At 60.0% G+C, this 52,123-nt stretch carries 46 protein-coding genes and 8 pseudogenes (1 of these 54 cut by a window edge); 31 read left to right on the top strand and 23 right to left on the bottom strand.

The genetic code is table 11. The features are described 5' to 3' along the window. Nucleotides 1–276: 276 nt before the first annotated feature. The 3 genes and pseudogenes from P3T16_RS10960 to tnpA form a co-directional block, all read right to left on the bottom strand. Entirely contained in the window at nucleotides 277–876 is a 600-nt protein-coding gene (locus tag P3T16_RS10960) for a plasmid pRiA4b ORF-3 family protein (RefSeq protein ID WP_429342275.1), read from the bottom strand. Between the two features lie 132 nt (nucleotides 877–1,008). Next, nucleotides 1,009–1,344, bottom strand: coding sequence for an IS66 family insertion sequence element accessory protein TnpB (gene tnpB / locus P3T16_RS10955; RefSeq protein ID WP_429342274.1), 336 nt, complete (start codon nucleotides 1,342–1,344; stop codon nucleotides 1,009–1,011). Next, nucleotides 1,344–1,807 (bottom strand): annotated as a pseudogene (tnpA, locus tag P3T16_RS10950) (IS66-like element accessory protein TnpA). Before tnpA ends, tnpB begins: the two are co-directional and overlap by 1 nt. A 371-nt stretch (nucleotides 1,808–2,178) precedes the next feature. Between tnpA and P3T16_RS10945 the strand changes: the two are divergent. Both P3T16_RS10945 and P3T16_RS10940 read left to right on the top strand, forming a co-directional pair. Then, nucleotides 2,179–2,415 (top strand): hypothetical protein, encoded by a 237-nt coding sequence (locus P3T16_RS10945; RefSeq protein ID WP_429342273.1) that lies wholly within the window; start codon nucleotides 2,179–2,181, stop codon nucleotides 2,413–2,415. Nucleotides 2,416–2,658: 243 nt separating this feature from the next. Then, a pseudogene (locus P3T16_RS10940) lies at nucleotides 2,659–2,802 on the top strand (ParB N-terminal domain-containing protein); the annotation flags it as partial. A gap of 420 nt (nucleotides 2,803–3,222) precedes the next feature. Here P3T16_RS10940 and P3T16_RS10935 read toward each other — a convergent pair. Together P3T16_RS10935 and P3T16_RS10930 are read right to left on the bottom strand one after the other, a co-directional pair. Continuing rightward, complete coding sequence (locus P3T16_RS10935) at nucleotides 3,223–4,122, bottom strand: hypothetical protein (RefSeq protein WP_429342272.1); 900 nt, start codon at nucleotides 4,120–4,122, stop codon at nucleotides 3,223–3,225. Nucleotides 4,123–4,986: 864 nt separating this feature from the next. Continuing rightward, the gene (locus P3T16_RS10930) at nucleotides 4,987–6,057 is read right to left on the bottom strand and encodes an IS110 family transposase (RefSeq protein WP_429342271.1); all 1,071 of its coding nucleotides are present in this window, start codon (nucleotides 6,055–6,057) and stop codon (nucleotides 4,987–4,989) included. 468 nt (nucleotides 6,058–6,525) lie between these two features. Here P3T16_RS10930 and P3T16_RS10925 point away from each other — a divergent pair, with 468 nt between their 5' ends. After that, complete coding sequence (locus P3T16_RS10925; protein WP_429342270.1) at nucleotides 6,526–7,158, top strand: malonic semialdehyde reductase; 633 nt, start codon at nucleotides 6,526–6,528, stop codon at nucleotides 7,156–7,158. Between the two features lie 747 nt (nucleotides 7,159–7,905). Here the strand turns inward: P3T16_RS10925 and P3T16_RS10920 are convergent. Beyond that, nucleotides 7,906–8,685 carry an SDR family oxidoreductase gene (locus P3T16_RS10920; RefSeq protein WP_429342269.1) on the bottom strand — a complete coding sequence of 260 codons (780 nt, stop codon included), beginning with the start codon at nucleotides 8,683–8,685 and terminating at the stop codon, nucleotides 7,906–7,908. After that, the gene (locus P3T16_RS10915) at nucleotides 8,685–9,011 is read right to left on the bottom strand and encodes a nuclear transport factor 2 family protein (protein ID WP_429342268.1); all 327 of its coding nucleotides are present in this window, start codon (nucleotides 9,009–9,011) and stop codon (nucleotides 8,685–8,687) included. The genes P3T16_RS10920 and P3T16_RS10915 overlap by 1 nt, the downstream gene beginning before the upstream one ends. 89 nt (nucleotides 9,012–9,100) lie before the next feature. On the opposite strand from P3T16_RS10915, the gene P3T16_RS10910 reads away from it, so the two are divergent. From P3T16_RS10910 to P3T16_RS10890, 5 genes and pseudogenes are all read left to right on the top strand, one after another. Beyond that, nucleotides 9,101–9,469 carry a winged helix-turn-helix transcriptional regulator gene (locus P3T16_RS10910; protein WP_429342267.1) on the top strand — a complete coding sequence of 123 codons (369 nt, stop codon included), beginning with the start codon at nucleotides 9,101–9,103 and terminating at the stop codon, nucleotides 9,467–9,469. A 59-nt stretch (nucleotides 9,470–9,528) separates the two neighbouring features. Next, nucleotides 9,529–10,161, top strand: a pseudogene (locus P3T16_RS10905) (class I SAM-dependent methyltransferase). A gap of 317 nt (nucleotides 10,162–10,478) precedes the next feature. Continuing rightward, nucleotides 10,479–10,637 (top strand): annotated as a pseudogene (locus tag P3T16_RS10900) (phage integrase N-terminal SAM-like domain-containing protein); the annotation flags it as partial. A 223-nt stretch (nucleotides 10,638–10,860) separates the two neighbouring features. Next, nucleotides 10,861–11,403, top strand: a complete 543-nt coding sequence (locus tag P3T16_RS10895) for a DUF1003 domain-containing protein (RefSeq protein ID WP_429342266.1) — start codon at nucleotides 10,861–10,863, stop codon at nucleotides 11,401–11,403. A 168-nt stretch (nucleotides 11,404–11,571) separates the two neighbouring features. Then, the gene (locus tag P3T16_RS10890; protein WP_429342265.1) at nucleotides 11,572–11,787 is read left to right on the top strand and encodes a hypothetical protein; all 216 of its coding nucleotides are present in this window, start codon (nucleotides 11,572–11,574) and stop codon (nucleotides 11,785–11,787) included. A gap of 666 nt (nucleotides 11,788–12,453) precedes the next feature. Here P3T16_RS10890 and P3T16_RS10885 read toward each other — a convergent pair. The 5 genes from P3T16_RS10885 to poxB all read right to left on the bottom strand — a co-directional run bounded on the left by P3T16_RS10885 (nucleotide 12,454) and on the right by poxB (nucleotide 19,205). Beyond that, nucleotides 12,454–13,947, bottom strand: coding sequence for an efflux transporter outer membrane subunit (locus tag P3T16_RS10885; protein ID WP_429342264.1), 1,494 nt, complete (start codon nucleotides 13,945–13,947; stop codon nucleotides 12,454–12,456). Further along, entirely contained in the window at nucleotides 13,940–15,979 is a 2,040-nt protein-coding gene (locus P3T16_RS10880; RefSeq protein ID WP_429342263.1) for an FUSC family protein, read from the bottom strand. Before P3T16_RS10880 ends, P3T16_RS10885 begins: the two co-directional genes overlap by 8 nt. A gap of 3 nt (nucleotides 15,980–15,982) precedes the next feature. Next, nucleotides 15,983–17,038, bottom strand: coding sequence for a multidrug transporter subunit MdtN (gene mdtN / locus P3T16_RS10875; RefSeq protein WP_429342262.1), 1,056 nt, complete (start codon nucleotides 17,036–17,038; stop codon nucleotides 15,983–15,985). Between the two features lie 22 nt (nucleotides 17,039–17,060). Next, entirely contained in the window at nucleotides 17,061–17,363 is a 303-nt protein-coding gene (locus P3T16_RS10870) for a YtcA family lipoprotein (RefSeq protein ID WP_429342261.1), read from the bottom strand. 120 nt (nucleotides 17,364–17,483) lie between these two features. After that, a complete protein-coding gene (gene poxB / locus P3T16_RS10865) occupies nucleotides 17,484–19,205 on the bottom strand; it encodes a ubiquinone-dependent pyruvate dehydrogenase (protein ID WP_429342260.1) in 1,722 nt (573 codons plus the stop codon). 436 nt (nucleotides 19,206–19,641) lie between these two features. Between poxB and P3T16_RS10860 the strand changes: the two genes are divergently transcribed. Beyond that, nucleotides 19,642–19,992 (top strand): hypothetical protein, encoded by a 351-nt coding sequence (locus P3T16_RS10860; protein WP_429342259.1) that lies wholly within the window; start codon nucleotides 19,642–19,644, stop codon nucleotides 19,990–19,992. Nucleotides 19,993–20,331: 339 nt separating this feature from the next. Here P3T16_RS10860 and P3T16_RS10855 read toward each other — a convergent pair whose 3' ends face one another. From P3T16_RS10855 to P3T16_RS10830, 6 genes are all read right to left on the bottom strand, one after another. After that, the gene (locus tag P3T16_RS10855) at nucleotides 20,332–20,727 is read right to left on the bottom strand and encodes a DUF3331 domain-containing protein (RefSeq protein WP_429342258.1); all 396 of its coding nucleotides are present in this window, start codon (nucleotides 20,725–20,727) and stop codon (nucleotides 20,332–20,334) included. A gap of 50 nt (nucleotides 20,728–20,777) precedes the next feature. Continuing rightward, on the bottom strand, nucleotides 20,778–20,945 hold the full coding sequence (locus P3T16_RS10850) for a hypothetical protein (protein ID WP_429342257.1): 168 nt from the start codon (nucleotides 20,943–20,945) through the stop codon (nucleotides 20,778–20,780). Next, a complete protein-coding gene (locus P3T16_RS10845; RefSeq protein WP_429342256.1) occupies nucleotides 20,932–21,891 on the bottom strand; it encodes a helix-turn-helix domain-containing protein in 960 nt (319 codons plus the stop codon). Before P3T16_RS10845 ends, P3T16_RS10850 begins: the two co-directional genes overlap by 14 nt. A 288-nt stretch (nucleotides 21,892–22,179) precedes the next feature. After that, complete coding sequence (locus P3T16_RS10840; protein ID WP_429342255.1) at nucleotides 22,180–22,854, bottom strand: response regulator transcription factor; 675 nt, start codon at nucleotides 22,852–22,854, stop codon at nucleotides 22,180–22,182. Further along, nucleotides 22,844–25,045: a PAS domain-containing sensor histidine kinase gene (locus P3T16_RS10835; protein WP_429342254.1), complete on the bottom strand. Its 2,202-nt coding sequence runs from the start codon at nucleotides 25,043–25,045 to the stop codon at nucleotides 22,844–22,846. Before P3T16_RS10835 ends, P3T16_RS10840 begins: the two co-directional genes overlap by 11 nt. A 223-nt stretch (nucleotides 25,046–25,268) precedes the next feature. Then, nucleotides 25,269–25,652, bottom strand: a complete 384-nt coding sequence (locus P3T16_RS10830; protein WP_429342253.1) for a response regulator transcription factor — start codon at nucleotides 25,650–25,652, stop codon at nucleotides 25,269–25,271. A gap of 579 nt (nucleotides 25,653–26,231) precedes the next feature. Between P3T16_RS10830 and P3T16_RS10825 the strand changes: the two genes are divergently transcribed. The 14 genes and pseudogenes from P3T16_RS10825 (at nucleotide 26,232) to P3T16_RS10760 (ending at nucleotide 38,630) form a co-directional block, all read left to right on the top strand. Continuing rightward, nucleotides 26,232–26,486, top strand: coding sequence for an H-NS family nucleoid-associated regulatory protein (locus P3T16_RS10825; RefSeq protein ID WP_429342252.1), 255 nt, complete (start codon nucleotides 26,232–26,234; stop codon nucleotides 26,484–26,486). A 333-nt stretch (nucleotides 26,487–26,819) separates the two neighbouring features. After that, a complete protein-coding gene (locus tag P3T16_RS10820) occupies nucleotides 26,820–27,026 on the top strand; it encodes a hypothetical protein (RefSeq protein WP_429342251.1) in 207 nt (68 codons plus the stop codon). Nucleotides 27,027–27,225: 199 nt separating this feature from the next. After that, nucleotides 27,226–28,617 carry a cytochrome ubiquinol oxidase subunit I gene (locus P3T16_RS10815; RefSeq protein ID WP_429342250.1) on the top strand — a complete coding sequence of 464 codons (1,392 nt, stop codon included), beginning with the start codon at nucleotides 27,226–27,228 and terminating at the stop codon, nucleotides 28,615–28,617. 16 nt (nucleotides 28,618–28,633) lie between these two features. Next, nucleotides 28,634–29,620, top strand: coding sequence for a cytochrome d ubiquinol oxidase subunit II (locus P3T16_RS10810; RefSeq protein ID WP_429342249.1), 987 nt, complete (start codon nucleotides 28,634–28,636; stop codon nucleotides 29,618–29,620). A gap of 263 nt (nucleotides 29,621–29,883) precedes the next feature. Then, nucleotides 29,884–30,144: a hypothetical protein gene (locus P3T16_RS10805; RefSeq protein WP_429342248.1), complete on the top strand. Its 261-nt coding sequence runs from the start codon at nucleotides 29,884–29,886 to the stop codon at nucleotides 30,142–30,144. A gap of 279 nt (nucleotides 30,145–30,423) precedes the next feature. Next, complete coding sequence (gene budA / locus P3T16_RS10800; protein WP_429342247.1) at nucleotides 30,424–31,218, top strand: acetolactate decarboxylase; 795 nt, start codon at nucleotides 30,424–30,426, stop codon at nucleotides 31,216–31,218. 13 nt (nucleotides 31,219–31,231) lie between these two features. Continuing rightward, the gene (alsS, locus tag P3T16_RS10795; protein ID WP_429342246.1) at nucleotides 31,232–32,908 is read left to right on the top strand and encodes an acetolactate synthase AlsS; all 1,677 of its coding nucleotides are present in this window, start codon (nucleotides 31,232–31,234) and stop codon (nucleotides 32,906–32,908) included. Between the two features lie 98 nt (nucleotides 32,909–33,006). Then, nucleotides 33,007–33,192, top strand: a pseudogene (locus P3T16_RS10790) (organic hydroperoxide resistance protein); the annotation flags it as partial. Between the two features lie 286 nt (nucleotides 33,193–33,478). After that, nucleotides 33,479–35,443, top strand: a complete 1,965-nt coding sequence (locus tag P3T16_RS10785; protein ID WP_429342245.1) for an alpha amylase C-terminal domain-containing protein — start codon at nucleotides 33,479–33,481, stop codon at nucleotides 35,441–35,443. 62 nt (nucleotides 35,444–35,505) lie between these two features. Then, nucleotides 35,506–35,598, top strand: a pseudogene (locus P3T16_RS10780) (OsmC family protein); the annotation flags it as partial. 323 nt (nucleotides 35,599–35,921) lie between these two features. Next, complete coding sequence (locus tag P3T16_RS10775) at nucleotides 35,922–36,815, top strand: LysR family transcriptional regulator (RefSeq protein WP_429342244.1); 894 nt, start codon at nucleotides 35,922–35,924, stop codon at nucleotides 36,813–36,815. A gap of 112 nt (nucleotides 36,816–36,927) precedes the next feature. Then, on the top strand, nucleotides 36,928–37,677 hold the full coding sequence (locus P3T16_RS10770; protein ID WP_429342243.1) for an SDR family NAD(P)-dependent oxidoreductase: 750 nt from the start codon (nucleotides 36,928–36,930) through the stop codon (nucleotides 37,675–37,677). A gap of 87 nt (nucleotides 37,678–37,764) precedes the next feature. Beyond that, entirely contained in the window at nucleotides 37,765–38,055 is a 291-nt protein-coding gene (locus tag P3T16_RS10765) for a DUF1330 domain-containing protein (protein WP_429342242.1), read from the top strand. Between the two features lie 206 nt (nucleotides 38,056–38,261). Next, entirely contained in the window at nucleotides 38,262–38,630 is a 369-nt protein-coding gene (locus P3T16_RS10760) for a VOC family protein (RefSeq protein WP_429342241.1), read from the top strand. A gap of 196 nt (nucleotides 38,631–38,826) precedes the next feature. Here P3T16_RS10760 and P3T16_RS10755 read toward each other — a convergent pair whose 3' ends face one another. Both P3T16_RS10755 and P3T16_RS10750 read right to left on the bottom strand, forming a co-directional pair. Beyond that, nucleotides 38,827–39,294, bottom strand: coding sequence for an MEKHLA domain-containing protein (locus P3T16_RS10755; protein ID WP_429342288.1), 468 nt, complete (start codon nucleotides 39,292–39,294; stop codon nucleotides 38,827–38,829). Nucleotides 39,295–39,355: 61 nt separating this feature from the next. Continuing rightward, nucleotides 39,356–40,075 carry a TetR/AcrR family transcriptional regulator gene (locus P3T16_RS10750; RefSeq protein ID WP_429342240.1) on the bottom strand — a complete coding sequence of 240 codons (720 nt, stop codon included), beginning with the start codon at nucleotides 40,073–40,075 and terminating at the stop codon, nucleotides 39,356–39,358. A gap of 443 nt (nucleotides 40,076–40,518) precedes the next feature. Here P3T16_RS10750 and P3T16_RS10745 point away from each other — a divergent pair, with 443 nt between their 5' ends. Both P3T16_RS10745 and P3T16_RS10740 read left to right on the top strand, forming a co-directional pair. Then, complete coding sequence (locus tag P3T16_RS10745; RefSeq protein ID WP_429342239.1) at nucleotides 40,519–40,734, top strand: YtcA family lipoprotein; 216 nt, start codon at nucleotides 40,519–40,521, stop codon at nucleotides 40,732–40,734. Nucleotides 40,735–40,950: 216 nt separating this feature from the next. Further along, a pseudogene (locus P3T16_RS10740) lies at nucleotides 40,951–41,112 on the top strand (type 1 glutamine amidotransferase domain-containing protein); the annotation flags it as partial. Nucleotides 41,113–41,401: 289 nt separating this feature from the next. Here the strand turns inward: P3T16_RS10740 and P3T16_RS10735 are convergent. Beyond that, entirely contained in the window at nucleotides 41,402–41,968 is a 567-nt protein-coding gene (locus tag P3T16_RS10735; RefSeq protein ID WP_429342238.1) for a VOC family protein, read from the bottom strand. Between the two features lie 610 nt (nucleotides 41,969–42,578). Between P3T16_RS10735 and P3T16_RS10730 the strand changes: the two genes are divergently transcribed. The 3 genes from P3T16_RS10730 to P3T16_RS10720 are packed head-to-tail and all read left to right on the top strand — an operon-like array spanning nucleotide 42,579 to nucleotide 45,978. Then, nucleotides 42,579–43,256 (top strand): type 1 glutamine amidotransferase domain-containing protein, encoded by a 678-nt coding sequence (locus tag P3T16_RS10730; protein ID WP_429256963.1) that lies wholly within the window; start codon nucleotides 42,579–42,581, stop codon nucleotides 43,254–43,256. Nucleotides 43,257–43,314: 58 nt separating this feature from the next. Next, nucleotides 43,315–44,187, top strand: a complete 873-nt coding sequence (locus P3T16_RS10725; protein ID WP_429342237.1) for an enoyl-CoA hydratase/isomerase family protein — start codon at nucleotides 43,315–43,317, stop codon at nucleotides 44,185–44,187. Between the two features lie 57 nt (nucleotides 44,188–44,244). Next, the gene (locus P3T16_RS10720; protein WP_429342236.1) at nucleotides 44,245–45,978 is read left to right on the top strand and encodes an FAD-dependent oxidoreductase; all 1,734 of its coding nucleotides are present in this window, start codon (nucleotides 44,245–44,247) and stop codon (nucleotides 45,976–45,978) included. A gap of 20 nt (nucleotides 45,979–45,998) precedes the next feature. Here P3T16_RS10720 and P3T16_RS10715 read toward each other — a convergent pair whose 3' ends face one another. Continuing rightward, on the bottom strand, nucleotides 45,999–47,324 hold the full coding sequence (locus tag P3T16_RS10715) for an epoxide hydrolase family protein (protein ID WP_429342235.1): 1,326 nt from the start codon (nucleotides 47,322–47,324) through the stop codon (nucleotides 45,999–46,001). Nucleotides 47,325–47,953: 629 nt separating this feature from the next. Between P3T16_RS10715 and P3T16_RS10710 the strand changes: the two genes are divergently transcribed. Further along, a complete protein-coding gene (locus P3T16_RS10710; protein ID WP_429342234.1) occupies nucleotides 47,954–48,910 on the top strand; it encodes an enoyl-CoA hydratase/isomerase family protein in 957 nt (318 codons plus the stop codon). Nucleotides 48,911–49,116: 206 nt separating this feature from the next. Here P3T16_RS10710 and P3T16_RS10705 read toward each other — a convergent pair whose 3' ends face one another. After that, entirely contained in the window at nucleotides 49,117–49,791 is a 675-nt protein-coding gene (locus tag P3T16_RS10705; RefSeq protein WP_429342233.1) for a VOC family protein, read from the bottom strand. A gap of 392 nt (nucleotides 49,792–50,183) precedes the next feature. Between P3T16_RS10705 and P3T16_RS10700 the strand changes: the two are divergent. Further along, nucleotides 50,184–51,566 (top strand): annotated as a pseudogene (locus tag P3T16_RS10700) (serine/threonine protein kinase); the annotation flags it as partial. A 141-nt stretch (nucleotides 51,567–51,707) separates the two neighbouring features. Next, nucleotides 51,708–52,123 carry the 5' portion of a trifunctional serine/threonine-protein kinase/ATP-binding protein/sensor histidine kinase gene (locus tag P3T16_RS10695; RefSeq protein WP_429342287.1) on the top strand. The gene runs 3,574 nt beyond the window's last position, so 416 of the gene's 3,990 nt are visible here — the first part of the coding sequence; its start codon is at nucleotides 51,708–51,710; its stop codon lies off the right edge, out of view.

Below are 52,123 nucleotides of genomic sequence, written 5' to 3'. Positions count from 1 at the left end.
ACTTCATCGCGAACGCTGAAGAAAAGCGCAAGGAGTCGCTCGAGCGTCGAATGGAGTCTACAGTCGGTCGACGAGTTGACGTGCAACGGTTCAAAAAGGTGCTAAGCGCCTGAAACAGAGCTCGGATCCCCCGCGCGGATAGTTTCCGTAACCGACCCACTTCTGCCGGCCAATCCGATGTCCCCTCAACGGCAGTTTCCCCTCGTTGCGGTCGTTCGTAAGCGCTAGATTAAGCACACCGGGTCGATAGCCGCATTGGCCGGCATTGAAGCGTGGCTACTTTTTGCACCAGGTATTCCACGCCATCCGCAGCAACGTCGCGTTAGCCGCCCGTCGGTCGAACAGTTCGGCATCGAAATTGTCACCCGCCCATGTTCTGAGCTCTTGCGCCTCGTCGCTATTCGGTTCGTGGCTCAGAACACGCAACATCTCCGTATATCCGTGCGTACCGCCATTGTCCTCCGGTGGACAGGCACGTTCTCCGGCAACAATCCATGCCTCGCTGTAGGGTTCATGGTCAGTTCGCGCGACTTCTTCCACTTGAATGTCGTGATACCAATCGTCACCAAAGTCATATCGATAGAGGAACCGATTTCCGGGGTATGCGAGTTGGTGTAGCCGTGCCTTGCGATCATCCATCATCTCGGGATCTTCAGCGAACAGATCGAGCATATTGTCGTTGTCGCCCATTGCGTAAGTCCGTCCATCGATCTCGAAGTCATGCAAATGCGAGTCGGTCCACCCGAAGGCGGCTTGCAGGATGTGATGCAGCTTGCGCAAGGTGATGTTGCCGTCGACCTGGATTCGCCGCCAGACGGGCGGTTTGATATCACGGATCTGCGCGCGAAGTGTGTAGATGGCGTAGGACTTGGGCATGGATTCGAGCAAGGCAACGTATTGGGCGCAGGCGGACTTGTATTATCGCCCGATGTCGCGATCGGCTGTACCTGCCATGCCCGGGTGCCGGCGCCGATGCTGTGCGCTGCCTGGAAACCGGCACGCATTGCATCAACCAGAGGTCCCCGTCGCAGCTGGGCGCGTCGCAAGGTTGAACGATAGAAGGTCGGTGATGTCTGTGCCGGGCGGCCGTTGCGGAAGTTCGGTGAGCACACGTAGCAGGTATGCATAAGGTTCGACGTTGCACGCGCGGCACGTGAGCATCAGGCTGTAGAACAGCAACTTGACCCGCTTGCGTCTGCGATTGTGGAAGGCAAACACGGCACGCGCAAACGGGTCGAGTTGCATGGACTGCTCGACCAGTGCCACCAGGCTGTTGATGCCGGCCCGGAAGTCGACCGGCTCACGATGCAGGAAGACCTTCAGGTCCGCCTCGAACCGGAACATCAGCACGCTCCCAGTGCGGCAATCATCGCGCTCACGAGGGCGGCATCGTGTCCTGAACATTCGAGCTCAAGCTTCACGCCGTTGCGCAATCTGGCCGACAGTCGCGCACCCTGTGTCGCCGGTGGCGACAGGTCCGCGCGATCCAGTTCAGGCGCGGGCCGCGCAACATGTGCCGTCGCGGGGACCGGCGCCGCGTCATCGATCGCGACGACCGGCACGAAAGCCGGGAATCCGACAGCAGTGTCGACTCTCGCGCAGGCAGTTTGCTGTTCGCGCAGCCGAACCCATTTGCGCAACTGGTTGGCATTCACCCGGCCTTCAGGGCGAGGCCAGATAGCGATGCGCCTGGTTGCAGGCAGGCGTCGACCAGTCGCCGCTTGCCTGCCGGGTCGAAACTGCGCTTGCCGCCGACACCAACACGTGTCACCCGCAAGGGCAAAAAGGTCAGGTCATTCTCGGGCATGGATTGCGTCCGCAAGTTTGGGGTTGCGGACGCAATCGTGGACCTTCGCAAACGCAGAAGCTAGGTGCGCGAAAACTAGCGCTTACGATGGTGTTACCTGGCTCATGATGCGGGAGCGTATAGCGGTGGCGAAGAAGTGGCGAGCGCTACCTGCCAAGCCCACGCCAATGCTGAAAGGACGAATTCCTGTGAGTCATCTGTTCGGCGACGCCGACGCGGGAGTGTGATTGCATCGACGAGCGGCACGCTCGTCTGTACGGACTGGCAGCGGCTCCCGGCTGATTTTGACGTGCAACTGCCGTCGACGCCGCGGCGATACAATCGGCGATGCGGTAGCGATCAGCTACGCGGGGTTCCAGGAGTTAACAGTCATGGAATGGACGGACACACGGCCCGTAGTGGCGGGATACTACTGGGTGCGATTTACGGACGACCGGTCGCCGAAGCAAACCATCGGGGAAGTCGCAGACGTGCCCGGGAACGGCTCACGGCAGTTAGTTGTAGTCCTTCTCGGCGACGACGAAATATTGGAACTGGACGATCCGTTCTTCGACCGCGCACTGTTTGCTGGACCGATGCAACCGCCGCCGATGGAATGGCAAACGTAGCCGGATCGGCTGCCACTCGATCCGTAAAGCCTCACACCTTCGTGTAATTCGTGCCACAAGGCGAAGACAGCGCGCGAGAGGCTAAACGAGGCGCTTCTGCGGCCTTCTGATAGGCCTCGCGATGATGATGGGGTGGGGGCATCAAATCTCTGGCGTTTCACATGCCGGGAAACCGACCGTTCTCTCATCAGCAGATTATTTTCCCCTAAAAAAGGACTTATGCACGCGTCAACCGCCATCGTCATGCGCAAGGTCGAGAATCTGATCCCGTATGCGCGCAACAGCCGCGCGCATGACGACCCCCAAGTGGCGCAAATCGCCGCGTCGATCTGCGAGTTCGGGTTCACGAACCCGGTGCTGATCGACGGCGAGGATAGGATCGAAGCAGCCAAAGCGTTGATACCTTACTTCAATCACAGGATTTCCGACGACGAGAAGCAAGACGACTGACCCGATTTCCTGCATTGGACCGAGTCCGGGCCATTTCCGGCCGTTGGTCTGCGCTTTCATGCAAACGCTGCAACGTCCCTCCCCACTTGGCAACGGACGTTCGAGCACCGACCTGGGTTGTCACATCGTCGGCCGTTGCGGATGGCAGCGAGCGCGCCCCATTTGTGCCAAATGCTTTTGGCGGCGTCCCTTTCGCTTGCCACATCATGGACTCCCGTTACCGAAACCGTAACGCGCGTATTCCGGGCAGATCAAGGCTAGTCCGGACCAATCCACTCTTCGGCGCGAGCCAAAGGACACTCCGCCATTCCACCCTGTAATAACGTAGGCGGATCAGGCGGCGTCGCAGAACGGCGATTAGCGTTCGCTGTCTGGCACTCCACGGATAAGGTCACCGAGTTGGAATTGCTGCCAAAACGCCGGATTGTCGTCGTCGGTACCCTTTGAAATGCACAGATACATCGCCATGAGGTTCGTGCCTTGAATGACGCCGACGTACAGATCGCCCTGTTCTCCTTTCGCCGGCGGCAAAAGAGTTTTGTTTGCTTGCCAAGGTACCAGCCGAACCTGGGCAATCCCTTTGGCTTCACCAACTTCTGGCTGCGACTTGAATACGCCGCCACGACCTGTCTGACTGCGCCCATACACACCGGTTCCGCTGCCGCTTGCCCCCCAAACGCCTGTTCCGCTACCTGATACCCGATCTGCCGGATGGGGCAGAACGGTCGAACCTCCCCCTACTGGAAGAGTTTCGATGCTTAATCCGACGACCCCTGCTCCCAGTAGCTCGGGCTTGTCTGGATCATGTTTTGGATCAGGATCGCTAACCGCGTTGCTTGCACCCAAAACGCCTGCTGCCCCACCGAGCTGACCTGTCGCATTCGTATCAAATAAGGAGGTCAGAAAACAAAGGCCTGCAACACCGACGTTGTTGCCATAGCCCTTGCCAACAACCCCTGCATCATCTGGCTCGTCGGACTCCCCGGGTTTCGGCGTCGTGACGCTAGTAATCTGGCCGTAGACGCCTTTGTGGAGTCCTTGCCCAAAGACCCCTGTTCCTTTCGCTCCCAACACTCCCGACACTTCTTCCCCCGGGAGTTTTAGCGATGCACCAATCACTCCTGTGCCGTCGTTGCCACAAAATCCCCTGACACCGATGTCTGTTCCCTCAACGTCTACACCCCTGTTATAGGTTCCGGATGTATGGAATGCAGCAGAGCCGGATTCATTGGCAGTAAAGTCTGTGTCTGTAGCCATGATGTACCTCTCACTCGTAATCACTCGAAGAAAATACCAACGATTGGTGTTGTTTCGTTGCTCTCGGTATCACTAATGCATAAGCGAGCTTCCATCGACAAGTGCACGCTCACGCTGACGGCCGGAAGCCCATCGCAACGGTTCCAAACGGGTCGATTTTCGCCGGGCGGCGAAATCCTAGCCGAGGAGCGAAGTGAAACAATTCCGTCACCTGTCTCTACCGCTGTAATAATTTTTCCCCTGTGTTTCTATTTGTTTCCCCTTCGACTTGGTGATAATGACTTTATATCGGCCACGGTAAGGCGACCTGAAAAATCAAGGCGACTGACGGAGAGTGTCACTCATTTCCGACATCCCCTATGCACGCGATCTACTGCCGCCGGAAGGCCGGGGCGATCAAATTTCGCGTCCGCGAACCGTAAACGTCTACCAGAATTCGATTCAAACGGGTGAAGAGGTGGATATGTGCGCTACCCCACATATCTCGCGAGCATCTAACTGAAAGTAACCACGTCGTCTATCAGTTTCCCTAACGAGCCTCCGCGGCCTCGACTTTGTCTTTGGTATAGGTGGACCGGTTGGTGTAGCCATTGCACTGTCCTCAAGTCGGCTGCCGCTGTCGTGTCGAAAGCAATACCAGGAACAGACTGCGTCTTTGCAAACGGCCTTGTTGCCCGAAGCGTGTCGGGCGGGCACGATATGAACCGCCCAGGAGAACCCTATTTGAAAACCGGCGAACAGGCATGGGACAGTGAGCCTCATGCGGTAATGACTCGCCAACAGAATCGTCGGGTTCTTCTCCCGTTCGGTCCGACCTCGTCTTGCTATCGCGTCGAGCAGTGGTTGAATTTGCGGTCAATCAGGTCATGCGGCGGCGGGCGGTAACGGTGGATGCATCGGATGGCGTTGCCAGGCATCGGCATCGTAGCGCTCGTCCCTGGCGAGCATCGCCCACAGCATGCGGGCATGCTTGTTGGCGATCGTAATCAGCGTCTTGTGATAGCCCTTGCGCTCATGGAGCTGCCTGATCCATCGTTGCAGGCGGCTCGCGTGCGTGGGATCGGCACGCAGCGCTGACTGCAACGTACTTCGGGCGCCCTGAACCAGCAGCGTGCGCAGATAGACGTTGCCGCGCAGGCTGATATGTCCGAGCCGCGTCCTGCCACCGGAGCTGTGCTGGCGCGGGGTCAGGCCAAGCCAGGCACCGAACTGCCGGCCATTGCGGAAGACCTTCGCGTCGGGAACGGTCGCAGCCAGCACACTGGAGGTCACCGGACCGACACCGAGCAGCTCGCCGGCGCGTCTTGCAACGTCACTGCTTCTGGCGTGAGTGGCGATCTGCTGATCACAGCGGGCGAGCCGCAGGTTCAGCGCGGCCAGTTGCTCACGCACCCCCAGCAGCATGGCGCGCACCGGGTCAGGTAGCCTGGCGTCTTCGATCAGTGTGGGCAAGGCGCCGAGAAACCGGTCCGCGGAACGCGCGATCACCACCCCGAATTCGGCGAGCAGCCCGCGGGTCCGGTTCAGCAACGCGGTACGTTCCTCCTGCCAGCCATTACGCACGCTATGCCACGCCAGGATCGTCTGCTGCCCGACGGACTTGATCGCCACAAAACGCATCGTCGGCTGCCGCGCCGCAACGGCGATGGCCTCAGCGTCGGCTGCATCGTTCTTGCCACCTGGTCTGAACGGCTTGACGAACTCGGCAGGAATGAGCCGGGCCGTGTGACCACGCGCGGCAAACCAGCGCCCCCAGTGGTGGGACGAGCCGCAGGCTTCCATCGCGACGCGGCACGGAGAAAGCTGCTCGGCCCATCGCATGAACGCCTCGCGTCGCAGCACGCGCCGCTGCAGCACCGCGCCCGTGGCATCGAGCACGCAGACCGCGAACACATCCTTTGCCAGGTCGATACCGACGGTAGTAAGCTGGTCCATGACTTCCCCTCCTGTACAGATTGATGGCTGACACCTCAATCCTGGCACTCGATGCCGTGCGACCTCAACGTCGCCTCAGGTTGGGGAAGTCCTTGCAAACAGAATCGACTCTTCTCGGCGGTTCGGCTCGACGCCATATCAACGGCAGTTACGAATGTACAACGTAGCAGCCCTTTCTGGTGGGCGCCGTACTCGTTGCGCCAGCGGTAATAGCTCTGCTCGGAAATGCCGACTTCCCTACAGTCCAGCAGAGCGCTCCCCGGAGCGTCACCGATACCCGACCGCGCAAATTTTTCCATGAACGACGCGTGGTACGTCTATAACACCCGAACGGGGCTGCGCTCAGATCATCGATGACCAGTTGCGTGATGTTCACGAAACGCTTGGAAGGCATATCGCCCTCCAAGAATTCGTGGTTGTTGATGCAGGAAGGCAACTTGCAACGTCCGTTTCCGTTGGGAGGCAAATATGGACAAGCGATTGAATGAAGAAGGGATGGATCTGCTGTTCCGTCAGGCTCGAACCCACAATAGCTGGCTGCCTAAGCCGGTCAGTGATGACACATTGCGCGAACTCTACGAGCTGATGAAGTGGTGTCCAACGAGCGCAAACTGCAGCCCAGCACGTATTCTGTTCCTGCGCACTCAGGAAGCAAAGCAACGACTTCTGCCGGCATTGGCACCAGGCAATATCGACAAGACGATGAGCGCACCGGTGACTGCCATTATCGCTTATGACGGCAAGTTCTATGACAAGCTGCCTAAACTCTTCCCGCACGCAGATGCGCGAGCCTGGTTCGCCGACACACCGGAACTGGCCGAGGTCACGGCACGGCGCAATAGCTCGCTACAAGGGGCTTATTTCGTCCTGGCTGCCCGCTCGCTCGGACTGGATTGTGGTCCGATGTCCGGGTTCGATCATGCAAAAGTTGACCATGAATTTTTTCCTGCGAGCGCACAGGAGGGCGCCTTCCAGCAGGAGTACTTTCCCGACAGCCACATCAAGTCGAATTTCCTCTGCAATCTGGGCTATGGTGATCCGGCAGGGCTGTTCCCGCGCAGCCCACGCCTGGATTTTGACGAGGCCTGCAAATTGCTTTGACCACCAGGAACCCGGCTTCGCGGGCCTGATCCCCCTCGCCTGGGTGCAAACGGCTCACGTGCCGGTGGATCAGCATGTGGGCCCAATTGCACGGCCACTGCAAAGAAGACGTTCTGGTCCGGTGGGGGCATACCCATACGACATCAACTCTGGTTTGAAACGGATTCCTTTGCTGCAGATGGCAACGGCGGCCCTGACGCTGATTCGAACAAGTCGAAGTGACACGGAGACACTGGTGTGCGGTGATCATGTACGGCCGCGGATCTTGATTGTCTGCAGCAGGTAAGCGGACGGACAAGTAACAAATCCGACTGGCAGAAACTGACCGGCAGTACGCATTCACGCAGCCTGCCGGAAAGCTACCGTTGATGAACCCAACGTCCGCTCAGGAGAGCATTCGTCGAACTGGTGCTTGCGGCCAGTTTGAGCCATTCAGAGGAAGCTTTCGCGGGTCCGCTCCCGGCTCGACATAAGACGGTCGCTGATCGCGCTCTGAGCTTGCCGTCCGCCATTCCAGGGCATCGCGAATTGCGGATGAAGGGTGACCTGCTGTGTGACCTGACGTCCAGGTGCGATGACGCCGGTGAATAATGCCCGGTCCACTACGGGTGGCCGTGCTGCAGAAAAGCAGAGGTTCATTGGGCGGGCACACCACGTGAAGGCCGGCGCCTGAACGGGAACCGCTACCTGCGAAACGCGCTTCGCGTGCGCCGAAGCACGTCGACGTCCACCGACAAGCGGCTCAGATTACGCAGTCGGAACAGTTCCGCCGTCGATGACGTACTCAGTGCCGGTGATGGCGCTGGCCCGCGCGGAGACGAGGAAACCGATGAGTTCTGCCACTTCCCGGGGAGAGCATGGCCGGCCGAGAGGAATGCCCCCGAGCGAATCCATGATGATCTTGCGAGCGCCGTCCGTGTCGATGCCGTTCTGCCGGGCGATCTCAGCAACGAGACCCGCGGCGGCATCCGTCTCAACCCAGCCGGGTGAGACACGCACGACCCGAACGCCTTTCGGACTAACTTCCTTGGACAAGGCTTTGCTGTAGTTCGACAGGGCAGCCTTGGCGGCGGCATAGGCAATCGTGGCCTCCGGCAACGGTAACTGCCGCTGGATCGACGTGACGTGGATGATGACGCCTGAGCGCTGCTCGACCATCGAGGGCAACAGCGCGCGATCGATGCGTACTGCCGGGAACAGGTTCAGGCTCAATGCCTTGTTCCATTCGTCGTCGTCGAGCACACTGAAACCACCCGCTGGCGCAGATGAGCCACCCGCCACATGCACGATTATATCGACGCCGCCGAGCCGCTCGAGCACGGCGTCGACAATGGTTTTACAACCCTCGACCGTCGTGATATCCGCACCGATGAACCTTTCTTCGGTAAGTTCATCGGAACGCGAACGTGCCGTCGCGAGGACGTTCGCTCCCGCCTCGCAAAGGTGTGCGACAACGGATTTACCGACGCCTTTGGTCCCGCCTGTAACAAGCGCCCGAAGGCCTTGAAGTTCAAGTGCCGCGCTCATCAGTGAATCTCCAGAGACACGATCTTGCCGTCGGCCAGGACAAACGTGTAGGTCAGCTCGACCGGGCTGCCGGGGAAGGCGCCCGTGAGCCTGGCGCGCATCGTCACGGCGGCGCCATCCTGGGACAAGTCCAGCGGCTCGATGGCGTACTGGTACCTGGCTTTGGTGTCTTTCTTCCAGGCCTGGATGGCTTCGAGCCCCTCGATAGTGCGGCCCTCGTCGCGCACAACGGCGTCGGCAGCGAAGCAGTTCGCGAGAGGAGCGGTGTCGCTGGTGGTTTCCGCGTTCAGATAGGCATTCAGTGGCGGCGGCAGGGTTATGTTCATCGGACTTTTCCTGAACGTCACGTTTGCATGTCCCAATGATGGCGCTATAGTTACCACATCGCAAGAACGCACTAAAAAGTAAGTAAGCCGTGCCCAACCGAAAAGCCTACACTCCCACGACCGCCGCGATCGACGTCGAAGCCGCATTCAAGCTGCTGGAAGGACGTTGGAAGCTGGTCATCCTGTTTCACCTTTTCGGTGGTCAGGTGCGACGCTTTTCGGACCTCGAGAGTCTGATCCCCGGCATCACGCAAAAGATGCTTGCCCAGCAACTACGCCGCCTCGAAGAGGACGGCATTGTGACGCGCACGGTCTATCACCAGGTGCCGCCGAAGGTGGACTACCGCCTAACCGATTGGGGCCAGGCGCTCTGCCCGGCACTGGATGCAATCCTGAAATGGGCGGAGCGCCGTGAAGACTTTCCATCGGCTGCGTCGAGTGTGCGTGCCAAAGGCTGACAGACCTGTTTTCCTTACGACGTAGTCGTGCGGGAAATGCCCCGAGATATACTTCCTGCATGGAACTCGACCCCCGCGACCTCGATAAAATCAGTGCCGTCACGTTGCAGCACTACGACGCGCACGCGGAAGATTTCCGCGACGGCACGTACGACCACGACGTCACGCAGAACATCGCGGCGCTGCTGCACCATATCGAAGTCGAGCCCCCTCTTACGATCCTGGATTTCGGCTGCGGGCCGGGGTGAGATCTCAAGGCCTTCACTACACTCGGCCATTGCGCGGTCGGCCTCGATGGCGCCGAGCGCTTCGTTGCAATGGCGCGTGACGCGACTGGCTGCGACGTCTGGCAGCAGGATTTCCTGCATCTCGATTTGCCGGCCGCGCACTTTGACGGCATTTTCGCCAACGCCGCGCTGTTCCATGTCCCGAGTCAGGCGTTGCCGCGCGTGTTGCGGCAATTGCACGCGACACTGAAGCTCGGCGGCGTGCTGTTCAGCTCCAACCCGCGCGGCACGAATCAGGAAGGCTGGAGCCACGGCCGCTACGGCGTCTTCCATGATCTCGAAGCATGGCGCCGATATATGGCGGGCGCGGGATTCGTCGAAATTGAGCACTATTACCGGCCCGCCGGCTTGCCGCGTGAGCGGCAGCCGTGGCTAGCCAGCGTGTGGCGCAAGCCGGTTGCCTGAAACGCCAGGGGCTGTCACCGTATGCCCGCGTTGGGCTTGGCAGATGCTTGCGTTCAAGCCGCTTTGATGCAGCGCAAAGCAGCCGACTTGCAGCACTGTCCATCGCGCAGAGAAACGGCCAGTCGTGGATCTCGCACAATCGGCAGAAACGGGGACGCCTGTCGTCGGCCGCGACAGGCAGAGTGCGGACAGTGGACGAAACCGCTCGCGCGGTAATGGGGCTACGGCTCAACGTTAGTGATCCGGGAGAGGAAACCCACTCTGTTTTCATGTGAAGGGCGAGGCAATCCGCCTCGTCATTCAACGGGAGCAGAGTCATGACTCATACCCTCCAGGCTATCAGCCCGCTGCGCCAGCGCATGATCGACGACATGCGCATGCGCAAGCTCACACCCGGAACCCAATCGGGTTATCTGCGCGTGGTCCGGCAGTTCGCGGCGTTCCTCGGGCGAGCGCCCGATACAGCCACCGTCGAGGCGTGGCCCCTGACGCAAAATCGAACCTGGCAGCCTTGAGCATTGAGGCGAGCGGTTCTCCACCTCTCGATCTTCTCGAAAGTCCGCATTCATTGACGCCAGTAGCACACGTTCGCCACTGTCGCCGACGAATGGCTGGTCCGAAGCGATGCGACGCACACTCGCGAATGCAATATCGCCCGTGTACATTGACGCGTCATCCACTCGTCGCGAGTCCGCCGCCATGACACCATTCGATCAAGCCAGAGCCGACAAGTCACCGTCCAGTCACGAGCGCTGGCCTCATCTGCGATTTCATCTTCCTTACAATCATGCGACATCGACCTTCGGAGACAGCTGGTTCGCGCTCAAGGCCGAAGCATTCGCGCGCTTCTTCGGCACGCCGACGTTTCTCGTCGCGCAGACCTTGGTCGTCGCGATCTGGATCATCGTCAACGTAGTGGGCCTCACGAAATTCGATGTTTACCCTTTCATTCTGCTAAATCTCGCATTCAGCTTGCAGGCCGCCTACGCGGCGCCGTTGATCCTGCTGGCGCAGACGCGTCAGGCCGATCGTGACAAAGCGCTCGCCGACGCGGACGCACGTCATCGTGAGGACATCGCGAAATCCGCCGAACAGCGACAACTGCAAATGGCCGAGCACACCGCGCAGATGGCTGCGCTGTTGCAACAGAACACCGAACTCACGGAGATCACGCGGCAACTGAGCGCGAGGATCGAAACGTTGACCCTCGAAATGCATGCAAAGGTACTATCGGCGAATTGAGGGGTACGTCGCGTGCGATAGCTATGTTGCTGCGCGCACAAAGCGGTCTGGCACCGGCAGTGAATTCGAACGGCTCCTTGAGCCGCGAAACTACATGCCGAGACGGCCGCTCGAACGGCTGTTTTACTTTGCAGGGCGCCGTAGCGCTCGAGTCGGGTTGAAGGGCAGATGTGGGTCTATTTTGTTGAAAAACTCGTAGCGCGCCGTTTTAGAACGGCTTGCAAAAAAATCGACTTCTCAGATCGACCTACAAACCGCTCGCGAGCATCGGTCAAGGGTAAAACGACCCCTGAAAACCTCGCCAGAATGACGGTCGTCGAGTTTTTCAACAAAATAGGTCGAACAGCGCCCGTCGACGGCGGTAGTGTGAAGCTGACCGGTTAGCGGCAGTCTCGCTGCCGCGCTCGATGCCGGCTAACATGATGACCGGCATCCGGACTCGATGCATGTCCGGACTGGGTCATCCGATCGACATTGGGGCGGGGCCGTGACCATCGGCAAGCTGAGGATTCGCGCACTCGCGTTCTGCATAGCAGCCGCGTTACTGGGCAGCGGGGCCGCATTGGCAGACGCAGTCAAGGTGATGATTTCGGGCGGGTTTGCGTCGGCCTATCGCGAACTGGGCCCGCAATTCGAAGAGGCAACCGGCCGTAAGCTAATTTGTAGCGGCCCGATAACATAAATCGCAGGGCCCGATTACATCGGTGGTTGCGGGACCACATTAGTCGAGAATATCGGTGCGCGTGGGACCACATTACGTGAGAACGAGCCCACGTTATTTGATAACAGCCCGATAACATCCGTCAGGGACCACATTAGGTGAGAACGCTATAGCGGCACGCCGGGAGCACGCCGGGCGACGGCGGCCAGGATTCAAGGCGCGTCCCTTTTCGACGCAAAGCCGGCCGATGCGCCGGCGTAAGCGCAAGGGCCGTTTTCAAGGGCGAAGCGGCCGCTCCAACGCCCAAGTCCGCCATCACAAATTCGACTCGAACCCGACACGGGACTGGCAGCGAACCTGTAAACGGTGAGCGACAGACCCCGCGCGGCTCATTGCGATCGTGACTGCGCGTCGACTGTCGCCTGATAACCGCCGCCCAGCGTCTTCGTGAGCGCAATGGACGTCTGAATACTCTGGCCCGTCAGCTCAAGCAACGCAAGTTGTTCCTGAATCGCCGTCTCGCGCGCCTCTTCCACCTGCAACCTGTCGACCAGTCCACGCCCATAGCGGGCCGATGCGCTGTCGAAAACAAACTGCACGTCCTGAAGCTTTTTTTGCTGCATCGCGGTCCGCTCACCCAGGTTTTTCAGTGCGCTTCCGTTTTGCGCCACGTCCCGAACGGCATTCAATACGGCCTGGTTGTATTGCAGAATGGTGGCATTGCTCAATGCGCGCTCGCCGCCAAGCGACGCATTCAGACTGCCGCTGTCGAAGACAGGTAGATAGAGACCTGGTGCGATATTGATCTGCTGGCTTGCATGAAGAAAAAGTTGAGACAGGTTCAACGCGTTGAAGCCGAAGAACGCCTTGATATCGAAGCTCGGATAGAACGCCGCCTTTGCTGCGTCCACGCGTTTCAACGATGAAACGACATACCAATGCAACGCTTGCAAATCAGGGCGGCGCGCAAGCAGTTGAAAGCCGAGACTGTCCGGAACGCCCGTCGCAACAATGGGCAGAGTCCGGGGCGCCATGTTGCCGAGCCCGCCCGAATCCGCGCCTATCAGCGCGCGAAGCGACTCCCGCCCGTTCGTCACCTGCTCGGATGTCTGCGCGATCTGCTGATCCACCGTAAGAAGCTTCGCTTCTGCCTGTTTGGCCGTCGTGTCGGGCTCGAGTCCGCGTGCGAATCGCGAACGTTGCGCATCGACTTCGATCGAGATCGCGTCTCTTTGCTGTTTGAGCAGATCGATCTCGGAGCGCGCGGTTTGCACGACGTAGTAGATTCGCGCGATGTCTGTCGAAAGCTCGAGCGCCACGTCCGCTTCCTCCGCCTTTTGCGCGTTCTGGACCCCCACGGCCGCAGCAATCTCCGAGCGGTGCCGCCCCCAGATGTCCAGGTCCCACGCGCCGTCGAAACCGACCAGCCCCGTCGTATACCAGGGGCCATTCGCGCCGATCGCCGGATCGGACCCCGCGTATGCGCTCAGGAATCCATGAGATGAGACACGTTCGCGGTCGATGGCGCCGCTCGCTGCAAGCTGCGGCCCGGCTGCCGCCACCGCCAGTTCTGCCTGCGCATGAGCCTGCGCCACTCGTTGGCGCGCGAGTGCGATTGTCGGAGACGCCACCAGAGCACGGTCGATGAGGGCAGTCAGTTGCGGGTCGTCGTACTGAAGCCACCACTTGTCGGACGGCCAATCGCCGGTGGGCAAATCGAGCTTTGGCGAAACCTGCATACGAGCCGCTTCGATCTGCGAAACGGCACCGCTGTCGTGATGAATCAACGCACAGCCGCTGAGCAGTGCCGCACCCGCTATGGCGCAGCACCCTGATTGCAAGGCACAACGGCCACGCCACACGGCGAACATCGCATCATTCATGGTGTGTGCCTGCTCGAAGCCTTAATGGGAAGGAGGCCTTCTCCTCCAACCAGTCCGGCAAGCTCGATACCGCTCGCAGAACACGGTTGATTTCGTCGACCAGCTCCGCCTCGCGGCCACCAACGCCGTCAACGTCAACATGTCGTGCCGGCACGCGGGGAGTTCTGGCGGAAGGTTCCGGCGCCGTCAGTCCGGCCGCATACTGCTCGATTGCGGAGACAGCACTGGACGCGGAATCGGAAAGTTGGGGCCTGGTAACATCAAACGCACTTCGAAAGGCATCGGCGGCAAGCAACAGTTCGCGGGCCGCTGCAAGCACCGAATTCGCTCGAAGCGTGACGCGCTCTTCTTCGCCTTCGCGCCAGGTCGGTTCAAGCGCGACGCGCAAGAGCATACCTTCGCAGTCGCTAAGCGCGGCCCACGCGGCCATTCGTTGCTTGCCAATTGTTGTCTGATCTTCAGTCGACTGCCCCATCGCAAGGAGTTTCGCCGTCGACGCAAGACTGGCCGAGAGCCTGCGTCTGAGCAAGGTGGCCTCGCCTTCCGGCCAGATGCACACCTGCACGAAGGTCGCGACAGCGATGCCGAGGAAGATGCCGACCATGCGATCCCGAACCTCGGTCAGGTCATACGTTGGGGCGAACTGTTCGAGGAATGCCAGCGAAAACGTGAACATCAATTGCACGCCCGCGTAGCTGATGCGTTCAGAGCCTGCTGCTATCCATGCGCCAGTGAACAGGACGGGCACAACGACCACAACCAGCGCTGCGATGCCGTCAATTTGCGGAAGAATGAAAACGATCTCGAAGAGCGCAAGCAGGCTTCCAAACACGGCTCCCCAGAAGCGCAGCACGGACCGCCGGCCCGACGCGCCGAGACTGGGTTGGGCCACGACGAGGCACGTCAGCATTACCGTATGAACCCCCTGCCATCCGGCCGCGCTGTAGAAGACATAGCACACGAGCACGGCCAGCAAGGTCTTGAGCGAAAACTGGACGTAGACAGGGTTGCTCAAAGCATCGGGCGCGACAACGGGCTGGCGTGGCGGCATGTGCATCGCGTCGGCCTGCGCGGCCTTGAACGCATCAAGCTCGAGAAACGTACGTTGCATCGCCAGCAACGCCCAGGGCATGCCGGCGGCAGATGCCTCGCGTGCGGCAAGCGGAAGTAAAAACGGTTCATCTCTTTTGATCGAATCGGCCAATGCCGCGCACCCGTCGCCCAGGGACACCACGCCCATCGCAAGAGGCCCCGAGCTGCCCGGCAGCAGGCGCAGGTTCGATGCAGCGACGTAGAGATTCGACACCGCCGTCACGGTCGCGAGGTCACGCGCCTCGGCAAGCGCGCTTTGCTTGCCGCGCATCGCGGTAAACCTCAGCAGTTTCTGCAGCGAAGCCGTGGCGACTTCTACATCGAGCACGGTCATCGGAGGAAGCGCGGATGCGCCGTCGAGCAACGCGTCCAGTCTTGCCTGCACCGCAGCGAGCTTCGACACCATCATCCGGCGCAGCTGTTGGCGCGGCTCCATCGGCAGCAGTAGCGTATTAATGACCAATGTGAGGGCAATCGGGTAGCACACGGCAACCCACACCCATAGCGTCGCGCGGACGATCCCTTCCGCATTCTGCGTCACGTCGACAAACGTCTGCACGTAAATGACGACGAGGGCCGCGATAAAGAAAACGATGCCGAACTGGAACACGCGCATCGCATACACGCAACAGAAAAATATGATGCTGGCGAATACAATCCGCAGCAGCGGATAGTCGAACGTCCATTTGAGCAATAACACTGTGCAGCCACTCGCGAGCGTAATGCCCACGAGAAACAGGATGCCGATCATGCGCGTGACTACGACGTTCGACTGGGTCACGTAGAACACCACAATGAGCGACAGGGCAAGGTACGGCACCTGAAGCGTCATCGACGCTACGATCACGACGGCTGCACTGGCGATGCAACGCAAAGCAACGTTCATCCGGCCGGGAAATGGCGACAGCTCGTCGCGCAGGAACAGGAGCAATTGATTCATCTGTCAGCCCGAAGTGCGCTGGTCATGCTGGCCGTCCGGGTGAAACGTCGCGACCGCGGAAGTACCGATGCGAAAGAGGCCCGGGGCCGGGTCCGTGACGAGAATCTTCACGGGGAAACGCTGTGATACATGGACCCAGTTGATACTGCGCTGCACTTGCGGCAGACCTTGAGCAAGACTCCCGCCGTCTTCAGGCGACACACCGAATCCGACTGAATCAACTTTCCCCTGAAAATGCCTTGATGTGTTGCTCATCAGATAAACGGTAGCCCGCGTGCCGGGGTGAACTTTCGCGAGCTCCGTCTCGCGCAGATTCGCGACGACATACCAATGAGTCGTGTCGATCAAGGTGAACACGGGCGCAGAGGCGGAGGCGAACTGTCCGCGCGTGGTGCGAAGCGACACAACGACACCGTCGAACGGTGCCCGGACCGTTGCGTATTCCAGGTTCAGCTCAGCAGAGGCGATTTCCGCCTGTACGACCGAGCGCTGGGCTTGCAGCGCATCCACCCCGCTGACCGCAGCCATCGCCTCGCGCGCCTGAAGTTCGGCCGACGCAAGTTCCGCTGCGGTGCTTTGCGCCGAAGTCCGCGCCCGGTCCAGCTCATCCGCCGACACATAACCCTTTTCCACCAGCGGCTCCATCCGCTGCAGTGTGTCCGCAGCCTGCTTCGCGGCGGACCGCGCCCGCTCGACGTTTGCGCGTGCAGCCGATGCGTTCAGTACCTGTGCGTTGACCGACCTTTGCGTCAGCATGATCTGTTCGTCCAGTTGCACAAGCGACGCACGGGCCTTGTCGAGTGCATCCTGAAAGGGGCGCCGATCCAGTTCGAAAAGAAGATCGCCTTTTTTCACTCGCTGGTTGTCACGCACTGCGAGCGTCACGATCCGCCCCGATACTTCGGGGACTACATTGATCGTATCTGCGTACACATAGGCGTCGTCGGTTCGGGGTTCGGTATCCGCGCGCCAGACCACCACGATCCCCAGCACGATCGCGAACAGCAATAGAAGGCCCGTCAACAGCTTCTTCTTTGATTTTTGAGCGCTTTCTGCCATGTGTTCCCACTCCCGATAGACGTCAGAAGAACAGCAACCAACCCGCGAATGCCAGCAGCGCGACAAGTGTCGGATAAGCAACTGCTGGCGGGTCGAGCCACTCGTCGAGCGACGCGCGCAGTAACAGCAGGCGGATCAGGACTGTCACCGCGACTGCACCGACGATGCAAAAGAGCCAATCGGGGTAATACGCGCCCAGCACATTCGTCGACGGAGACCTGGTGCAACCTTGCAAAAGGAGCACCATCCAGATCACCCGCACGAAAGACGATTTGTGAGCGACGCCGATGCAACGACGTCCACCTATCTGGCTACCTACCGTCATGGACATCACCGTTGTGTTCAGGGAAAGTTACGCGACCACGTCTCCACCGGGTACGGACCAGGTCGTGAGCTGGGTCGAGCGCATGACGACGTGACCGCAGCACACGTGCCAACAAGATTACTATCGCAACAGGTTGACCTTCGCGAGGTCGATGAGCTGTTGGCCTCGCCCGTCCATGACTGCACGCAACATGAACAACCCAAAGTGGTAGGCCTCGTCGACAGTCGTCACAGGCGGCATCACAAGTTCCTGACGTGCGCTCACGACGTCGACAAGCGCCGGACCTGGATGTGCGAACGCCTCGCGCAGCGCGCCTTCCAGTTGCTCTGGATGCTCAACGCGCACGCCTTTGATACCCATCGCATTCGCCATCGCGGCGAAATTCGGATTCTTCAGGTCACACCCCGTATCGACGAACCCGCTGGCCTTCATCTCAAGTTCCACGAAACCCAGCGTGCCGTTGTTAAGCACGACGACCTTGACAGGTAAGCCCGTCTGAATGAGCGTGACGAACTCGCCCATCATCATCGTGAAACCGCCGTCGCCGGACATCGAAATCACTTGCCGGTCTCTGAAGGCAGCCTGTGCACCGATCGAATGCAGCATCGAGTTCGCCATCGAGCCGTGATTGAACGAACCCACCAGCCTCCGTTTGCCATTCATCTTCAGATATCGGGCCGTCCACGCGATCGGCGTGCCGACGTCGCAGGAGAAGATTGCGTCGTCGTCCGCCAACTCGCTCACCAGCCGGGTCACGTACTGCGGATGGATGGTATGGCTGCCTGCTTCGGGCTCCGCCAGCGCGTCCAGTCCCTCCCGGGCGTTGCGATAGTCGTCGAGCGCACGGTTCAGGAAGCTGCTGTCTGTTTTCTCGTGGATCATCGGCAACAACTCGCCGAGCGTGTCCTTAACCGTTCCCAACACCCCCAGATCGATTGGACACCGGTTCCCAAGTGCTTCCGCCCTCACATCGACTTGCGCGATGGTCACACCCTCGGGATAGAACTGGCGGTACGGAAAATCGGTACCCAGCATCAGCAGCATGTCGCAGCCTTTCATCGCTGCATAGCCGGATGAGAATCCGACCAGTCCTGTCATGCCGACGTCGAACGGGTTGTCGTATTCGATGTATTCCTTGCCTCGCAGTGAGTGCACAATGGGCGCTTGCAGCTTGCGCGCGAGCTCCACCACTTCCGCATGCGAATCCTTGCAACCGGCGCCGCAGAGCATCGTCACCCGCGACGACCGGTTCAACAGGTCCGCGAGCTTCACGGCCTCGTCGTTCGACGGTCGGATCACCGGGGCCGACGGTATACTCCAGTTCGGCACCGGTTTGGTCAGCGGCCCGAGCGCCACATTCCCCGGCACGACGACGACCGCGACGCCCTTTCGCGCAACGGCCGTCCGGATTGCTCGCGCGAGAATCTGAGGCAACTGGTCCGGGCTCGACACGAGTTCGACGTAGTGACTGCACTCCTTAAACAACAGTTCAGGATGCGTAGCCTGAAAATAGTCGATACCGATCTCCGAACTCGGGATATGCGCCGCGATGGCAAGAACGGGGACGCCGCTCCGATGGCAGTCGAAGAGTCCGTTGATCAGGTGCAGATTGCCGGGTCCACAGCTTCCGCAGCAGACCGCGAGCTCCCCTGTGAGATGTGCCTCGGCGCCCGCGGCAAATGCCGCGCTCTCCTCGTGCCGCATATGAACCCATTCAATCGACCCGTCCCGGCGCAGCGAATCCGAGAGTCCGTTCAGCGAATCTCCCACGACACCATAAATACGCTTCACGCCCGCCTTTGCTAACGCGCCCACCATGTAGTCTGCAGCCATCTTTGCCATGTCGCTTCTCCGTTCAGATTAAAGTCTTCGCTGCTGGCGCGGCTCTTCGCAGTCAGCCTTGAAGCATGTTCGGATTCTAGCGATCGCCTGTCATTGCCTCTTTCGTAGTCGCACGGTCTTTATCTGCATGCACGCGTGTGGACATCCATATCAAAGAACCTGTACGGCTACCCGGTTCGTCGATGTCCACATATGTCGCCGGTCGGTGGTTAGCGAACGCTGCGCGACCACAGACATCCGGTCGCGCATCCGTCGGTCATTCAGACCGCCTCGATTCAAAGCGCTGGTTTTTACTGTCGGCGCATGCGGGTGCGATTAGACAAAGCGACGGGCTAGCGCGAAAGAAAGTACCGGTTCGCACGACGATACTCGACTCATGTCCAATCACTTCCTCGCGCCCTGCATGCGGTCCGGAGCGCACTGCGGAGAACGCACAATGAACGCAATCAGATTTCCGTGGTTCCGAACCGGCTACGTCGCGGCAGCCGTTTGCCTGACGATCGGTGCAGCGTGCGTGCTACCGGCACCAGGGTTGATGCGGGCGTTCATGACTGTCGGAACGGACGTTCAACTGCCGCTCGAACGCGTAGCCGCAGATAACCCGGAGCCTTCGCAAGTCACCGATCTGCCGGAACCGCTGCACACTCCCGCTTCGGAATCCGCACATACGCAATCATCGGTTTATTCGCGGCAGGAGAGCCGCCACCGCGCGGACGCCAATGCGCGCGCGCCACGTCATACGCCCGCCTGTCAGCGGACGATTACGGATTTCAAGTACTGGACGTAATGGTGCGGCGAGTTGGTGTTGATGGCGCGGATTGAAGCGCATCAGCCGCCACACGGTAAGGACACGATGGTTAGACAAAAGCTGGCGATACTTGTAGAGAGAATCGCCAGTCTTTGTCTGTGCTTTACGACTGCAGGAATTCCAGCAAGTTTGCTTTCAGCCGGTCTGCATGCATCACGCACACATCGTGTGGTGTTAGCGGCTGGCCCGAACGCCCGTGGCCGCAGCGCTTATGCGCTATCAGGCGACAACCGCGTTCGGCAAGGAACATCATCTGCGTGTCCCGCGCGTCGGCCTTCAACGGCCAGCCAGCGCAAACCGTGCGAAAAAGAAGCTAAGTCAGGCTTCTGTTGCATCGTCAAGAGCGGACGTCAGGATCATTGCGCCGGCATTGCGCGGCACTGGTCGACAGGGACGCGGCTTGTACACCGCGTCGCCGGGACGAATCGGGCGCCCGCTCATCGCGCAGACGCCCTCGGTGCGAGCCCGCGACGAGTGCCAAACCTGGTCGCCATAGCAGCAGCGGGTCGAGTCGCGCCAGGAGATCGTCGCCGTCGAAGACGTCGGCCGCTCCAACAGGCTCACCCTGACGCCGTGAAGCACCGTGCCGTGCACCTGACCCGCCCTGTTGCCTCCATTCAGTCCACTGCCGCAGCCTTTCGACTCGCCCGCAGGCACGGACAACAGGCCTATGGTTTGCATCCACGGATCGATGATATTTGCATTTGCCAGCATGTCGCGACTCCTGTTGAAGCGTTACCTGATCGAATGGCTTTGTACGGCGGCTATCGCAGCGGGTCGAGGCATTTACAGACCGCTTCGCCGTACGCGTAGGCCGTCACAGAGGTTTCGTCGGCTTCGCGGCTGTCGTCGTTGGACGATGAATCGCCGGTGTGCTTCAGAAATGCCTCGCTGACGGCAAGAAACGACTGAACCTGCCTATTGAGCGCCATTCGCTTTCATCCTCCAGCAGTAAGGCGTCTCGCCGACAAAGCGTTTAAACACAGTCGTAAAATGTGGCTGTGAGCGAAAGCCGCAACTCAGCGCGACATCGAAGACGTTGTGCTTCGAGTTCAGCAACAGATGCTGCGCGTGTTCGATCCGGCGGCGCAGCAGGTATTCATGCGGACGCAAGCCCGTCGCGCGCCGGAATTGCGCGGCAAAATGCATGCGGGTGAAGCCGGCGCTCGCGGCAATGTCGGCGAGGCCGATCGCTTCGGACAGGTGCGCATCGATGTACTCGATCACGCGGTTCATGCGCCATTGCGGCAACGCAGTCCCTTCGCGGTTCTGCGTGTTCGACGCAGTGAATTGACGCGCGACGATGCGCGACACGATGGCGAGACCGACACTTTCAGTAAAGACCTTGTCCAACGCGGCGTCGCCGGTCCGTGACACGACTAGCGCCTGTCCAAGCCGGTCGAGTGCGGGATCGCGAATTAGCTTCGGGTCGCCAAGCACGATGTCGCCCGCATGCGGACGCTGGAACAGATCTTCGTAGCACTCCGCGAGAACTTGCTGCGACGCGAACAGATGCAGCACGTCGACAGGCGATTCGAAAACAGCGCTGACGGGCACGGCGGGCGCCGTGACCTGAACCGCGCCCGCAGTCACCCGCCCTTGCATGAGCCTGCGGCCCCCATGATTAAAGGTCAGCGACACGCATTTCAGAGCCAGGCCGATGCAGTGATCGGACTCGTTGCCGTGATTGACGACTTCGAGCGGCGTGTTGATGTTGCGCGTCCAGCGCGACATCACCACATTGCCCCGCTGCCGGCTCGACTGCGCATGATGCGCGCGCAGGCTGCGCCATTGATCCTCAGTGTCGATTGCGCTGGCGACGCGTTTCGGCGCAATGTCGGCACCGGGTTCAGGATACGAGAGCAGTGAGCTGGTCATGATATTTCCGTCCGATAGAGTGATCTGCCTGCGGTCGAAACACCGACACCGCGATGACTCAAAGTTAATCAAACGGAGCGCACGTGCCTAGCCGTACATACGGTTGCCTACGGCGTCGAATGGGTGGGTCAGCCTATATGAAGGTTTAATGCGGGCGGCGAAATGTGTGGATGCAATTGCTGCGCGACGGCGACCGTTTGCGCACCGGAGCCACATTGCGAGGGATTCGAGGGAGAAACGAACGGCGATGCGGTTTCGCCGTTCGGGAGGCAAAATGCCCCGCGCGATTCAACCCCGCTGAACGCGCGGCGGCGGAGTGGTGCCTTGTGGTGATTTGACGCCGAGTGCTTCCGCCTTCAGCACGAAATCGGCAAGCGAGCGCGACTCCATCTTCTTCATCGCCTGACCGCGGTGAATCTTTACCGTGATTTCACTCACCTTCATTTCGGCGGCGATCTGCTTGTTCATCAAGCCGCTCGCGACAAAGGCCATCACTTCACGCTCGCGCGGCGTGAGCGACTTGTAGCGGCGGCGCAGATCCGCGACCGAGCGGTCCGCTTCGCGCCGTTCTTCATCCTTGCCGAGGGCAGTCGCCACGGCGTCCAGCATGTCCTGGTCGCGAAACGGCTTCGCGAGAAAATCCATTGCGCCGGCCTTCATCGCCTTCACCGACATCGCAATGTCGCCATGCGCGGTCATGAAGATGATCGGCACGCGCAATTCGCCTGCCGCAATCTGTTCCTGCACGGCGAGGCCGCTCTGCCCTTTGAGCCGCACATCGAGGATCAGGCAACTCGGCACGTCCGGCATCTGGAACGCAAGAAATTCATGTGCGGACGCGAACGCTTCAACCCGCAAGCCCACTGAGCGCAACAACATGCTGACCGCTTCGCGCATCGACTCATCGTCGTCGACGACGTAGACGATCGAGTTACTCGCGGCGTTGCCCGTTTCACTGCTCATGACATGTTCCCTCATCGAGCGGCAGAATGAACTGCAGCACTGCACCCTTCCCCTCTTGCGATTCCGCCCAGATCCGGCCGCCGTGCGCTTCGACAATCGAACGGCAGATCGACAGTCCCATGCCCATGCCTTCGGCCTTCGTCGTAAAGAATGCGTTGAACAGCCGCCCTGCGTTCTCTTCGCTGATGCCCGTACCCGAGTCTTCGACGATCACCTGCGCATGCTGCGCATCGAAGCGGCGCGTGCCGATCCGCATGTGCCTCGGCCGCCCCGTCACGCCTGACATCGCCTGCACGCCGTTCATCACGAGGTTTATGATGACCTGCTGCAACTGCACGCGATCGGCGCACACTTGCGGCGGCGGTGACGCGTAGGCGGCATCCACTTCGACACGGTGACCGTCCAGTTCACGCCGCACCAGTTCGATGGATTCTCTCACGATAGCGTTCAGATCGAATATAGCCTGACTCGGATCGCGCTTTTGCGCCATCGACCGTATCTGGCGAATCACGTCGCTGGCGCGCTTGGCGTCGCGAATCATCTGGTTAATCGACTGCCCGACTTCCGGAAGATCCGGTTGCGGGCGATTCAGCCAGCGCAGCGCGGCGTCGCCGCAGGTGACGATGGCGGCAAGCGGCTGTGTGACTTCGTGCGCGATCGACGCGGCCAGTTCGCCGAGCATCGTCACGCGCGTCACGTGCGCGAGTTCCGCCGTCGAGCGGTCGAGCGCTTCCTGCGCGACCTGTCTCTCTGTCACGTCCATCAACGCACCGACGTACTCGGTATCCGCCGACTGCGGCGCCGCCAGACGCGCGACATAGTGCACGTATTTGACACTGCCATCCGGCATTGCAAGGCGATGTTCGACGTCGATAAACGGCTCCCCCGCGACGCTGCGTTCATACGCTTGCCTGACGAGCGCGATGTCGTCGGGATGCGTACGCGCGAGGATCAGATCGATAGTGGGCGTGACGTCCTGCGAGTAGTCGAAGATCCGGTACGCCTCGTCGGACCACGACATTTCACCGCCCGGCAGTTGCGTCGCGATACTGCCCGTGCGGCTCAGGCGCTGCGCGTCGGACAGGAACGCTTCGCTGCGCTCGAGCGCCTGCTTCGCCTGCTTGAGTTCTTCGATATCGGTGTTCACGCCGTACCAGCGCAAAATGTTACCCGCGTTATCGCGCAGCGGCTCCGCGCCGATATGCATCCATCGGTACACCCCATCGCTGCGCCGGATGCGCGAGACGTTATCGAAGGGCGCGCCCGTTGCAATGGCTTCGTTCCAGGCGTGCTGCGCCGCGGGGTGGTCGTCGGGATGAACGATCGAGCGCCAGATATCGCCACCATTTTCGGCAAGCGTTACGCCCAGTTCGTTCCAGCGCCGGTTGATGAAGGTCAGGCGCCCGTCGCTCGACGAACTCCAGACCATGCCAGGAATTGCATCGATGGTCGCGCGCAATTCGTCCTGCTGCCGCTGCAATTCCACTTCCATCTGCTTGCGAACGGTGATGTCGTTGTTGGTCGCGAGCACGGCGCGCGGCTTGCCCTTCGCATCGCGCCACAACGCCAAGCGGCTCGAAATGACGACGGTGGCGCCGTCATTGCACACGCGCTGTAATTCGCCTTGCCAGCGCCCCGAACGCAACAGCTCACTGCGAATCTCGTCGAGTGAGACTGACGAGTGGGTTTGCGTCAACTCATGAATCGGCTGGCCGATCGCCTGGTGCGCGGTCCATCCGTAGAGTTCTTCCGCGCCGTGATTCCAGAACGTGATCAGATCGTTCATGTCGTACACGACGATTGCGTCATGCGTCAGATCGAGCAACTGCAGTTGCTCTTGCAGCGTTGCGGTGTTCTTCTGATTGCGCAACGCCAGCACCGACGTCGTGGCGATGGCGAGCAGGCCGACGACACATCGCTCAATTGCGCCGCTCGGGTAGTGCCCGTGATGCGACATCACAAACGCGATCAACGTGAGCGCCACGCAGCTCCATGCGGTGAGGATCGCAGCAGGCCGCGACCCTGTCGATGCGACGAGCAGCACCACGATCACATACAGCACGGCAATCGCGTTATCGTGTGGCATGAGCGCGTCGATCAGGAATACGACCAGCGCGATGGCGGCCGCGAGAACGCACGGCACGCGCGCGTCATGCCGCATCGGTTCGTCGGCGCGTGAGCGGAATATCATGACGACGATTGAGCGCGCCGCGCGGGAACGAGGAAAAGTAAACGGCGCGATGTTGGCATAGGCATTCAAGGCAAACGTTCGTTGACGAGTACCGGAACCCTGTCTCGTGCCGCAAGAACGGCACATCAAAGTCAGACATGCAGGACGCCGACCCATTTAATCCGGTACTTATTTTATCCGAATCTTTCAATATCCAACAATCAAGGCCCGCTGCGAGTGGGCTTCAGTGAAGCTCGTCACCTTTGGCCTGGAGCCTTTCGAGGCAACGCGACACGGCCACGCCATCGACAGGTTTGCTCAGCACGCACATCGCTCCGCCGCCCAGCGCCTGGCGACGCACCTTTTCCGATGCGAAAGCGGAGATAAAGATGATGGGCAGCGTAATCCCGCCGTCGAGCAGGCGCCGCTGCATCTCGAGCCCAGTCATGCCGGGCATCTGCACATCGGAGATGATGCACGCGACATCGCTGATCTGGCCGGAGTCGAGGAAATCTTCGGCGGACGCATAGAGCCGGACGTCCCAACCGAGTGAACGAACCAGGCTCGATGTGGCGATGCGGACGGATTCGTCGTCGTCGATGATTGAAACTATCCGATGGATATGCAAGCGACTTATCCTCTGCCATACATGCGGTTACGGCGGCACGATGTTGTTTCGCCCGTCGTTCAGGTATTCCCATCTTATGGAAAAACCCCTGCCGCGAAAATCATATGTGTGTATAGGGTAAGGCCGGGAGAGTCGTAAAACCGGCGGAAAAGCGGCGGGACAGACTGCCCCCCATATGCGGCCTTGCTGGGCGCAGTCGCTGCGCGCCCGGGCCCGGATAGTGACCGCGCAGCGGGACTCCTTTCGTGCGACGGGGTTGCGCATGTCGCAGCCCCGGGTGCTGTGTCGAGTTCGCCTGCCTGCCGCTGCCCGTCGTGCGTATTGGAAGTCGAGCGTGCTTTCGCTAAACGACGCTTAGGGCGAAGCCGCTACATTTGCAACATCGATAACACATTCACCCGACAAGACCGTCATGCACGACGCAACCCAACCTCTTTCCGCGCAGCGACCTCATCGAGCGGATCAAATCCTTGATGCGCGATATCCATAAAAAGGGCGCGCGCGAACGGCATGTCAGGTCAGAAGCCGTCGCCCACACCCTTTGATCCGCACAATAAAATTCACGCCCGGGAGCGACCTATGTCGACGTTCATTGAGCGTCTTGAAGGAGAAGCGCGCGAGCGCCTGATCTGTTGGCTCAGGCGTCGCATGATGGAATCCGAGATCACGATCGAAGCGCTGGAACACGCGCTCAATCGCGATGTCGAGGATGATCAGATGGTTCGCTATCGCGATGCATACGGCAACACGTGGACAGGTCTCGGCGAGATGCCCGAGTGGCTATGCCGCGCAGTGGCGGCGGGCCAGAGCATCGATCACTTCCGCTGCGGCTGAACGTCCCGCCTGGGCCGCGATGCGCCGTGTCGGATACCTGCATCACCAGTGCACTCGCCTGACGAGAGCTTTCGCGTTTACATGAAATTCTGCAATTGCATGCTGATGCGCGCATCGCGTAAAGGGCATGCGGTGCGGACCAGGGAAGCGATTTCAACAAACTCCTGGCGGCGAAGAATCATCGTGCGAAACGGAAAGTTACCGTTCGTACCAGAAAACAGCAAAACCACACCACTGTCACGCTACGTACTGAAGCAGCCCGATGCGCGAACCTGAATCCTGCGCGTATCCCACAGGGCATTCATCCCATCACCTCACGTGTCGGAGACGTACATGGGCAAGAAAATTACGGAAATCATTGTCGAAGTCCTCGAACAAGCGGGTGTAGAGCGCTGCTATGACATCGTGGGCGACACACTCAATCTGTTTGCCGAGGCAGCCAATCGTCATTGCGCACAGGTCGTCTTGATTCGCTGTCCTCGTTGCTCAACAAGCGTCGAACGCCAATGGCCTCGCTGGGCTGATTCCTGGTTCAGGTAATAGCAGTCCTTCGCCCCGCCAACTATCATCAAGCACTTTGAAGCATGAACCGTTCAGTTCAGTCACTACGGCCTGGTGATTGCACTGCGGACCTCGATGTGACCGTGAGCCTGATGAACGTCCTGCCGGGCAATTCACGGCAACCGATTCAGCAACTCGGCCTGGTTGCGCAAACCAACCTTTGTCGCGAGGGAGCGATATGGACACTACTGCGCTCATGCTGTCGCGATTGCAGTTCGCCTTTACGGTATCGTTTCACATCATCTTTCCGTCTTTCACCATTGGTCTGACTGCGTGGCTGACGGTACTGGAAACGCTGCATCTGATTACCAGACGGCCCGTGTACCGCCGCGTCTTCGACTTCTGGCTGAAGATCTTCGGGATCGCTTTCGGTATGGGCGTGGTTTCCGGAATCGTGCTGGCCTTCGAGTTCGGCACGAACTGGAGCGAACTGTCACGGCTTTCGGGGCCGATTCAGGGACCGCTGCTGTCCTATGAGACCTTCACGGCCTTCATGCTCGAGGCGTCTTTCTTCGGTGTGCTGCTGTTCGGCAGGAACAGGGTGAAGCCGGGACTCTATCTCTTCTCGGCGGCGATGGTCGCGCTCGGCACAACGCTCTCGGCGTTCTGGATCATGGTGAACAACAGCTGGATGCAATATCCGGTGGGGTACACAATCCAGAATGGCGTCTATGTGCCGGACGACTGGGCGAAGATCATCTTCAGTCCGGTGGTATGGGTGCGGTTTCCTCATATGTTGCTCGCGGCTTATGTCACCGGCGCGTTCTGTGTCGCGGCGACAGGTGCGTGGTACATGCTGCGCGGAATGTGTCATGCCGAAGGTCGCGTGATGCTGCGGATGGGTCTTTTTCTTGCCGCGATCCTGGTGCCGGTCCAGTTGCTGTTCGGTCACCTGGTGGGCGATTACGTACATCGCTACCAGCCGATCAAGTTCGCAACGATCGAGGCACGGTGGCATGACGAACAGCCTGCGTCCGAAGTTCTGCTTGCATGGCCCGACGCAGCACACGAAAAAAACGACTACGCAATCTCGATACCGGTGCTCGGCAGCATGATTGCATCGATGAGCCTCGATTCGAAGGAGGTCGGGCTGACTGACTTCGCGCGCAGCGAGCGTCCGCCGATCGCCATCCCTTTCTTCACGTTCAGGGTCATGGTGGGGTGCGGTCTCCTCATGCTGCTCGTTGCCTGGGGCGGCACCCTGCTGTCGCTCAAGGAGCGTTTGCTGCAGCGGCGTGCGCTGTTGTGGACGGTATTTCTATGTTTTCCGCTGCCGTTCATCGCGACCCTCACCGGCTGGTTCACCGCCGAGGTGGGGCGGCAACCCTGGACCGTCTACGGGTTGCTGCGCACCGCGGACGCCCTCACGCCGTTTCTGACGCCACGTGCGGTCGCGGGTTCGCTATTCGTGTTCTGTTCTACCTACGTCTTCATCTTTGCCTTCGGCACCTGCTACATCTATAAGTTGCTCAAAGGCGGCCCCGTCCAGGACCCACTGCATAGCCCGCCTGCCGCCTTGCCGAACCGTCCGCTTTCGGCGGCGACGGATCTGCCGTCGACGGTCAAATGATCCCGGAGACGTGCAAATGATCCTCTACTGGTCGCTGATACTCGCCCTTAGCATGTTGCTATACGTGTTGCTCGACGGTTTCGACCTCGGTGTCGGCATGCTGTTCGGCCTGACCCGGGACGAAACGCGCCGGGCTCATATGCTCGCCGCCGTGTCGCCACTGTGGGACGGCAATGAAACCTGGCTGATCGTGGCCGGCGTGGTGTTGTGGGGCGCATTCTCGCCGGTCTACTCGTTGCTGGTCTCCGCGTTCTACGTGCCCGTGATCCTGATGCTCACCGGCCTGATCTTTCGCGGCGTCGCCTTCGAGTTTCGTGGTACGGCGCGCCGTACGCGGGTGATCTGGAACGTGGGCTTCGTGGTGGGTTCGGTCGTCGCCGCGTTCATGCAAGGCGCAATGGTCGGCGCACTGGTCAAAGGGCTGCCGGTCGTCAATGGCCGCTTTGCGGGCGACGTCATGACGTGGTGCAGCGGATTCTCGGTACTGTGCGGTGTAGCACTATGCGCCGGCTACGCTCTGCTTGGCGCGAGCTGGGTGGTCAAGAGATGCGAAGCCGACGCGCGCGACGCTGCGTATCGTGCGATTGTGCCGTTGCTTTGGGTAGTGCTCGTCCTGCTGATCGTGCTGTTCTTTCATGCACTTCATGAAAGCCTTGCGATCATGCACCGCTGGCTCGACCGTCCCTATCTTTTTCTTGTGCCACTGGTCGCCCTATGCGCAATCGCGGGCACCCTGATTGGCGTCAGACAGCGTCGGGACAACCAGCCGTTTCTCATGATCGTGCTGCTGTTCATCTGTGCCTACGCGATGCTGGCGATTTCGTTCTGGCCGTACATGGTCCCGTTCTCGCTCACGATCACCCAGGCGGCGGGGCCGCATGCCAGCCTCTCTTTCATGTTCTGGGGCGCGGGATTGTTCGTCTACCCGTTGATGCTGATCTACACGGTCTATAGCTATAACGTGTTCAAAGGGAAGGTCGACCTGACTTCGGGTCACTACTGATGAACGTCGTGCTTACCAAATGTATGACTACATCGTTGCGCCGACGGCAGCTGCGTGCACCCCGTGCGCGATCACATAACGGCAGTCGAACCGAGTGCGGAAAGCCGGGCTGTGCGTGCCAACACGTATGAGCTGGTCGAGTCCCTGCACGACGTGCTGAAGGTCGACGCGCTTCCGTGGGCCGAGTTTCCACATAAGGTGCGGCCTGCACAACAGTTGCGGAACGCAGCGAGGGCTGCGCACTGCGAAGATGTCGGAGATCAATGAGCCGTTCTTCTCGAAGCCGCTATCGCTGCTGCAGAAAGTCAAGGGCATCGAGTTCGTCATACCCGCCAGCCGTGAAGGAGCGGTTGTCCCAACCGGGTCCGGCCCTTCTTAATGTCACTGTCAACCCGTTGGAACTGGTCAAACCGCCTTTCTTTGAAGTAAAGCCCGCGATCGGCATGGCGCTGTACTCCGCGCGTGCTGCACTTAACGGCCGTGGGGCGGACGTGCTGGAAATGGTGCGAGAAAACCTCCTTTGAAGTGATTCGCAGGTAATAGCCGGCCTGTCCTTTTCAGTAACGAGCCTGAAGATCGCTCGGCGACATATGGGCAGGACCCTTGATGTGTTCCAGTCAACGTCCGGACCCTGATTGCCACAGGATGGCGGTCCTCGTTGCCCTCTGAGAAATCATCGCCACTTCCAATTCGTTCGTTCCGGAAAGCGCTAGCGCGTTATTGGAAAGATGAGACATCTTTCCAATGTAACTTTAGACCTCCGATATTCGATCGAAGTCAGGTCATGCTAGGGAGCATTGCGTATGAATCACGATGAAGAGAACTCCAGCGGAGATCCAGAAGTACAAGCAGTAAATCCGGACACAGAAGGACTGGTATCCGTAGAAAGCGCCCATCGCACTCTCTTTCAGGTATCGACGTCTGGCGCGCTGGTCGCAGGCCTTTACCAGGGTGCCGTGTCGGCAGCCGTCGTTCTGCAACATGGCGACTTCGGGCTGGGAACGTTCGCTGATCTTGACGGCGAGATGGTAGTCGTCGATGGCCGCGTGTTTCAGGCGAGAGGCGACGGCACGGTAAACGAGGTCGGTGCCGATGCGAAAGCACCGTTTGCCGTTGTCACGAAGTTCGCTCCTGACATTGACACAGAGCTTCCTCCAACATCGAGTCTCGCAGAACTGGAAGACCTTTGCGACACGCTACGGCCGTCAAACAACATCTTCTACGCGGTCCGGCTTGACGGTGTTTTCACTTCGATCAAGACACGCGCAGTGTCTCCGCCGCCGGAAAATACCCGGCTGGTCGACGCTGCAAAGGTACAAACAGAGTTCGAGTTCGCCAACGCATCCGGAACATTGGTTGGACTCTGGTCGCCGGGGTTCTCCAGCGCGTTTAGCATTCCCGGCTACCACTTTCACTTCCTGTCGGATGCGCGCGACCAGGGCGGTCACCTGTTGGCATGCAGTTCGGAACGCCTGCACGTTCGAATTGAACAACTGACGGATTTCCATCTCGCGCTGCCTTCGAATGAAGCCTATCTAAAGGCAGATTTGAGCAAGAATTCAGCCGACGAACTCGCATACGCCGAACAGGCAGACTAGGAGTGTTTTCATCATGGACGCAAAGACAATTTCCAAATCCCAGATCGGCGCAGATCTGGTCGTACAGACTCTGGAAGACAGAGGTGTCGAGTACGTATTTGGCGTGCCGGGGGCGAAGATTGACGCTGTATTCAATGCGTTGGTTGATTCTTCAATCCAGACAGTGGTGTGCCGGCATGAGCAGAATGCAGCTTTCATCGCAGGTGGCATTGGTCGCATGACCGGCAAAGCGGGTGTCGCGCTTGTGACCTCAGGCCCTGGTGTATCCAATCTCGTTACCGGATTGGCGACGGCCAACTCGGAGGGCGACCCGATTGTCGCTCTCGGCGGTGCAGTGGCGACTGCGGAGGCGCTCAAGCAGATTCACCAGACGATGGACAGCGTACCTCTTTGCAAACCCATCACGAAGTTCAGTGCTGCCGTGCCTGCGCCCGAGGCCGTCGGCGAGGTGCTCGCAAATGCGTTCAGAGCCGCCGAGTCGGGAAGGCCCGGAGCAGCATTCGTCAGTTTGCCAAAGGATATTATGACGGCGCCGGCGCGAGGTCGGCTTATTGTGCCGCCGCGTTTCTATGGGCTTGGACCGGCTGATGGCCAGGCGCTCGCGGAGGCTGGAAAGATGATTTCGGCTGCCCGTAATCCTGTCGTTGTGCTTGGTTTGCTGTCGAGCAAACCCGTCAATGCTGCCGCGATTTGCGAATTTATCGAGCAAAATCATCTTGCCGTGGTCGGCACATTTCAGGCCGCTGGCGCGGTCGGGGCCCACTTGCTCAGCAACTTCGGAGGACGTATCGGCCAACTCGCCAATCAGCCCGCGGACCGCTTGCTTGACGCGGCGGACCTCGTGATCACGATCGGCTACGATCCGGTCGAATACGACCCGTCGCAGTGGAATCAAGGCAAGGACCGTCCGATCATCCATATCGACGCGGTTCCGGCCGACCTGGACAACTGCTACTGCACGGCGGTCGAGCTCACGGGAGATATTGCCCAGACGCTCACAGCGCTCACGTCCCTCACGGGACGCCCCGCGAAGCCGCCCATCTCGGAAGCAATTCTCTCGGAAATCCGCAAGCTGAGAGCAGCTCAGGTCACGGAGGCCGCCACGAAGAGCGGCACTCCTATACATCCGCTTCGCCTGTGCCACGAGCTTCAGGATTTCATCGGCACGGACACGACGGTTTGCCTCGACATGGGGTCTTTCCATCTCTGGCTTGCGCGCTACGTATACAGTTTCAGGGCGCGGCAGATTCTGATGACAAACGGCCAGCAGACGTTGGGCGTGGCGCTCCCATGGGGTATCGCTGCTACGCTTGTTCGTCCGTCGGAGAAAGTGCTGACGATTTCTGGCGACGGTGGTTTCCTGTTTTCCGCAATGGAACTCGAAACAGCCGTGCGGCTGAAGTCCAACATCGTCCACATGATATGGATTGACGGGTCGTACAACATGGTGGGTGTGCAGGAAGTCGCGAAATACGGGCGAGAGTCCGGTGTCAAACTCGGTCTGATAGACCCTGTGAAGTATGCAGAGGCGTTTGATGCGACGGGGATGATGATCAATACGCCCGACGAGATCATTCCGACGCTAAAACGGGCGTTCGATGCGCAAGGCCCCGTCATTATCGGCGTGCATGTGGATTACGCGGATAACCATAAGCTGTTCGAAAACGTTCACGAAGGCAGTTTTAACTAACTATTTCCCTTCTCTTCTCATGGCGCTTCCCGGCGCCGCCTTCCGGTTGCTGCGACGCCGGGAAATTGTCGACCGCCGTGACACGAAAAGGGTCTCGAATGACAATTGAGAAAGTCTTGTACCGCGCTCATGCGCACGTCACCGGAGGGCGCGACGGACATGCGACGGATCCCGAGAACAACCTTGATCTCAAGCTGACCGCGCCGAAGAAGCTCGGCGGCGGAGGCGGCCACGGCAGGAACCCCGAACAGCTCTTCGTCGCGGGATATAGCGCGTGCTTTCTTCATCACGGCCCTCCTCGTTTCCGAGCCTGGGCTTTAGAAGCCTTGGGTGTCAGCATATTCAATGCACCGCATCGCACAAGAGAAGTTGCGCATGCGGTGGCGAGAAATGACGCGTTCGATAAATGCAAAGCAGGGGACCGCGCACCCTGAAGGGGCATGCGGGATGGCGAGCACCAATTATGTCGACGGGCGGCCCGCTTCTCACCAATAAGCACGCTAACCAATCTGTGCATGCGCCAGCCGATTTCCTATACTGCCACGACTAGCCCGCTGCCCTGGAGCGAACATGAGCGTGGTGAAAGGGCGTGTCGGCCGCACGAGTCCGATGGGCGCATCGCTTACGACGGATGGCACCGGCTTTCGTACGTGGGCGCCCAACGCAACGGCCGTGTTCGTTGTGGCGGGTGCGGCGCTCGAACCGTCGCAGGCGCAAGGCTGGCGGCCGGCGTCGGATGACGCAATGGAACCGCTCGGCGATGGAACCTGGGGCGGCTTTCTGCTTTCGATCAAGGAAGGTGACCCTTACCTGTTCTACGTCGACGGCGCGGGCGACAGCGGATGGAAACGCGATCCCTTCGCGCGCGAACTCAGCTTTGCGCCAACCTACCCGGCTTCCTGGTGCCTCGTCCGCGATCCAGCGACTTATCCATGGCATGACAGCGCGTGGCAACCTCCCGCGACCAGCGAGCTGATCGTCTATCAGTTGCACGTCGGCACGTGGTGGGCGCAAGACGACCACGGCAATGACGTGCGCACCCTGCGCAGCGGGACGTTCCTCGATGTCGTGACGAAGCTCGATTACCTGATCGACCTCGGCATCACCGCAGTACAGCTACTGCCGATCCAGGAGTTCGAAACCAGCTACAGCCTCGGCTATAACGGCACGGACCCGTATTCGCCGGAAATTCCCTACTGCGTTGCGCCCGACGATCTGCGCTGGCGGCTCGCCGCAATCAACGCGATGTTCGCCGATAGCGGCCAGCCGGCGCTGACAGAAACGGACCTGACACCGGGAATCAACCAGCTTAAATGTCTCATCGATCTGTGCCACTTGAAGGGCCTCGCGGTGATTCTCGACCAGGTGTACAACCACGCGTTCGGCCATGATAGCCGGGGCACGTTCGACCCTAGAAGTCTCTGGTTCTACGACCTCCAGCAGGGCCCCGATCCCAATCGAAGTCTGTACTTTACTGATCAGACATGGATAGGACCGATCTTCGCCTATTGGCAAGACTGGGTCTGTCAGTTTCTGATCGATAATGCGCGGTTCTATCTCGACGAGTATCACGTCGACGGCCTGCGTTATGACGAAGTCAGCGCAATCGTGAATCACGGCGGCGAAATGTTCGCGCAACGCCTGAGCGGAACCGTGCGCGCGACGCGCTGCTCGGTGGTGCAGATTGCGGAGTACTGGAACGGCGATCGCCCACGCGCGATCGAGCCGCCTCCCGGCGGCCTGGGCTTCGACGCCGAACTCGCGGACGGCTTGCGGGATAGTGTGCGTGCACTGCTCAAACAGGCAAGTTACGGCTTGTCGGCGGCCCTCGACCTGTCCGCAGTCACAGGCGCGCTGACATCGACACCCGTCGAGGCATGGCAGCTGAACACGTGCCTCGAAAATCACGATCTGACCTACGCAGGCCATTACGGCGCCGCGCGACTGCCGTTTCTCGCGGATTCCACCGACCGGCGCTCGTGGTATGCACGCAGCCGCGTACGCGCGGCCGCAACGCTATTGCTGTGCGCACCCGGCATTCCATTGCTATTCATGGGCCAGGAGTGCCTGGAAGACAAGAACTGGAGCGATGACCGGAGTGCTAACGGACTCATCTACTGGGCGGGCCTGACGGCGGCGAACTCGTCGATGCGCGATCTCCTGCGTTGCTCGACGGATCTCGTACATTTGCGCCGCGCGTTGCCCGCACTATGCTCGACCAGCGTTCGAGTGTCCCGCGCACAAGATTTCGACCGCGTGTTGGTAATGCATCGCTGGATCGAAGGCGTCGGCGGCGACGTGATCGTTGCCGTGAGCTTCGACGAAATCGCCAAGCGCGCGTATCGGATCGGACTGCCGTCGGCGGGCACGTGGCGCGAAGTGTTTAATAGCGACGTCTATGACGGCTATCCGAATCCCTCACCGGTTGGCAATGGTGGCGGCGTCGACGCATCGGGGCCGCCGTTGGATGGTTTCGCGGCGTCCGCATGGCTCGCGCTGCCAGCGAACGGCGCACTCATATTGGTGAGGGGCTGATCCGGACCGTCGACTATCTGATTGTCGTGCGTCTACAGCGTCATGATCGCGATGTACTGGGAATTAAAGTCAAGATCCCGGCCGATACAGGCGTCGACGCCGAAGTGGACCTCGCCACAGCTCGCGGCGCTTACTTCCTTCAGGCGCGACTCAACGCCATTCCCCGAATGCTCCGTCGCACGGTGTGCCGAGATGGCAAACCACCGGTGAGTGCATAGCACGAATGGCTCAGTTATACGACCCGTTCCGGACAGTCGTGAACGACCACTATCTGGAAGCCGGACATCGCGGCGACGGGCGCACGGCCGAGAGCCTGGGCACCTTCCTCGCCGAGCTTTCCCAAGGTAACTACCTCATGCTTCGTCACAAGAGCCGCAAGACGGCCCGGAGAGGTCCCCTCAATTCCGGAATAGATTTGCCCATGATCATGCATGATCTATTCCTTAGTAAGATAACCCATTCCCCGTAGGAGGATCGGATGGATCGGCTCGAAGGCATCAAGATATTCGTGCGCGTCGTAGAAAGCGGGAGCTTTTCAGCGGTTGCGCGTGAGCTTGGGACAGGGCAGCCGGCGATCAGCAAACAGGTTGCCGCGCTCGAAGAACATCTCGGTGCGCAGCTTCTTATGCGCACCTCCCGCAGCCTGAGCCTGACCGAGGCCGGGCGCGACTTCTACGAATCTGCCGTACGACTCATCAGCGATCTCGAGGCAGCGGAATCCCGCATCGGTTCGGGACAGGTCTCGCCGTCCGGCGTGGTGCGTGTCAGCGCCGCGCCCGCCTTCTCTCGACTCTATGTCGTGCCGCAACTCCCTGCGTTCCGCGTTCGCTATCCCAAGGTCGTTGTCGAGTCCCTCGTCTCCGAGCGGACGATCAATCTCGTTGACGAGGGCATTGACCTCGCCATTCGCAATGGCGCCCTTGCGGACTCTAGCCTTATCGCGCGCAAGATCGGCGAGTTCGCCCTCGTCGCCGTAGCGTCTGCCGACTATCTGGAACGCAGAGGAGTGCCGAAGCGACCGAGCGATCTCGACCGCCACGACGGCGTGTTTTTTGTCTCACGGGATGGACCGCGACCCTGGACCTTCGCCAGCCGCGCCGGGGTGGTATCCCATCAGGCGGCGGCATCGTTTCGCACCAATGATGGCGAAGAGCAACGCGCCGCGGTCCTTGCCGGCCTCGGTATCACCCAGGCGCCATACTGGCTTTTTGCGGCCGATATACGCGCCGGAACCGTGCGGCGAATCCTGCGCGATTGTGAGCCGGCCAGAATTCCGATCAGTGCCGTGCGACCCGCGTCCCGCAGTCTGCCCAGCAAAGTCGCCGTGTTTGTTGACTTTCTGGCTGAGCTGCTCGCCGAAATGGGCGACTGATCCATTCCCCAATGGGATCGATGCTATCCAAAATTAACGTCTAGTCCGTACTTGGTGGAATTGATAGATTTGCATCACCGACAAACGAGGTGTTCAAACGAGGGGATGCATCATGAAACGGCTCGACAATAAGGTTGCGATAGTGACAGGCGCTTCAAAAGGAATCGGAGCGAGCATTGCAAAAGCCTTCGGCGCGGAAGGCGCGGTGGTGATCGTGAATTACGCGCGCGATCAAGCGGGCGCGGAACGGGTGGTGCGCGAGATCACCGGCAAAGGCGGGCGAGCTATCGCCGTGCAGGGCGACGTGGCGCAGAGGTCCGACGCGCAACGCCTCGTCGCGGAGGCGAAAAATACCTTCGGCCGTCTGGATGTGCTCGTGAACAACGCGGGCGTCTTCTCGTTTGCGCCCTTCGAGCAGTTCAGCGAGCAGGAGTTTCACCGTCAGTTCAACACGAATGTGCTTGGCACGTTCCTCATGATCGAAGCCGCTTTGCCGGCCTTCGGTGCGGAAGGCGGCAGCATTATCAACATCGGATCGACGGAGAGTGTCGCTGCCGACCCGACCCTTTCGATCTACGTGGCGTCAAAGAGCGCTGTCGATGGCTTGACGCGCGTGCTCTCAAAAGAGTTCGGCCCCAAGAAAATCCGCGTTAACGCTCTCGGTCCCGGTGGAACCGAAACGGAGGGTGCGCACGCGGCAGGCGTCATGGGAACGGAGTTTAAGAAGCAGATAATCGCAAGTACTCCGCTGGGCCGCGTCGGCCAACCCGAGGACATCGCACGTGTGTCCGTATTTCTTGCCTCGGATGATGCGGGCTGGCTCACGGGAGAAATCATCTTCGCGAACGGCGGCAACAAGTAAAACGCCTTCTCAGTTAGTAACGCGGGCTACGGCCCAAGGGTTTTCATTGGAATTTCAGTAATCGATTAACAAAGTAGGAGAACGATCATGTCCGCATACATTGTCTTCGCTAGAATTAAATCCATCGATCAAAAAGAGTTCGAAAAATATCGGACTGGAATCAAAGCAACGATGAAGGATCATCCTATCGAAGTGCTCGTAGCCGATGGAAAGCACGAAGTCCTTGAAGGTGATCCGATTGGGGGAATGGTCATTGTGAAATTCCCGAGCGTAAAAGCCGCAAAGGATTGGTGTTACAGCGAGGCCTACCAAAACGTCGCCAAGCACCGCAAGCACGGGGCGATCTATCACGGACTCATTGTTGAAGGTGTCAGCTGACGGAGAAGAAATGCATGCCCAATGACGCCATCACCCCCTTCACCCTCATCCTGGACCGGGGACCACTTCGCCGCCTGAGAGGAGCCAGCGAGGAGATTCGCGACTGCTTCGCCGAGGTGCGCTGACCCCGGCAAACTAACTTGCCGGATGAGGATTTAGCAGAGCCCTGATCGGGGCTGTCAAAGTCAAACGAAAAGAGGAAAGCCATGATTGACCATATTTATCTCCCCGTCTCTGACCTGGAACGGTCGAGCGAATTTTACAAGAAGCTGCTTGAGCCGCTTGGCATCGACATGCCCTACAAGTTCGATCAACTGCACGGTTTCGCGATCAATAGCAATCCCGGTTTCTGGCTGAAGAATGGCGAAGTCGCCAAAGACCTTTACGTCGCATTCACCGCCAAGAGCGCGGACGCTGTCAGGGCCAGCTACAAGGCGGCGATAGACGCGGGAGCTACTTCAAAGAAGGAACCGAGCCTTCGGCCCGAATGGCGTGCCGACTACTTCGCGGCGAACATCGGCGACCCGGACGGATACAACATCGAGATTGCCTATAAGCCTTGGCTCTACAAATAAAAGGTAAGAGATCTATGATCCCGTCATCGCGGCAATCCACAAGCAGCAGATGAGATAGATCGCGATACTGGAATTAGGGCGCCGGCGTGCACTGCTTTCTGAGGGAGGGAGGAACCATTCCCCGAAAGGGGGAGCTTTAAGGATGCCGCCGTGACAGGCAGGTACTGGCTCGAACGAACGCGGTACCTCGATGAACTCAACCTTTATCGCGAATGAACTTCGTCTCAGGGATCATGGCCGCCTGACCTCGATAGTTTCCCGCTGAATCCGTAAGTTGCCATACCGTAGCCCGTTCGATCCAGAAGCGCACGCCCGATTTGGCGATGCGCACGCCTCGGTATCCGGTGATGAAGCCGTCGCGCGTGACCTGATCGAGGAATGCCTGACGCTCGCTACGTTCGGGCGCTTCAGCGGAGAGGCGCGAGGGCAGCACGGTGAGCTCATTCCAGTCGTATCCGAACATTGCCTGTGCGCGCTTGTTGCCATAAACGAAGATGGGATCCTCCGCAGTATTGTGCGCAAGAATGCCGAACGGCGCAGCCTCGTAAAGCCACGCAGTGCTCTCGGACATGCTCATGCCATTGGGAACGAGGGACTTCCCCAAAAGTCGGCGGTAGCTGTCGGAAAGGAGGAAGAAGAAGCTGGGATCGGCGCTCAGGATCATCATAAGGGCTCCTGCAATTTCGTATGCGGATGGGTGACGTCCTTCAAGAAATATTCTATGGTCAGAATAAACCTGAGTCGTGCCGGGAATCCTGCCGCATCGCGTCACTTTTCGAGTTCAGTCGCTGACGGAGATAAGCACGGGTGCTGGCCTTCAACTCACGAACCGCGCCCGGTGCGTTTGGCGCAGAGGGATCACACGTCAAGGCCAACACGGCGCGCATGTTGTAAATCATCACGATCGCAATGCTCTTCGCCTCTGCTGACTTCAGGTGCGGCGCGTGGGTTCTGAGTGCTCTCGATATCCCGTCAATGTTTTGCGCCCGTCTTTCCTGCCGGTGAACCGAGCCGCTTGGACCGCGTTCGGCCAACGTCAGCATAGCCGGAAACTTCTTCCGCATGCTCACATACTCGCCAAGCAGTATGTCGGCGAGTTGTTCTGTTGTTGCGGTCGCCGCCTTGGTGACGATTGCTTGCCACCGCAGCTCCAATTCATTGGCGTAAAGCTGGATGAGAGCGTCCGCCACCAGCTCCTTCGTGGGAAAAAACCGATACAGGGAGCCGATCTTGGTGTCCGAGCGTTCCGCGATCTCTTTCATTGTCGCCTCGACGTACCCCCGTTCCTGAATTACCTCGGCGGCAGTTCTAAGGATCGAGGCAACGCGTTCCCTACCATTGCTTCGTTGGGGCGCGAGCGCGGTACGCGGGCCGCCCTCGGCGGTCGCAGTACCCTTTGCCGAAGAGTGTGCCGCAGAAACGGATCGGGATGACAATTTTTTCACAGGCGGCTCGGCAGATCCGGCCGTGTGCTGATTTCCGGAGTTATGAATTTCAGTGTGTCGCACTTGATCTGCGACAAGAATGCAGGATGGTCAGGGGATTCTAACTGTTCGTCGCGAAAACTTAACTATTTGAGAGTGTGGTGTTCGAGCGCATACGGCAACTCGTTTGCCAAAAATTCTCGCGATTGTTTCGCCAAACAAAATCAAGTATTTGAATTTTAAAGAAACTTCCGTGCCCTCCTCTTTGGGGAAAACATTCTTGCTCCCTCATCTGGCTGGCAGGTGCAGTAACCTGTGCGCGGCCTCCCATGATCTTCTGATTGTGGACGAAGCATAACGATATGGATGGCGGCTGACAGTCGCACTCTGGCGGCAAAATCTTATGTTTGGCGTGCAATACGTGACTGCCATAAAGACGACATGCAGATCATTGGAGCAATCACATGCTGTGCTTCAGAATGACCCGCGCGATCGGGATCACCGGAGTGTCGGTCGCCGTAGCTACCCTGATCGCGGGCTGCACACTCGCGCCATCCGCCAACGTGCTCGGCGCCTACTTTCCTGATTGGCTGTTCTGCATCGTCGCGGGCGTCGCGTTTGCGGTCGTGGTCTACCTGATACCATCGTCCGATGGCGCGCGATCCGGGAGCCGGCGTTAAATACAAGCGCTCATTGCATGTGTCTGCACCAGGAGGCCCTTGTGACAGCGTGCTCCTCATCGTGAACGGCGGCCCCCCGTGCTCCAAGCCTGCGCGAGCCAATTTCCCAGCCAGGCGAGGACCACAAACATCTGATCTGAGCAGCGACTTCCCCTTCGAGAATTCCCCCCGGCGATGCCGCGTTTAGGCATTTGCCCCATTGAACGGAGACTAGCAATGAAAATCCTGTTGGTTTTGACTTCGCATAACGTGCTTGGAGATACCGGCAAGCCGACCGGCTTCTGGCTGGAAGAGTTCACTGCCCCGTACTATGCGTTCACGGACGCCGGTGCAGAGGTCACAGTGACCTCGCCCAAGGGCGGCCACCCACCGATCGATCGTAGGCTCCTACGGTGGTGTAAAGGTGCGCACGATGATGCCATGAAACCGTATGGACCCTCGATACGCAGCGTCGGCGCATAGTCGAACCGTCCTTGTGCGAGAGAACCATCCGGTCCTCGCAAACAGACGTTCGCGAGGCGATCGTAGCGGGCAGTTTTGAATTACCGCTTCCACGCGAGTTTCGCCAGCGCGAAAAATTCACCAACCGAAGCGAGACCACGTGTCGGGTCATGCAGGGAAAGTTCATGCGCCCGCACCCTTCCGAACAAAGCCAATCCCCGTGAGGTCACCCGGGTGTCGTCGCATGAATCGCCTTCAAGACCTCGCTGGTGAACCTGGGGTCGCCCACTTCGATGTCTCCGGACAATCGCACGGTAACCTCCTGCAACAGCCAGCTGTTGCCGTCCGGATCGCTGAACGTGGCGTACGAGGCGTAACTTTGTCGTTGCGGATTGAGGCCACTAACCTGGCATTTCGCGTCAGCATGATGGAATACGCCGCCCGTGTCGTGGAATGGCTCGCCGATCTCGATGCCACGACGGAGCAGTTCGTTGCGGACCGCCTCGATGTCGGAGACGATGAGGTAAAGCCCCTGGGCTGAGCCGGGCGCGGCCGCGGTAATGTTCTTGCCGAACATGACTGAGCATCCGGAGCCTGGCGGCGTGAACTGGATCACGCGGTAGTCGTCCCCTGCCTTGAAGTCGAGATCAAGCCGCCAACCCAACTCGCTATAGAAGCGCCTGGCGCGATCGACGTCCGTGACAGGGATGACGACGATCTCGAGCTTCATGTCGAACGTGCCACCGCCCGCGGTCCCAACTGCGTGTTCGCTCGGCATCGGAATGTTGCTCATGTCTGGCTCCTTAGAGGTTTTGACTATCGGTTTCCCGTCCACCGCTTCGGGTATGTGAAAACACGATAGGTGAAATCACAACGTGAAAACACAACACGTGAGGACACAATCTTTTGCATTGATGCCAGCAGGAACACGACAACGTAGTCGCCATTGCGCCAAGGTGTCTTGCATGCTTTGGTATTCAGAGTCGCATCGCGCTATGGCCTGGCCAAACACAGGCGCTGCATGCTTTGACCTGTGCAAGCCGACCTCGCTTCTTCGAAAGCGAAAGCCGCGCCGGGAACGGCCTCGTCTGAGGCGTTCAACGTGAACGGCGAAGTCCTGTTCATACCATGGGATGGGTCCGGCAATACCATCGTCCGATGGCGCGCGACCCGGGAGCCGGCGTTAAATACAAGCGCTCATTGCATGTGTCTGCACCAGGAGGCCCTTGTGACAGCGTGCTCCTCATCGTGAACGGCGGCCCCCCGTGCTCCAAGCCTGCGCGAGCCAATTTCCCAGCCAGGCGAGGACCACAAACATCTGATCTGAGCAGCGACTTCCCCTTCGAGAATTCCCCCCGGCGATGCCGCGTTTAGGCATTTGCCCCATTGAACGGAGACTAGCAATGAAAATCCTGTTGGTTTTGACTTCGCATAACGTGCTTGGAGATACCGGCAAGCCGACCGGCTTCTGGCTGGAAGAGTTCACTGCCCCGTACTATGCGTTCACGGACGCCGGTGCAGAGGTCACAGTGACCTCGCCCAAGGGCGGCCACCCACCGATCGATCCCAGAAGCGACGATCCGGACAATCAGACCGACACGATGCAACGCTTCAAGAAGGATCCTGCAACCCAGAAGGTGTTGGCCAATAGCGTCAAGCTCGCCGACGTCAAGGCGGATGACTACGATACGATCTTCTATGCCGGCGGCCATGGCCCGATGTGGGATCTGACCAATGACAGGAACTCGATCGCCTTGATCGAGGCTTTCTACAACGCCGGCAAGCCGGTCGCCGCCGTCTGTCATGGCCCTTGCGTTCTGCTCAAGGCGACCTGTCAGGGACAGCCTCTCGTCAAGGGAAAGCGCGTCACCTGCTTTACCAATGATGAGGAAGAAGCCGTGGGCCTGACCAAGGTCATGCCCTTCCTCGTCGAAGATGAGCTCAAGCGCCTGGGCGGCCACTTTGAGAAGGTGGAAAACTGGGCCGTGTTCACCATTGTCGACGGGCGGCTGATCACCGGCCAGAACCCTGCCTCATCCGGTCCGACTGCCAGAGAGCTGCTCAAAGTCCTGCAGGCCTGATTCCAATCCGGCGCGGGCCATGAAGCCCGCGCACGTGTGTCGGCAATAGGAGCCCTCAATGAATCCGACGACGAACCCCGTTCAGATCAAAGTTGCCCGGCAGTCGCCGGCGTATTGGCGTGTCACGATCGACAACCCGCCGATCAACGTCATGGGCCCGCCAATGCTCGCGCAGTTCCACGAGCTCATCAACGCTCTCGAAACCGACGAGCATGTCAGGGTCGTGGTCTTCGACAGCGCGGTGGACGGCTACTTTCTGAATCACGCAGATTTTGACGCCGGGCTCGAGGACCTGACCGCCATGCCGCCCGGCCCCACGGGCTTGCCGCAGTGGCCGGACTTTCTCGTGCGCCTGACGCGCGCGCCCATTGCCTCCATCGCCCTCATCCGCGGGCGCGCGACGGGCAATGGCAGCGAAATCACGCTCGCCTGCGATATGAGTTTCGCCAGCCGGGAAAAAGCGATCCTCTCGCAATGGGAAGTGGGCGTGGGAATGGTCGCCGGCGGTGGCCCCATGGCGCGGCTGCCCCAGCTCATCGGCCGTAACCGCGCGCTGGAGGTGCTCCTGAGCTCAGAAGACATCAGAGGCGAGCAGGCCGAGGCCTATGGCTACGTGAACCGGGCACTGCCCGATGCCGACCTCGACGCATTCGTGGACGCGCTGGCGACCCGGATCTCCGGATTCGACAAATGGGCAATCGCCAACACCAAACGCCTCGTCAATACCAGCTTGCCGCCGGACGTCGAACTTGGCGCCGGGTGGGACGCTTGCATCGCGTCGCTAGGGCGGCCCGCCGCGCAGGAGCGCATTAAGGCCCTGCTCGCGCGTGGGTTCCACAAGCCGGGGGATGTCGAAGATCGGCTCGGATACTACCTGGGCCAGCTCGCGGGCGAGGCCGGCGCGCGAAGCGGTCTCTCTCCCCGCCGGTAGAGGCGCCAGTCGACCAGGCGGTGGCGCCGCCGCCCAGTTGCTGGAGGAGAACGAGCGATGAGCAACGAGTCAACACCGGGCGACGGTACGCCCTTCCCCCGGCCGGCAGAAGATGCGAGCGACATCGACGACGACATGGCCGGCGACGACCCGTACGTGATCGGCCATCCCCGCTACCATCATATGTTTCCGGTCCTCACGGAGGCCGAACTCGGCAGACTGCGCCGCTTCGGCAGCCTGTCGCGCTACGCCAAAGGCACATTGCTCTATCGTGCGGGAGTCCGCAGTCCGGGAGTGTTCGTCCTGCTGTCGGGCAAAATCCGGATAATCGCCCGTAATGGTCTCGGCCTCGAAAGGATCATTCACACCTACACCCAGCGCGGCGAGTTCACTTCGGATGTCAGCCAGCTTTCGAGCAAACCTGCGGTGGTGGACGCGCATGTCCTCGAAGATGTCGAAGCGCTATTGGTGCGGCCCGACGACCTCACCACCATGATGATCAGTGAAGCCGATCTTGGCGAAAAGATCATGCGCGCACTGATTCTGAGGCGTGCCATGGTGATCGAGCGCGTGCCCGGCGTCGTTCTTGTCGGCTCCTCCGGTAACGCACAACTCCTCGCATTACAGAACTTCCTGCGCCGCAACAACTTTCCGCACACGACGCTCGATGCGGAGCAGGACGCCGAGGCCGTCGTGCTGCTCGAACGCCTGACACCGCAACCCGACGACTTCCCGCTAGCCGTTTGCCCGAACGGCGCTGCGCTGCGAAACCCCGATGCGGGACAGCTCGCATCGTGTCTCGAACTGATTCCCGACTTCGACCCGGCGTACGTCCACGATGTGGTGATCGTCGGCGCAGGCCCCGCGGGACTTGCGGCGGCCGTCTACGCGGCATCCGAGGGATTGTCGGTGGCGGCGCTCGACTGTCGCGCACCCGGTGGCCAGGCCGGTACGAGCGCGCGCATCGAGAACTATATGGGCTTCCCCACCGGCATCACGGGTCACGATCTCGCGGCCCGCGCGTTCATCCAGGCGCAGAAGTTCGGTGCGCATATCGGCATCCCGTGCGAGGTCACGGCGTTGTATTGCGACAGGCAACCGCATGTCGTGGAGCTTGCGGACGGTCATCGCATCACCGCGCGCACGGTGGTCATCGCTAGCGGCGCTGAGTATCTGCGACCCGCCGTCGAGGACCTCGCGCGCTTCGAGCGCTGCGGCGTCTACTACTGGGCTACGCCGATCGAGGCAAGGCTGTGCCGCAAGGAGCCGGTGTTGCTGATTGGCGGCGGCAATTCTGCGGGGCAGGCAGCGGTGTTTCTGGCGTCACACGCCGAGCATGTGCATCTGTTCATTCGAGGCGCGAGCCTTGAGCACAGCATGTCGCACTACCTGATCGAACGGGTCCTGTCGCTGCCGAACGTGACGGTTCATACGCGTGTCGAACTGACCGCGCTCGAAGGGAATACGCGTCTCGAGCGCGTGCATTACCGCGGTGCCGGCGGCATTGAAGGAAGCATGACGACCCATCACCTGTTCGTGTTCATCGGCGCAGAACCGAATACTGGCTGGCTCAAGACGTGCGGCGCCGCGCTCGATAGCAAGGGATTCGTATTGACGGGCACCGACCTCCCGGAAGGCAGCGTGCAATCGATGCCGTTGCAGACGAGCGTCGAGGGTGTCTTCGCAATCGGCGACGTTCGTTCAGGATCGACCAAGCGAGTCGCATCGGCAGTGGGCGAAGGCGCGGGCGTGGTGGCGCAGATTGAAGGTTTCCTGGCCCATGCGTGGTGAACGCACCCGCGGCTTTGCGCTCAACGCAGCGACCGGAAGCTCACGCGAAGCTCTTCCGAAAAGGCTTGCGGCTGCTCCCAGGCCGCAAAGTGTCCGCCTTTGGGAAGGCGGTTATAGTGAATCAGTTTGGGATACGCCTTCGCTGCCCAGCTTTGCGGGGCAGCGTAGATTTCATCTGGAAAGACGCTGACGGCAACCGGGATGGCAACGTGCTTGGGAGCAAAGAAATTGAGCTTGTTTTCCCAATACAAACGAGCCGAGGAAACCGCCGTGTTCGTGAGCCAATAGAGCGTCACGTTGTCGAGAACGTCGTCTCGCGTAAGCCCCTCTGACTGGCCGTCAAACACGCGTGCGATAAGTGCCTGGCTGGCGGCGTCGTGGTCGAGCATCCACGCGGCGAGGCCGACAGGCGAATCTTCAATCCCGTACAGCGTCTGCGGGCGGTTCGCCATCTCCAATGCGTAGCCAAGGCCGTGCTTGTAGAAATAGTCGAGCTGATCGAATGCGTGCTTCTCATCGGCTGAGAGGCCTGCTGGCGCCGGCTCGCCCAGCTTGAGTGCCTCTGCAATGTTGTCCGGTACGGTGGCCGGCATGTTGGTGTGAATGCCGAGCAGTTCCGGTGGTGCCAGCAGGGCCATCTGCTCCGTGACAGCATTCCCCCAATCGCCGCCTTGCGCAACATATCGCGTGTATCCGAGACGCTTCATCAGTACGACCCAGGCGCGTGCGATGCGAACAGGATCCCAGCCGGTCGCTGTCGGCTTGCCTGAGAACCCGTAGCCCGGAAGTGACGGAATCACGATGTCGAAAGCGTCCGACGCCGCATTGCCATGGGCCGTCGGATTGGTCAGCGGACCGATGATCTTCAACTGCTCGATGATCGAGCCGGGCCACCCGTGCGTGACGATAACCGGCAACGCATTTGCGTCTTTCGAACGAACGTGGATGAAATGAATATCGACACCATCGATCTCGGTGACGAATTGCGGCAGAGCGTTCAGCCTCGCTTCGACTTTGCGCCAGTCATAGCTGGTCGCCCAGTAACGTGCGAGCTTCTGCATTGTCGCGAGCTGCACGCCTTGCGATGCATCCGTCACCGTTTCCCGCTCAGGCCATCTGGTCGCCTTGATACGCCTCTTCAAATCGATGAGTTGCGATTCCGGTGCGTGCACACGAAGTGGCCGAATAGCGGTCTTGTCACCACCGCTCGACTGCGCGACTTCAGTGATGGCCTGATTCGTTTCCGCGAAAGCGAGTCGACTCAACGAGCCCGCAACAGCGGCCGCTGCTGCCACGCCAATAAAGCGACGGCGCGATGGGGTCTGGGGAAGGATATCGTCAAGCATACAAGCTCCTGTTAGCAATAAGTGCGATTGGGTGGAGCGATGAGTGCGGCAGCAACGCAATATCCCGGGCAAACACGTTCACGATTGTCCAATTGGGCCGCCTATAGAGGCCGCCAGCTGGCAAGCCTCACATCGTTACCGCCTCGACCGACCGCAAACGGCAGTCTGCGGTAGTTGTAGCGATTGTGCGGAAGCAAGCCCTCCGGGTAAACGGTCATGTGAGAACAACAGTTGTGTCGCTCGCGAACAAATCCGTCGCGCTCGACCTTCCTGGTCCGAAACAGATCCCTCGGGCGCGCGTCTTCTTGCACGAGACCGTGGGCTGGCAAATCGTCTTATCTGCTCATCCACCGGTCGACACGCGCCCATGGAAGCCCGACATAGCCCAAGCAGTGTGGACGCGATGCGCGAAACGACTGCGGCGAGTTGTTATGCAACAACGAATGTCGTCGGTTGAATCACCCGGCACTGCTTCGCATCACTCAATATTGTTACCTGATTCTTGATTGATAGATGCATTCATACTCATTGGTATCTGCCGAGTGGGTGCCTACACTAATTTGTGTAGACCGGACGTCCCGCACGTTCTTTCTTCCGCGTATTTCTTCGGCCCCAAACAGGAAGCAAACATGAAACTCACACCATTGATGGCGGCACTGGTCGCAGCCGCATTGTTTTTCAACGGCAGCGCGATAGCACAGAACGACCAGCCAAGCACCGCGGCGAGTCAAGGTGCGCAGCCGGAAGCCGGCGCGAAGCAGGAGTTCAAGACCACACGCGTGACTCCAGAATACTGGCGCGTCACCATTGACCATCCGCCATTCAATATCTTTGGCCCGGAATCCATACCGCAGTTGAACAGCGTGATTACCCAGATAGAGAACGATCCCGAACTGAAGGTGGTGGTGTTTGACAGCGCGGTACCCGGCTTTTTCCTGACCCACTATGATTTTGTGCCGCCCCTCGAAGCCACTACGCGCATCCCCGCTGGTCCCACAGGCTTGCCGCCGTTGCCCGATATGCTGACTCGCCTGAGCCGCTCCTCCGTGGTGTCGATCGTGTCGATCCGGGGCCGGGCTACGGGCGTTGGCAGTGAGCTGTCCCTTGCATCCGACATGCGCTTTGCCAGCCGCGAAAAAGCCGTGCTCTCCCAATTTGAAGTTGGCGCCGGATTCGATCCGGGCGGCGGACCGATGGCCCGTCTCCCCCGTCTGATGGGGCGAGGCCGTGCGCTGGAAATTCTGCTGAGCGGCAACGATATCAACGGCGAACTTGCCGAACGATATGGCTATGTCAACCGCTCGCTTCCGGATGCCGAACTAGATAAGTTTGTCGATACCCTGGCTCGGCGCATCGCATCCTTCGACAAGCAGACCATCGGGGAGATCAAGTATTTTGTCAACATCGCCACTCTCCCTCCCGATAGCGAGATCGGCCCTCAGTGGGACGCCTTCATTACCTCCGTACAACGTCCAGCGGCACAGCGGGATATCAAGAAGCTGATGGAGCTTGGGCTGCAGAAAAAGCCTGATGTGGAAATTCATCTCGACCGGTACACCGGCAAGGTAAATCAACCGGACAAGTAGTCCACGCGCTTCGCACCTGGCCGGTCAAGCCCCGCCAACGAGCGGGGTTTCTTTTTTCCCGGGCAGCTGTCGCTGTGCTTCGGGACAGTGCTCCCACCACCAGCGCGGCCAGCGCTGCTACGGGCGCCCCGTGACACGCTTGACGCCCATGCGATTCAACCGGGACAGCACTCCATCCCTCAGACGGCGCAGCTAAGCCACCAGTCTCATGTCGGCAACTGCGTGCCGGCCTGCTCGGCGACGATATAGTCCGCATACCAGTCCGGCCAGTTTTCGTCATGCTGTCCGGACAGTTTCTCATGCTCGCCATGCGCGGCCGCGGCGCGTCGTAGCGCCCCTGCGAGTTCCATTACCGAAGTGAATGTCGTGGCCTGCGTGTCTGCCCTTCCAGGGAGTCGAGTGGTCACCTCCTGGAAGACCCAGCCATTTCCGTCAGGATCGCTGAACGAGGCGAAAGAACCATAGCTGCGCCGCGCCGGATGTGGGCCGCTCACGCGTCCTTCCTCGCCCGCATGGTGGAAAAGGCCGCCAGCGTCATGGAAAACCTCGCTCACGTCGATGCCCCGCTCGACAAGCGCTGCGCGCGCTTCGTCTATATCAGACACGATGAGATGGAGTCCCTGCACCGAGCCCGGCTCTTCCGTCGTGACGCCCTTGCCGAAGAGGATCGAGCATTGCGAGCCCGGGGGCGTGAGATGTACAACCCGAAACTGGTCATCCTTCTCGATATCGACGTCGAGCCTCCACCCTAACCCAACGTAGAACTCCTTGGCGCGATCGACGTCAGAGACGGGGATGACAACGACCTCGAGCTTCATGTCGACCGTCCGCGCTGTTCCGACGGTCGTCCTGGTTTCGTTACGTGTCTGTGTATTGCTCACGTCAGGCTCCTCATGTCTTGATGATCTAAGGGTGACAAATTCGACCTGCAAATTACAGCAAAGCAGACGGCCGGGTCGATTGCAAATCTGGTATTGGTGACAGCCGAATTTTCCAGAACGCTTAAAAGCGTTTAAATCTTCGTCACCGGCACGCTGCTGGTGGCATGTGCGGGGCTCGCGCAACGGGCGCGTGCGCTGTAGTGGTGCACTCGGTTGGCCGCACCTCGAAGGGTTTCTCTTCGGGTGCGAATCAAGGTCCGTTTTGTTCAGACAAACACCTCACCGTCTTTCCGCCAATTGTTGCCTGATGGAGGGTTAGTCGTAGCCAGCAAGGCGAGAAGCGTGGACAATTGCCACCGAATTGCCTTCGCTTCCGGACAGGGGTGTTCATCATGGACCTCGTCGGATATGAGCTGGAGGTGCTACGCGATGACAGCAACTTCGTGCTGTATCGTGCGCGGCATCCTGGCAATCCGGTCTCCGTACTCGCGCTACTTCCCTCGCGCCTGACTTCCCAAAGCGTCGCATGCCTCGAGCACGAGTATGCATTGGGCCCGATGCTCGACTCCAGTTGGGCCGCTCGCCCGCTCGCGCTCGACCGGAGCAGCGTGCCGCCCATGCTGCTTCTCAACGATAACGGCGGTGAGCCCCTCAATCGCGCTCTCGGTCAGCCGCTCGAACTCAGCCGTTTTTTGCGAATCGCCGTCAATCTCGCGAGAGCGCTCGGCCACGTCCATCGGTGCGGCCTCGTTCACAAGGACATCAAGCCGGCGAACGTGCTCGTGGACGGCAGTGACAACGTGCGGCTCACCGGTTTCGGCATGGCGGCGCACCTGCCGCACGAACACACGCCGCCCGCGCCGCCGGAAGTTGTTGCGGGCACTTTCGCCTACATGGCGCCCGAGCAGACCGGCCGCATGAACCGCTCGATCGACGCGCGCAGCGATCTCTACTCGTTCGGCGTCACGCTGTACGAGATGCTCACCGGCGCACTGCCGTTCGCCGCAGCGGACGCGATGGAATGGATTCATTGCCACATCGCTCGCCTGCCGGCACTCCCTCGCGAGCGCGTCGCCGGCATTCCCCAGCCACTCGAACAGATCGTCCTGAAGCTCCTCGCCAAGACGGCGGAGAACCGCTACCAGACCGCGGCGGGCGTCGAGGCGGACCTGCAGTCGTGCCGCTCGGCGTGGGAGACGCACCACGAGATCGCCCCGTTCGCGCTGGGCGCACACGACGCGTCCGACCGGCTGCTGATCCCCGAAAAACTCTACGGCCGCGAGGCCCAGACCGAAGCCCTCGTCGCGGCGTTCAATCGCATCGTGACCGGCGCCGCAGCCGAACTGGTACTCATCTCCGGCTATGCGGGCATCGGCAAGTCGTCGGTCGTCAACGAGCTGCACAAGGTACTCGTCCCGCCGCGCGGCCTCTTCGCAGCCGGCAAGTTCGATCAATACAAGCTCGGCATTCCTTATGCTCCGTTTGCGCAAGCCTTCCAGTCTCTGGCGCACAATCTGCTAGGCAAGAGCGACGCGGAACTCCAGCCGTGGCGGCGCGCGCTCGTCGAGGCGCTTGCCCCGAACGGTCAGTTGATCGTGAATCTGGTGCCGGAGCTCGCGCACATCATCGGAGAGCAACCGCCCGTGCCGCCGCTGCCGCCGCAGGACGCGCAAAACCGCTTTCAGATCGTATTTCGCCGCTTCCTCAGCGTGTTCGCGCGGCCCGAGCATCCGCTCGCGCTGTTTATCGACGATCTGCAATGGCTCGATGCGGCGACGCTCGACCTGCTCGCCCACCTCGCCACGCATCCGGACGTGCGGCACGTTCTGCTCGTCGGCGCTTACCGCGACAACGAGGTGGATGCGTCGCACCCGCTGACACACACGCTCGACGCAATCCGCAACGCCGGCGGGAAGGTGCAGCAGATCGTGCTCGCGCCGCTCATGCCCTGCAACGTCGCGCAACTGGTGGCCGAATCGCTTCACTGCGACAGCGCGACGGCCGAGCCGCTCGCGCAACTGGTGTATGAGAAGACGGGGGGCAACCCGTTCTTCACGATCCAGTTCATGAGGACATTGACTGAAGAGAACCTGCTCACGTTCGACCACGGCGCCGCACGCTGGCGTTGGGATCTGCCGCAGATTCGTGCGAAGGGCTTCACCGAAAACATCGCCGACTTGATGGCCGCGAAGCTGAGCCGGTTGCCTGACACAACGCGCGACACGCTGGGCCTGCTCGCGTGTCTCGGCAACATCGCCGAGGTCACCGCGCTGACACGGGTTTACGGTGGCCCGGAGGAAACCGTCCACGCGAAGCTGTGGGGCGCCGTGCG

This window comes from Paraburkholderia sp. GAS42, assembly GCF_050436565.1.
GTDB lineage: Bacteria > Pseudomonadota > Gammaproteobacteria > Burkholderiales > Burkholderiaceae > Paraburkholderia.
Note: the sequence above shows the minus strand (reverse complement) of the source record. Positions and strands in the feature narration are given on the sequence as shown.

Bases quoted from the DNA above. Each gene is read 5' to 3' on its own strand.
- P3T16_RS10960 (WP_429342275.1), bottom strand. From the start codon at position 876: ATGCCCAAGTCCTACGCCATCTACACACTTCGCGCGCAGATCCGTGAT.
- tnpB (WP_429342274.1), bottom strand. From the start codon at position 1,344: ATGTTCCGGTTCGAGGCGGACCTGAAGGTCTTCCTGCATCGTGAGCCG.
- P3T16_RS10945 (WP_429342273.1), top strand. From the start codon at position 2,179: ATGGAATGGACGGACACACGGCCCGTAGTGGCGGGATACTACTGGGTG.
- P3T16_RS10935 (WP_429342272.1), bottom strand. From the start codon at position 4,122: ATGGCTACAGACACAGACTTTACTGCCAATGAATCCGGCTCTGCTGCA.
- P3T16_RS10930 (WP_429342271.1), bottom strand. From the start codon at position 6,057: ATGGACCAGCTTACTACCGTCGGTATCGACCTGGCAAAGGATGTGTTC.
- P3T16_RS10925 (WP_429342270.1), top strand. From the start codon at position 6,526: ATGGACAAGCGATTGAATGAAGAAGGGATGGATCTGCTGTTCCGTCAG.
- P3T16_RS10920 (WP_429342269.1), bottom strand. From the start codon at position 8,685: ATGAGCGCGGCACTTGAACTTCAAGGCCTTCGGGCGCTTGTTACAGGC.
- P3T16_RS10915 (WP_429342268.1), bottom strand. From the start codon at position 9,011: ATGAACATAACCCTGCCGCCGCCACTGAATGCCTATCTGAACGCGGAA.
- P3T16_RS10895 (WP_429342266.1), top strand. From the start codon at position 10,861: ATGACACCATTCGATCAAGCCAGAGCCGACAAGTCACCGTCCAGTCAC.
- P3T16_RS10890 (WP_429342265.1), top strand. From the start codon at position 11,572: ATGTGGGTCTATTTTGTTGAAAAACTCGTAGCGCGCCGTTTTAGAACG.
- P3T16_RS10885 (WP_429342264.1), bottom strand. From the start codon at position 13,947: ATGAATGATGCGATGTTCGCCGTGTGGCGTGGCCGTTGTGCCTTGCAA.
- P3T16_RS10880 (WP_429342263.1), bottom strand. From the start codon at position 15,979: ATGAATCAATTGCTCCTGTTCCTGCGCGACGAGCTGTCGCCATTTCCC.
- mdtN (WP_429342262.1), bottom strand. From the start codon at position 17,038: ATGGCAGAAAGCGCTCAAAAATCAAAGAAGAAGCTGTTGACGGGCCTT.
- P3T16_RS10870 (WP_429342261.1), bottom strand. From the start codon at position 17,363: ATGACGGTAGGTAGCCAGATAGGTGGACGTCGTTGCATCGGCGTCGCT.
- poxB (WP_429342260.1), bottom strand. From the start codon at position 19,205: ATGGCAAAGATGGCTGCAGACTACATGGTGGGCGCGTTAGCAAAGGCG.
- P3T16_RS10860 (WP_429342259.1), top strand. From the start codon at position 19,642: ATGAACGCAATCAGATTTCCGTGGTTCCGAACCGGCTACGTCGCGGCA.
- P3T16_RS10855 (WP_429342258.1), bottom strand. From the start codon at position 20,727: ATGCTGGCAAATGCAAATATCATCGATCCGTGGATGCAAACCATAGGC.
- P3T16_RS10850 (WP_429342257.1), bottom strand. From the start codon at position 20,945: ATGGCGCTCAATAGGCAGGTTCAGTCGTTTCTTGCCGTCAGCGAGGCA.
- P3T16_RS10845 (WP_429342256.1), bottom strand. From the start codon at position 21,891: ATGACCAGCTCACTGCTCTCGTATCCTGAACCCGGTGCCGACATTGCG.
- P3T16_RS10840 (WP_429342255.1), bottom strand. From the start codon at position 22,854: ATGAGCAGTGAAACGGGCAACGCCGCGAGTAACTCGATCGTCTACGTC.
- P3T16_RS10835 (WP_429342254.1), bottom strand. From the start codon at position 25,045: ATGATATTCCGCTCACGCGCCGACGAACCGATGCGGCATGACGCGCGC.
- P3T16_RS10825 (WP_429342252.1), top strand. From the start codon at position 26,232: ATGTCGACGTTCATTGAGCGTCTTGAAGGAGAAGCGCGCGAGCGCCTG.
- P3T16_RS10820 (WP_429342251.1), top strand. From the start codon at position 26,820: ATGGGCAAGAAAATTACGGAAATCATTGTCGAAGTCCTCGAACAAGCG.
- P3T16_RS10815 (WP_429342250.1), top strand. From the start codon at position 27,226: ATGGACACTACTGCGCTCATGCTGTCGCGATTGCAGTTCGCCTTTACG.
- P3T16_RS10810 (WP_429342249.1), top strand. From the start codon at position 28,634: ATGATCCTCTACTGGTCGCTGATACTCGCCCTTAGCATGTTGCTATAC.
- P3T16_RS10805 (WP_429342248.1), top strand. From the start codon at position 29,884: ATGAGCCGTTCTTCTCGAAGCCGCTATCGCTGCTGCAGAAAGTCAAGG.
- budA (WP_429342247.1), top strand. From the start codon at position 30,424: ATGAATCACGATGAAGAGAACTCCAGCGGAGATCCAGAAGTACAAGCA.
- alsS (WP_429342246.1), top strand. From the start codon at position 31,232: ATGGACGCAAAGACAATTTCCAAATCCCAGATCGGCGCAGATCTGGTC.
- P3T16_RS10785 (WP_429342245.1), top strand. From the start codon at position 33,479: ATGAGCGTGGTGAAAGGGCGTGTCGGCCGCACGAGTCCGATGGGCGCA.
- P3T16_RS10775 (WP_429342244.1), top strand. From the start codon at position 35,922: ATGGATCGGCTCGAAGGCATCAAGATATTCGTGCGCGTCGTAGAAAGC.
- P3T16_RS10770 (WP_429342243.1), top strand. From the start codon at position 36,928: ATGAAACGGCTCGACAATAAGGTTGCGATAGTGACAGGCGCTTCAAAA.
- P3T16_RS10765 (WP_429342242.1), top strand. From the start codon at position 37,765: ATGTCCGCATACATTGTCTTCGCTAGAATTAAATCCATCGATCAAAAA.
- P3T16_RS10760 (WP_429342241.1), top strand. From the start codon at position 38,262: ATGATTGACCATATTTATCTCCCCGTCTCTGACCTGGAACGGTCGAGC.
- P3T16_RS10755 (WP_429342288.1), bottom strand. From the start codon at position 39,294: ATGATCCTGAGCGCCGATCCCAGCTTCTTCTTCCTCCTTTCCGACAGC.
- P3T16_RS10745 (WP_429342239.1), top strand. From the start codon at position 40,519: ATGCTGTGCTTCAGAATGACCCGCGCGATCGGGATCACCGGAGTGTCG.
- P3T16_RS10735 (WP_429342238.1), bottom strand. From the start codon at position 41,968: ATGAGCAACATTCCGATGCCGAGCGAACACGCAGTTGGGACCGCGGGC.
- P3T16_RS10730 (WP_429256963.1), top strand. From the start codon at position 42,579: ATGAAAATCCTGTTGGTTTTGACTTCGCATAACGTGCTTGGAGATACC.
- P3T16_RS10725 (WP_429342237.1), top strand. From the start codon at position 43,315: ATGAATCCGACGACGAACCCCGTTCAGATCAAAGTTGCCCGGCAGTCG.
- P3T16_RS10720 (WP_429342236.1), top strand. From the start codon at position 44,245: ATGAGCAACGAGTCAACACCGGGCGACGGTACGCCCTTCCCCCGGCCG.
- P3T16_RS10715 (WP_429342235.1), bottom strand. From the start codon at position 47,324: ATGCTTGACGATATCCTTCCCCAGACCCCATCGCGCCGTCGCTTTATT.
- P3T16_RS10710 (WP_429342234.1), top strand. From the start codon at position 47,954: ATGAAACTCACACCATTGATGGCGGCACTGGTCGCAGCCGCATTGTTT.